This window comes from Prevotella sp. PTAC (genome assembly GCF_013166535.1).
Taxonomy (GTDB): domain Bacteria; phylum Bacteroidota; class Bacteroidia; order Bacteroidales; family Bacteroidaceae; genus Prevotella.
Map to the genome: position 1 here is coordinate 1 of NZ_JABKKK010000015.1, position 57,671 is coordinate 57,671.

A 57,671-nucleotide genomic window follows, 5' to 3' on the forward strand; every position below is an offset into this window, starting at 1 on the left:
TTTTGCATACGAAGAGTTCTTTGAAGGTTACGCAACGCGCAGAAGGATAATGCAGTAGATAACTAACTAATTCGTAACCTATTACTATCATGAGCAATTAACCTACGCTCATTTCCAATAAATTACACTCTTTTCGTAACTTCCTATCGCAAATTTACAAATAAATATGCCATATTGCAAATCCGGACTCTATACAAATAACGATATAAGGTTTGTTAAAAACAAATATTACATGGCAAAAGCATTGAAGCCGCCATCCACTACTGCGACTGTGCCTGTGACAAACTTAGCCGCATCGCTCATCAGATAATGGATGGTACCGCAAAGTTCTTCAGGATCCCCCATACGGCCAAAAGGCGTCTGGCGTATTACGTCTTGTCCGCGCTGGGTATATGTGCCGTCAGGATTTGTAAGCAAGGAGCGGTTTTGCTCGGTAATGAAAAATCCTGGAGCGATGGCGTTCACGCGTATGCCCTCACCGAATTTTTTGGCGCATTCCGTGGCCATGAATGCGGTGAAATTACTTATTCCGGCTTTTGCCGCGGCATAACCGCAAACACGTGTCATAGGTCTGAAAGATGCCATGGACGAGAAGTTGATGATGCTGCCCTTGCCCTGAGACGTCATCGGTTCGAGAAATACCTGTGTGGGTATTACCGTACCGGTAAGATTGAGAGACAATACTCTTTGAAACTGCTCCGGATCAAGGTCAAAAAAGTTTTGGTCAGGACCGATTGTCGCTCCTGCCATGTTGCCTCCGGCTGCATTGAGCAGGGTGTCTATTCTGCCGTATTTGGCCATAATATCGTCACGGTTTTTCCTTACTGTATCGATATTCATCACATCGGTCTTCATGAACTCGCACGAACCGCCGCAAGCGACAATGTCTGCCGCAGCCGATTGTCCCACCTCCTCGTTGCGGCCGAGTATTATTACTTTTGCACCGTTAAGTGCCAAATATTTTGCTATTGCACGACCAAGCACTCCCGTTCCGCCTGTGATTACCACCACGTAATCATTGATGTTGAATAAATTTTTCATTGAAAAAATCCCGGTTGTTTATAATTTATACCTAATTCTTTGTCTACTGTAGCCAGTATTCCCTGCACTTGTCCCATTGCGAACATGCGTCCGAGGAACGAATAGCCGGCGTTATATCCTCTGTTTTCGTCGCCAAGCATTGTCATACCGTGGTCTACGCGCATGGGCAGGCTCGGATTAGTGCTCTCGAAAATTCTTGCGAGTTCAATGATATCGGCTCGTCCGCCAAGATGAGAGGCTTCTGTGAAATCGCCATTGGGGAATATATGGCATGAGCGGAGGTGTACAAACCATGTACGTGCCGCATATTTCTTTGCTAAGGCCACAACATCGTTGTGCATGCCGGCCGAAAGGGAACCGGCACAGAATGTTAATCCGTTATGGGGATTATCAACGGCATCGAGGAACCACTGTATATCTTCATCGCATGTGACTATGCGCGGAAGTCCGAGAATGGGGAATGGGGGATCGTCGGTGTGCACACACATATACATATCGTACTCTTCGCATGTAGGCATGATGGCATTGAGGAAATAGCGCATGTTCTCACGCAGTTTGGCCTTATCTATATCTTTGTATAAAGCGAGCAGTTGCCGGAACAGCTCTACTGGATGTTCGTCATCTTCCTTTATATTCCCGCTGACAAATCCTTGAGTTTTTACGATAATGTTTTCCACAAGCCGATGTTCATCTTGTGGAGTCATTTTCTTTCTCAACTCCTCTACCTCTTCCAATACTTCTTTTGTCCAGTCGCTCTTCGCTCCGTCGCGTTTCAAGATGTAAATATCGAAATAAGCAAACTGAGCATGTGAGAAATAAAGATTTGTCGTGCCATTAGGATTGGGATGGGAAAGATCTGTGCGTGCCCAGTCTAATACGGGCATAAAATTGTAGCAAATGGTATGAATGCCCTCAAGGGACAGGTTTTTCAGACTTTCCTTGTAATTTTCAATTAACAGATCACGGTCTTCACCTCCATACTTAATGCTTTCGCAAACAGGCAGACTCTCGACAACAGACCAGCGCATGCCGTAGCTTTCGATGTATTCACGCAATTCACGTATCTTCTCACGAGTCCAAATCTCGCCGTTCGGTACATCGTGTAAGGCCGTGACAATACCTTCCACACCGATTTCACGTAGCATGGCAAGGGTTATTTTGTCATTCCTGCCAAACCATCTCCATGTTCTTTCCATAAGATATATTTCTTCTGTTTAAAAATTAACATATAACAATCTGGTTACAAATATAATAAATAAGAAGCAAATGCCTTATATGCCAATGCTTTTTTCTATGCAAACGATTGCAATCAGCGTCTTCTGAACTCAGAGCAGGTTATGGCGGTTGCAATAGCCACATTGAGGCTTTCGGCTGTGTTGCCGCTGTTAAAACAAGGTATCAATATCTCATGATCAATCAATCTGCGTATAGTAGGTGAAATGCCTTTGCCTTCGTTGCCGAAAACTATAACTCCGTTTGAGGACAATTCTTCTTTATATATATCCTTTCCTTCCAGCAAAGTACCGTATATAGACATTTTACAGCTGAGTCGGCTTAAAGTATCCGCAAGATCTGTATAAAGCAAATGCACTCCGGCAATGCTTCCCATTGTTGCCTGGACAACTTTCGGATTGTAAGCATCCGCTGTGTCATGACTGCAAAGTATGGTGTCTATGCCAAACCAATCGGCTATCCGTATTATTGTGCCAAGATTGCCGGGATCTTGCACTCCGTCAAGGGCGATATAAAGTTTGTCAGCAGGCATTTCAGACACAGGTGCAGGTAAGTTTTTATCCGGAATGGGAAATAATGCCAAAACTTGTTGGGGGTGCTGTAAAAAACTGACCTTCCGCAGTTCTTCTTCATTCACTTCGATGATATTTCCACAATTCGGATTATTACCGTTTATCCATTCGGCAGTGGCTATGATTGTAACAGGGATGTTGCGACGCATCAGATCTCCTACTACTTTCGGTCCCTCGGCCACGAACAGTCCTTCGGTCTTACGATTTTTTTTTTGCTCCAATGAATGAACGTACTTTATGATATTCTTACTAATCATAATCCAATTTTGATTTTGCAAAAAGTCTTTAAATATTCAGCAAAATTACGAATAAAGTTTTAACTTTGCAACTTTAAAAGATATTAATGCGATACTATCTATATATTTGTACGTTTTTGTGTGTCATTGGTTTGGCTTCCTGTTCAAGCACAAAATATGTGCCTGATGGTAGTTTTTTACTTAATGATATTAATATAAAGAATGGGGAGGCGGGAAACAAGACAAATGTAAATCATTTGAAGAATTATGTCCGCCAAAAGAGCAATTCAAGTTGGTTCTCAACTTTAAAGATACCGTTGGCTACATATTCCGTTTCAGGACGTGATAGTAGCAAGTGGATAAACAGGATATTGAAATCAATGGGTGAAGCCCCCATTCTTTATGATTCTTTAAAAGCGATTCAATCTTGCAACGACTTGCGGGCAAAAATGCGCAATGACGGATATCTTGATGCCGATATTGCCGTTTTGACAAGGAAGAAAGGGAAAAAGATCGATATCACTTATCTGGTTTTTCCTGGTGAACCATACGTGATAAAAGATATAAAATATGATATAAGAGATACTGTAATTGCCGGTTTACTGAAAGCTGACAAAAATTTTGTTAGCGGACTACGACCGGGAACGGTGTTCAATGTGAATAGCCTTGACCAGGAACGTAAAAGAATAGTAGACAAATTGATAAATAACGGATATTATAGGTTTAATAAAGATTTTATAACTTATAATGCCGATACTGTGAGTGGTTCGAAAGATATCAATCTCACGCTTTTGCTGCATAAATACCAAGACCAAAATCAGAAAGATGATACATTACACAGACGTTATACCATACGAAATGTTGTATTCCAAAGCGGTGACCCTGAAGACAGCGTAATACATCTTCGTAAAAAAGTGCTTATAAACAATACTTTTATTGAGTCGGGGCAACCTTATTCCGCTAAGGAATTGCAAAAGACATACAATCATTTCGGGCGCTTGCAGGCTGTCAAATATACAAATATCGGTTTTAGAGAAATTCCCGACAGTTCGCTTTTGGATTGTAGAATTCAGATAAGCACCAATAAGCCGAGTACAATAAGCTTTCAGCCGGAAGGAACAAATACGGCAGGAGATTTGGGAGCGGCTTTAAGTCTTACGTATCAAACAAAAAACCTGTTTCGCGGTTCGGAGTTGCTCAGTCTGGAATTTCGCGGGGCATACGAGGCGATAAAGGGTTTGGAAGGATATGCCAATGAGAATTTTGAAGAATATGGAGCGGAAGCCCGTTTGCTTTTTCCCCGTTTTATAGCTCCTTTTCTTTCAAGAAAATTCAGGCGTAGGGTAACTGCCACATCAGAAGTTTCAATATCATATAATCTGCAAAACCGTCCGGAATATCACAGGCGAGTCTTGTCTGCCGCATGGAGATATAAATGGAATGATGCAAACCATCATGATAAATATCAAATTGATCTGCTTGATTTGAATTATGTATCCATGCCATGGATATCCGAAAGATTCAGAACAGACTATTTAGAGAATGCTACAAGTCGCAATGCTATATTGAGATATAATTATGAAAACTTGTTCATAATGAAATTCGGACTTGGATATTCTTATAATAATGGTAGATATGCAATAAAGGCTTACGCTGAGACTGCCGGAAATTTACTAAATCTCAGCTCACATGTTTTAGGGGCGTCCCGAAATGATTTGGGGGTATATCAACTTTTCAATATCGCTTTTGCACAATACGCGAAGGCTGATTTTGAATATACTAAAAACTGGAAGATCGATTATAACAACACTCTTGTTTTTCATTTTGGTATTGGAGTGGCTTATCCCTATGGAAACAGCACAATACTTCCTTTTGAGAAACGTTATTTCTCAGGAGGCGCAAACAGTGTAAGAGGTTGGAACGTCAGAGGGCTGGGCCCAGGAAGGTATGTCGAACGTGATGGAAATATAAATTTCATCAACCAGACAGGTGACATGAAAATAGATTTGAATATAGAGTATAGGACTCACTTGTTCTGGAAGTTTAATGGGGCATTGTTTGTGGACGCAGGCAATATTTGGACATTAAGAGAGTACCCAGAGCAACAAGGAGGAATGTTTAGATTTGATCATTTTGTCAAAGATATGGCGGTTAGCTATGGTATGGGATTGCGTTTTAACTTTGATTATTTCATATTGCGATTTGATTTCGGCATGAAAGCGGTAAATCCTGTCTACATAACAAAAAAAGAACATTATCCGATAATAAATCCAAAGCTCAGTCGGGATTTGACTTTTCATTTTGCGGTAGGTCTTCCTTTCTGAAATCAACCAGCCATTTTCCATTCCGCTTGACGAGTTTTAAAGTAAGAGTTCTTCTGTTAATAAATTTTCCGGGGTTGTCGATTGAATAAATAGAAAGCCAATTATCAATCTCTATTGTGGTAATACAAGAAGTGTCTCCACTACTCATTTGTATGTTTTTTATCTCTATTTGAGTTTCTTCAGGATTGGATTTCAAAATACTCAAATCATCTTCTGTTATGATAGAAGACAAGTATGCTATATGCTTTTTGCTTTCCGGAGTACATAATCCTAACGTTTCTTTCATATTATAGTTGAAAAACGCTTTTCCAAAAGACATTATACAATCCTTTATTTTCGTTTCTTCCGATTCTTGACAGCCTATTATACTCATTATGCATAGAGTGGATATAAACAGTTTTAATTTCATAATATGAACATTGACTTTATAAATTAAGCCTCGCAAAGTTACCAAAATCATTTGGTTATCATTCAGTTTTTTGTTACTTTTGCACAAAATAATAACAAAATGCTGAATTTTATATCCTTTGGCAGTGGTAGCAGTGGTAATTGTTATTACTTGTATACTGCGACGGATGGATTACTGATAGATGCCGGAGTCGGCATAAGAACACTGAAAAAACACTTTAAAGATTACGGTCTGAGTATATCTAAAGTTCGAAATATACTTATAACACATGATCATGCCGACCATGTTAAATCTGTCGGATGCATAAGTCATGAGAATAATATCCATGTTTACACAACAAGAGAGGTGCATCAAGGGATTAGGCGTAATTATTGTGTGCACCACAAAATAAATACCGAGCATGTCCATTACTTACAGAAGAGTGAAGAACTTGAAATTGGGGAATTCAGAATTACCCCTTTTGAAGTTCCGCATGACAGTGCGGATAATGTGGGGTATTGTATTGAGCATGGAAATGTTGTATTCTGTTTGATAACAGATGCAGGGTTGGTTACAGATGAAATGAAGGCTTATATACGAAAAGCGAATTATCTTGTTATAGAGGCAAACCATGATGAGGAGATGGTTCTTAACGGGGCATATCCGCAATATTTGAAGTCAAGGATATTAAGTGGGAAAGGACATTTGAGTAATTCCGCATGTGCCCATGCTCTTGTAGAGAACACGACGGAAAATCTAAAGAAAGTATGGTTGTGTCATTTGAGTGAAGAGAACAATCATCCGGAACTTGCCAGAAAGACCATAGAGAATATCCTTCGTGCGTCAGGAATAGTTGTTGGTAAGGATTTTGATATGGAGATATTGAAAAGAAAGACTCCTACCGGTATTTATGAATTGAATAATGGTCATATAAATGAACTTCATATTATATGATTTTAAAAAATAAGAAAGAAATGAAAATAAATGATATATTAGGGAAATTAGGAATATCCGAACTTAGTGGAATGCAAAAAGACTCTTATGATGCCATTATGAATACGGATAAAGATGTGGTCGTTCTATCACCTACCGGTACAGGTAAAACTTTGGCATATATGTTGGCCCTGATAGAAAAACTTGACCGTGATAATAGCAGCGTGCAAGCGCTCGTTGTTGTTCCAGGTAGGGAACTTGCCCATCAATCAGATAAAGTATTAAAGAGTTTAAAAACAAATATTTCTTCCGCAAGTTGTTATGGCGGACGCCCGGCCATGGATGAACACCGTGCCATGAAGCAATCCAGCCCACAAATAGTATTTGGTACCCCCGGACGATTAAACGATCATATTAATAAAGGTAATATATCTCCTTACGCAATACGGTATATTGTGATAGATGAGTTTGACAAATGCCTTGAAATGGGATTTCATAATGAGATGTCTAAGTTGTTAAAGAGCCTCCCCGGGATAAACCGTAGGATTTTACTTTCGGCTACTGATGCAAAGGAAATACCTGAATTCATCAAAATATCAAATGCAATAAGACTAAATTACATAAATGAAGATAACGGCATATCACAACGTGTAAATTTTCATAAGGTAAATAGTCCGATAAAAGATAAATTAGAGACATTGAATAATTTGATTTGTTCATTTGGCGCACAAAACTCTATCGTATTTTTAAATCATAGGGAGAGCGTTGAGCGTGTGGCCAAATATCTGGGAACTCAAGGGTTTGTGGTAAGTCTTTTTCATGGCGGATTAGAGCAAAAGCAGCGAGAAGATGCTTTGTATAAATTTAGTAATGGCTCTGCAAATGTACTTGTGGCTACAGATTTGGCTTCTCGCGGAATAGACATTAAAGATATAAATAATATAATTCACTATCAGTTACCATACGGTAAGGAAGAGTACATACATCGTATCGGACGTACAGCACGATGGAAATCTGAAGGAAACGTATTCTTTATATTAGGACCGGATGAGATATTGCCGGATTATGTAGATGACAAATGTGCTTCTTATTCAATAAAAGAGGCTGTGCCAAAGCCTTCATTGCCTAAAATGGCAACTCTTTATATCGGTAAAGGTAAGAAGGATAAGATAAGTAAGGGGGATATTGTCGGATTTCTGTGCAAGAAAGGTGGAATAGCCGCAAATGATATTGGGCAGATTGATGTAAAGGACAGATATACTTATGTTGCAATATCCAGAAATAAGGTAGATGATGTGTTATATGCGGTTAACGGTGAGAAGATAAAAGGAATCAAAACAATAGTAGAATTTATCAAATAATTCAAAAAGTAAGGAATAGATATATTTCTGTTAAATTATTTTGTAATTTGAAATAAAAACTATAACTTCGCAGACAGATTTTAATAGATATAAAGAATATATTTACATAATACTTTAATCAACATTAATATGAAGAAGTACAACTTTAATGCAGGTCCATCAATGCTCCCACGTGAAGTGATTGAAAATACCGCTAAGCAGTGTTTAGACTTCAACGGTTCCGGTCTTTCCCTGATGGAGATCAGTCATCGGGCAAAGGATTTTCAGCCTGTAATAGATGAAGCGGAGGCGCTCATCAAGGAATTATTGCAAATACCGGATGGATATTCGGTTGTATTTTTAGGCGGTGGAGCTTCTCTTGAATTCTGCATGATACCATATAACTTCCTTATTAATAAAGCCGCATACTTGAATACCGGTACATGGGCGAAGAAAGCAATGAAAGAAGCCAAACTTTTCGGTGAGGTAATAGAAGTAGCTTCTTCCGCTGATGCCAACTACACATTTATTCCTAAGGATTGGACTTGTCCGGAAGATGTGGATTATCTTCATATAACCACAAACAATACCATCTACGGCACTGAGATACGTAAGGATATTGACGTGAATGTTCCTTTGATTGCAGATATGTCATCAGATATATTCAGCCGTCCGGTTGATGTCAAGAAATATGACTGTATCTATGCGGGAGCACAGAAAAATCTGGCAATGGCAGGTGTCACTTTGGTTATTGTAAAGAATGAGAAATTGGGCAAGGCACCTAGACAGATACCTACGATGCTTAATTATCTGACACACGTAGAAAAAGGTTCGATGTTCAATACTCCTCCCGTCGTTCCGATTTATTCGGCTCTTGAAACTTTGCGTTGGATAAAAGCTAATGGAGGTGTAGAGGCTATGGATAAGTTGGCTTTGCAACGTGCGGATATACTTTATGGAGAAATAGAACGTAATAAGTTATTCCGTGGAACCGTGAAAGAGGAAGACCGTTCGGTTATGAATATCTGCTTTGTGATGAATGAAGAATATGCGGAATTGGAAAAACCGTTCTTTGAATATGCAACATCCAAAGGCATGGTCGGCATAAAAGGCCATAGGAGCGTGGGTGGTTTCAGGGCAAGTTGCTATAACGCACAGACAATAGAAGGCGTTAATGCTCTTGTACAGTGTATGAAAGAATTTGAAGCTCAACATTAATTGTTTTGTATCATTGTCAGGGCGGAGTGTTCCGCCCTGACTTTTTATTTATATAAAGTAAAGAAAGAATAAATATGAAGGTATTGATTGCAACTGAGAAACCGTTTGCGGCGGCTGCCGTAGACGGCATAAAGGCTGAACTTGAATCTGCAGGACATGACGTTGTTTTGTTGGAGAAGTATACGGATAAAGCGCAATTGTTAGATGCGGTTAAGGATGCTGATGCAATGATTGTGCGTTCCGATAAAATATCAGCAGACGTATTGGATGTGGCAAACAACATGAAGATCATAGTAAGGGCGGGTGCCGGATATGATTCCATTGATACAGAATTTGCCAAGCAAAAGAATATTGTGGTGGAAAATACTCCAGGTCAGAATGCCAATGCCGTTGCCGAACTAGTATTCGGTATGCTTGTATTTGCTGTTCGTAGTTTTTATAATGGTAAATCTGGAACGGAATTAAAAGGTAAAAAACTTGGAATACTTGCTTTCGGCAATGTCGGACGGAATGTAGCCCGTATCGCTACCGGTTTCGGCATGGATGTTTATGCTTACGATGCCTATTGCTCCAAGGAGGCAATAGAGAGCGGCGGTGCAAAAGCCGTTGACAGTTCGGATGACTTGTTTAAACTTTGTGATGTGGTTTCCCTCCATATTCCTGCAACAGCCGAAACAAAAGGGAGCATCAATTATGATGTTGTCAGTATGATGAAGAAAGGTGCAGTTCTTGTCAATACAGCCCGTAAAGAGATTGTCGATGAAGACGGTCTTTTGAAGTTGATGTCAGAGCGTGAGGATATTAAGTATGTCAGCGATATCAAGCCTGATAAGGATGCGGAGTTTGCTAAGTTTGAGGGGCGTTATTTCTCTACACCGAAGAAAATGGGAGCACAGACGGCGGAAGCGAATACGAATGCCGGTATTGCCGCCGCAAGGCAGATTAATGCTTTCTTTGCTACAGGTGATACAAAGTTTCAGGTGAACAAATAATATTTATATGGCAAGAATAAAACCGTTTAAAGGTATACGTCCACCAAAGGAACTTGTGGAGAGGGTGGAGTCACGTCCTTACGATGTACTCAATTCCGAGGAGGCACGAATCGAGGCCGGAGACAATGAAATGAGTTTATATCATATCATCAAGCCTGAAATTGATTTTGAGCCTAATACGAGCGAATATGATTCACGTGTTTACGAGAAAGCCGTAGAGAACTTCAAGAAATTCCAAGACAACGGATGGTTAAGACAGGACGACAAAGAGTTGTATTATATTTATGCACAAACCATGAATGGCAAAACTCAATATGGTCTTGTCGTTGGAGCCTATGTGGACGATTATATGACAGGTATAATCAAGAAACATGAACTTACACGTAGGGATAAGGAAGAGGATCGTATGAGGCATGTTCGAATAAACAATGCCAATATAGAACCTGTCTTTTTCGCATATCCAGATAATGAGGCCATGGATAAATTGATAATGCGGTACGCTTCCACACTGCCGGAATATGATTTTATCGCTCCTATTGATGGTTTCCGTCACCAATTATGGATTATCGATAATTCGGATGATATTGAAACAATCACTACCGAATTTGCCAAAATGCCGAGTCTGTATATAGCCGATGGGCATCATCGTTCTGCTGCAGCTGCTCTTGTAGGTGCGGAGAAGGCAAAACAAAATCCCAATCATACCGGGGATGAAGAGTATAATTATTTCATGGCTGTGTGTTTTCAGGCATCTCAACTGACAATTCTTGATTATAACCGTGTTGTGACAGACTTAAACGGCATGACAAAGAGCGAGTTCCTCTCAGCGTTAGGCAAGAATTTTGTTGTTGAAGATAAGGGCACGGAAGTATATAAGCCGGCTAAACTGCATGAATTCTCACTCTATATGGAAGAGCATTGGTATCGCCTTGAAGCCAAGGAGGGTACATATAATGAGGCTGATCCAATCGGAGTTCTTGACGTAGACATTTCAAGCAGACTTATTTTGGACGAACTTCTCGGTATAAAAGACCTGCGTAGTGACAAGCGAATAGACTTTGTCGGTGGATTGAGGGGACTGGAAGAACTTAAACGTCGGGTCGACAGCGGTGAGATGAAGATGGCTTTGGCCCTTTATCCTGTCTCAATGAAACAGATAATGGATATTGCCGACAGTGGAAAGATAATGCCCCCGAAGGCCACATGGTTTGAGCCAAAGTTGCGTTCGGGATTGATTATTCATAAATTATCCGATTAGTCAAACTGAAATAATCCATTCTGTATCAACATTTTAATGACAGATACATATAAAACCATAACGGATAAAACAGGCGAGGGATATTACACCGAGAAACGGAGTAAGTTCCTCGCTTTTTGTCATCACGTCACTTCGCTTGAAGAGATAAAGTCATTATTGACAATGTACCGCAAAAAGTATTACGATGCGCGTCATGTGTGTTATGCGTACATGCTTGGTGCGGAACGCAATGACTATCGTGCCAATGATGACGGTGAGCCAAGCAGCACGGCAGGAAAACCAATACTTGGACAGATAAACAGTTCCGAACTGACAGATATACTCGTCGTTGTCGTGCGATACTATGGCGGAGTAAATCTCGGTACAAGCGGATTAATAGTCGCTTACCGTGCCGCGGCAGCCGATGCAATAGCTAATTCTGAAGTAGAGATCCGTCTTGTAGAGGAAGAAGTGACATATAATTTTCCTTATGTCATGATGAATGATGTCATGAAGATAATAAAAGACATGTCTCCGCGAATAGTGGCTCAGACATACGATAATACTTGCGAGATAAAATTAAGCATCCGAAAGTCGGAAGCCGAGCAACTGCGTGCAAGGTTGAACAAATTATCTTTTGAATAATTTTGTGATTAAGGAAATAAATATTACCTTTGCACACGGAAAGGAAAGTTGGCAGAGTGACCGAATGCGCTGGACTCGAAATCCGGTATACCCATTGCGGGTATCGGGGGTTTGAATCCCTCACTTTCCGCTTTTATTATTATTTTTTTAGACGATAAAAAGCCGCTTATGTTATCATAAGCGGCTTTTTGTATTTTCAATCTTTGTCATTGTCATTTGATTAGACTGACAGAACGTTTCAGGAATGCATCAAGTGAAGCACCTTTCAGCATGCCGTTCTGTAACAAGGCCAAGTCTATAAGTTGGCGGACAATGTCATTGCTCTTTGCATAACCGGCCAAAATATCCTTTTTCTTCTCTTTCTCTGTCTCGATTGCTTTTTCGGTATTGTGCAGGTCGTCTTTTTCCTCTTGAGTGATTTCTTCTTGTTTCTTCTTATCCTGACTCTGGTGTATGGCTGCGAGACGTGCTTGCAAACCTTTGAGTTCGCTCAATACGGGTGACAGTGCTTCCTTGTTCTTTGTCTCGCTATCGTCCAAGACTCTCTTTATCAGCGGATGATCGCTGTTTAAGACCAGATTGTAGCTGTCAGGCATCTGTGCATAGAAACTCATGCCAGCCTGATAACGGCTCATCTCTTTCATTCGGCGCATATACTCATTTTGGGTAATCATCACCGGAGCGCCTGATTCTCCAAGACTTTGCGTCTCTACATAAAATTCCACTTTATCTATGTTGGGAATCTGAGAGCGGAATACCGTAGAAAGATTATCACGTTCATCATCGCTAAGCTCGCTCTTCTTCAATTCTTCTTTGACAATCAGTCTTTCCACTATATCGCTATCGACACGTGTGAACCGGCTCTTCTCAAATTTCTGTTCAAGCATTGAAACGACAGGCACATCGAGTTGACCGTCGAGGAGGAGCACACTATATCCCTTTGCTTTTGCTGTTTCTATATAACTGTATTGCTCTTCCCTGTCAGTTGAGTACAGATATACCAATTGTCCGTCTTTGTCTGTCTGGTTATCTTTTATCAGTGTCTTGTACTCCTCAAAAGTGAAATATTTGTTGTCACAGTCTTTCAAAAGTGCGAAATCTTTGGCCTTGTCATAGAAGCTTTCCTCACTGAGCATACCATAGTTGATAAAAAGTTTCAAGTCATTCCATTTATCCTCATATCCTTTTCTGTCTTCTTTGAATATACTTTGCAAGCGGTCGCTAACTTTTTTAGTGATATAAGTCGAAATCTTCTTCACATCGCGATCACTTTGAAGGTATGAGCGGCTGACATTCAAAGGAATGTCAGGAGAGTCAATAACACCGTGAAGCAAGGTAAGAAACTCTGGCACTATGCCTTCTACCTGATCTGTGACAAATACCTGATTGCAATACAACTGAATTTTGTTTCGCTGTAAATCAATATTAGACTTCACTCTAGGGAAGTATAATATACCTGTAAGATTGAACGGATAGTCAACATTCAGATGTATCCAAAACATCGGCTCGTCCTGCATGGGATAGAGTGTCCTGTAAAAAGACTTATAGTCTTCGTCTTTCAGTGTGCTTGGAGTCTTGGTCCATAGCGGTTCCACATTGTTGATGATATTGTCTTCATCTGTTTCTACACTCTTTCCGTCTTTCCACTCCGTTTTCTTTCCGCAAGCCACTGGTACTGGCATGAATTTACAATATTTATTCAAAAGGCTTTCAATCCTGCCTTTCTCTAAAAATTCCTTGCAGTCATCATCTATATAAAGAATAATGTCTGAGCCGCGGTTTTCTTTTTCAGTGTTGTCAATCTCGTATGCCGGGCTTCCGTCACAACTCCATTTTACGGCTTTGGCTCCGTCTTTATAACTTCTCGTTATTATCTCCACTTTCTTGCTCACCATAAATGACGAGTAGAAACCGAGACCGAAATGGCCTATTATATTATTGGCGTTGTCCTTGTATTTTTCAAGAAAATCGTTTACGCCGGAAAATGCTATTTGATTTATATATTTGTCAATCTCTTCATCTGTCATACCAATGCCATGGTCACTGATAGTTATCGTACCAGCTGTTTCATCGACATTTACTTTTACAGTGAGGTCACCCAGTTCGCCCTTAAACTCGCCTTTATCAGCAAGTGTCTTTATTTTCTGCGTAGCATCCACGGCATTTGAAACCATTTCACGAAGAAAAATCTCATGATCTGAGTATAAGAACTTTTTGATAACGGGGAATATGTTCTCGGTTGTAACCCCGATATTACCTTTTTGCATATTATAGTTTTATTTAAATGTTTTCATTTTATTGCAATGCAAACACCATGCCAAAAGATTCATGTCATACAGTTTTCTTATCCATCGGAAGACTTGTGGTGTGTGGCAAAATATCGTACAAAAACCATTCTGAGAATCAGTTGTTTTGAAATAAAAAACCGTTGTATGAAAATACAGCCTTATTTTATGTGCAAACACAATCATTTGATAATAAGTGTAATAAGTTGGTCTATTCTTGTTTTGTGCAATTTTTCTGGCATATTTTATCTCTTTTCAAATCTAATTTGGTATATGTTTAGTTCCAATTGGATACTTATTGCCCCACATTTAGCGGCTCATTACATTGTAACGGACTGCTAAATGCAACGCAATTACCTGCTAAATTAACTCTAACGAGTATCCCAATGCAAAAACTTGTACTTTAGAATAAAGAATTGCAGGGTAGGGACTGGTCACGGAAAACCTGGTTCACAAAAAAATAAAGACCTTTTTTCGTGATTTTATTATTACTAATTTGATGGTGGAAGGCGAATATGAGGATATACAAGTTATTCATAATTATATTCATTATTCGTGATGATATGGCTCACCCTTTATAATTGTACATGCCCGATATAACTGTTCTGTGAATATGAGCCTTACCATTTGATGGGAAAATGTCATCCGTGACAATGAAATCTTCTCATTGGCTCTTTTATATACGGCATCCGAAAAACCATAAGCTCCTCCTATCACAAATACAAGTCTGCGGGCTGAGTTACGTTTCTGTTCTATCCACTTGGCAAACTCTACACTCCGATACTCATATCCTTTCTCATCCATGAGAACCATGGTGTCAGTCGGCTGTATTTGCTTTAATATAAGCTCACCTTCAGCCTGTTTTTGCTGTTCTTCCGTGATGTTCTTTGTGTTTTTGATGTCAGGTATTATTTTGATTTCAAAAGGCATGTAATGCCCAATGCGCTCGGTGTAATCATCTATTCCGGCACAGAAATGCTTGTTTACAGTCCGCCCAATGAGTATAAGAATAGTTTTCATATGCCTATCTCAAATCTATTATTTCTGCCTGTGGGTAGTCTTTGGTATTAAAGGTGAATACAGCGTCGTTGATATTCGCTTTCTTGAAGTTCTTTATAGTAATGTCAGTCCAGCCCTTGGGTTGTTTAATTCTCAACTGTGAAATAATATAAGTTTTACCATTGACTGTTACAATCATCTCCGAGATTGATTGTTTATTGTTCGTGGCAGTGAGATGTACTTGATAATTATTGCCGTTTTTCTTTAACGAACAGGCATACCCTTTGCGGTACATATTAATGAAATTATATGGATTTATGGCCTGTATCTCTTTTGCGGTAGGTGTGGTCACATTCACTTCTTGATTTTTCTTTATATATGTCCACATGGTCTTTCCATTGAACCACACAATGGCTTGAGGACTCTTTACCTGTATTTTGGGACCTTTCATGGCTATCGAACCACTAAGATTACCATATTGCTTACCGGTCATTTTGAAGTCTGCCGATATTCCCCCCTTGTTGCTTATTACTGCAACGGCCTTATCCAGTACATTTTTTGCAGATTGAGCTGTGACAACTCCACATATTAATGTGAGCATGAAAACCATGCCTATTTTTTTCGTAAATAATATTGTTTTCATTTTCTTATCGAACTTAAAAGATTATTCAGACTTACTTCATCTTGTATCAGCACCTCACGTGGCTTGCTCCCCATGGCTGCTCCCACGACACCAGCTTTCTCTAGCTGATCCATCAGACGGCCCGCTCTGTTATATCCAATAGAGAACTTGCGTTGTATAAGGCTTGTACTTCCAGACTGGTTCAGCACAATCAGCCGAGCAGCATCTTCAAACATCGGGTCGAGATGTTGCATGTCCACATCCGACGCTCCGCCAATGGCTTCGCCCGATTCGACATCCGGTTCAGGCAACTCGAATGGAGTTACATATCCCTGCTGGCCGGCTATAAAAAGATTGACCCGTTCCACTTCAGGAGTATCCACAAATGCACATTGCACACGTACAGGCTCGTTGCCATTGAGGAACAATAAGTCGCCACGGCCTATTAGCTGATTGGCTCCGGGTCGGTCAAGGATCGTCTTTGAGTCTATCATGGCACTTACCTTGAAAGCCACACGTCCGGGGAAGTTCGCTTTTATATTACCGGTAATAATAGTCGTCGTAGGTCGCTGGGTCGCTATGACCATGTGTATTCCGACTGCACGAGCCAGCTGGGCAATACGTGCTATTGGAAGTTCTATTTCCTTACCGGCTGTCATTATCAAGTCACCAAACTCATCTATTATCACGACAATATATGGCATGAAACGGTGCCCGTTCTGAGGATTTAGCTGGCGTGAAATGAATTTCTTGTTATATTCCTTTATATTCCTTGCGCCGGCAGCTTTAAGCAGGTCATATCGAGTGTCCATCTCTTTACAGAGACTATTCAGAGTTCGGACTACTTTCGTTACGTCTGTTATGATAGGTTCGGCGTCGTCATCAGGTACTTTTGCAAGGAAATGATTGGCAATAGGTTCGTATATGCTGAATTCCACTTTTTTCGGGTCAATGAGCACAATTTTCAACTCAGCTGGATGTTTCTTGTATAATAATGATGTTATTATTGCGTTTAGTCCTACTGATTTTCCTTGACCTGTGGCTCCGGCTACAAGCAAATGCGGAATTTTTGCAAGGTCGAACATGAACACTTCATTTGTAATTGTCTTGCCTATCGCGCAAGGCAATTCCATCGTCGTCTCCTGGAATTTTTTTGAATTGAGTATGCTTTCCATCGAGACAATATTCGGTTTTGCGTTCGGAACTTCAATACCGATTGTTCCTTTACCTGGAATTGGAGCTATGATGCGGATACCCAAAGCCGACAAGCTCAATGCGATGTCATCTTCAAGATTTCTTATTTTAGAAATACGGACACCTTGTGCCGGTGTTATCTCATATAGCGTGATTGTGGGACCGACAGTAGCCTTAATGCTGCTAATCTCCACCCCAAAATTACGTAAAACCTCCACAATACGGTTCTTGTTTGCCGTTTGTTCAACCATATCGATATAAGGCTTACCATCATTATCATATTTTTTCAGCAAATCAAGTGTAGGATAATGATAGTTCTCAAGGTCGCGCTTGGGGTCATATGGAGTGATTAGGTCGTGATCTGTGTCTACAAGCAGTTTGCCGTCAGCTTTTTCCTCATTCTTGGCGGCCTCAATTTTTATATCTATACTATCATTTTCTTTTTCAACAGGTAAATCGAAAGGTACTTCTTTAGCCACATTAGTTTCAGCCGTAATACTTTCTTCGGTGTCAAACTCAACGGTTTGAGGTGCCGGATTGTCAAAAACCTCCGGATCTTCTAATATATCGAGGGGTATTTCCGTTTTATTCTCTGCAGTACATTCATTATTGCTTACTGTGAATTTTACCCTGTCAGTAAAGAATTTCACGGGATTAAGTATCTTTCTTACTACATAAATCGTCTCGGCACTTATGTATGTAAGGAAAATAATTGCAGTCAATCCCAATAAAGCGGTTAGGCCCGGGGAGCCTATAAGATTTTCAATCCAAATACATATATATGCTCCATGATCGCCTCCAGGATTGAAACAACTGTCTATAAACAACGGAGTTATGAATTTGGCCAACACTACTGAAGCCCATATCATAATACTCATCATACACATAAACCACTTCAAAAGAACCACATTATACACTCTCATGAGTTTCATTGCAACGAGAATGAAAAACACAGGAATGAAAAATGCCGGTAGTCCGAAACTTCTTTTTATAAAAAAGTATGAGAGATACGAGCCGAAAGAGCCACAACTGTTTTGAAACTCTCTCTCAGCATTCATAATCTCTCCGGCACGGGGAGTTTCTATCAGGCTCTGATCGGCGGCACCAGTGGAGAAAAATGAGATAAATGACATTATTAGAAAAATGGCGAACACAAATGCCGCCAGACCTGTAATGAAGTTTATTTTCTCGTTATTGAATATATTGTTGATGCCTAATACATTACCGAATGAATATGTTTTACTCTTTTTCTTTCTCGCTACCATTTTCTATTTCGATGAATAAATTTATTCTGCAAAATTAGCAGAAAAAAGTCATATTTGATTATAAACTCATTGCTTTTTTGTAATTTTGCAAGTCGAAAAGACTTGAAAATGAAGAAAACATTATACAGTAAATATGACAAAACGCAGATAAATACGTTGCCACGTGTTGCATTTGAGGGACGTATTGTTGTCGTTTTGACTCCTACGGAAGCCGAAAGGGCAGTGGAATACTTGCTGTCTCAGCCTATCTTAGGAGTGGATACAGAGACGCGCCCGTCGTTTAAACGGGGTGTCGTACACAATGTTTCTCTACTTCAAATAGCTTCTCACGACATTTGTTTTTTATTCCGTTTAAAGCATACGGGTATGTCTCCTTCAATAATACGGTTGCTTGAAGATACTACCGTACCGAAGATCGGCCTGTCGCTTAACGATGATATATCTATGCTTCATAAAGTAGCCAGGTTCACTCCGGGATATTTTATTGATTTGCAGAAGCATGTAAAGGAAATCGGGGTGGAGGATTTGAGTCTTCAAAAGCTATATGCCAATTTTTTCGGGCAAAAGATAAGCAAGGCCCAAAGACTGACTAATTGGGATGCAGACATACTTAGCGACAAGCAGAAGCAATATGCGGCTATTGACGCTTGGAGTTGTATAAATTTATATGAAGAACTTATTAGGTTGGAAAAAACCGGAGATTATGAACTTATAAAAGTACAAGATGAAGTACAGGCAAATATATCTTAAAAAGGGTAAGGAAGACAGTCTCAAACGCTTTCACCCATGGGTTTTCTCCGGTGCGATAAAGCATGCTGAACCGGGTATTGAGGAAGGAGATATAGTAAAAGTGTTGACAGATAGCGGAGAGTTTATCGCTTTGGGACATTACCAAATAGGCTCTATTGCTGTCAGGGTATTGTCTTTTCAGGAATGTGATATTAATTCTTTATTTTGGCAATCCAAATTACAGTCGGCATTGGAGGTAAGGGTATGCATTGGAGTGGCTGACTCATCCGATAATAATACTTATCGCTTGGTGCATGGCGAAGGAGACAACTTGCCGGGATTGGTTATAGACATATATGGGAAAACCGCCGTAATGCAGGCACATAGCGTGGGTATGCATGTTTGTCGCAATGAGATAGCCAACAGTTTGGTCACTGTGATGGGAAACCGTATTGACAACATATATTATAAAAGCGAAACGACTTTACCTTATAAAGCGGAACTTGGCCAAGAGAACGGTTTTGTATATGGAAATTCCGAGGATAATATTGCGATAGAGAACGGATTGAAATTCCATGTCGATTGGCTAAAAGGACAAAAAACAGGTTTTTTTGTCGATCAGCGTGAGAATAGAGCTTTATTGGAAAGCTATGCCCGTGGCCGTAAGGTGCTTAATATGTTTTGTTATACCGGTGGATTTTCTTTTTACGCTATGCGTGGAGGAGCGGAATTGGTGCATTCTGTAGACAGCAGCGCAAAAGCGATAGAGCTTACAGAACGTAATGTTGAGTTGAATTATCCCGGTGATAATCGTCATGCGGCTTATTGTGCAGATGCTTTTAAGTATCTTGAAGAATCCGGAAACAATTACGATTTGATAATATTGGATCCTCCGGCATTTGCGAAGCATCGTGCGGCATTGCACAACGCTCTTAAAGGTTATACACGACTTAATGTCAAGGCATTTGAAAAAATCAAGCCGGGTGGCATATTATTTACTTTCTCTTGCAGTCAGGTTGTGACTAAAGATAATTTCCGCAATGCGGTATTTACCGCAGCTGCAATGGCCAAACGTAATGTGAGAATAATGCATCAGCTTCATCAGCCGGCAGATCATCCCGTTAATATATATCATCCTGAGGGAGAATATCTCAAAGGACTGGTGCTTTATGTGGAATAGAATTTGGATTTAGCAAGTATTGTTTCTGCATATATCGAGCGACTTGATTTGCTTGATAAAGACCGCGTTCATATTGTGGCAGTGAGCGGTGGCGCTGATAGTGTGGCCTTATTATTGGTATTATCCGAATTGGGCTTTTGCGTGGAGGCGGCCCATTGCAATTTCCATCTGCGTGGAAAAGAATCTGACAGGGATGAGGATTTTGTTCGTGAGCTATGCAATAAGAATAATATACCATTCCACTTAACTCACTTTGATACAACCGGATATGCTTATCTGCATAAAGTAAGCATCGAGCTTGCGGCCAGAAAATTGCGTTATTCTTATTTTGAGCAATTACGAAAGAATATTGATGCAGTTGACATTTGTGTGGCACACCATAGTGATGACACTGTTGAGACCGTGTTGATGAATCTGGTCCGCGGTACGGGGATACACGGATTGTCGGGTATCAAAGCCGTAAATGGAAATATCAAGCGTCCTTTTTTATGCGTAAACCGTGGTGATATAGAAAATTATTTGAAGCACAAAAAACAGATTTATGTCACCGATAGCACAAACCTAACTGATGAAGCTACGCGAAATAAGTTCCGTCTTAATGTGATACCGATGCTCAAATGCATCAATCCAAAGGCATCGGAAAATATAAGACGTACAGCGGAATACATGGCTGAAGCGGTCAAGATTTTTGACGATGCTATATCCAAGGGCATTAAACGTGTCGTCAATAGGGTAGCCGAGGATGATTGTTTATATATAAATATAAAGAGTCTGCTTAAAGAACCGTCACCGGAATATTTGTTGCACCAGATACTGAAGGATTATCATTTTACGGCAATGCAAGTAGAACAAATATATCACAGTGTTGGTTCGCAACCGGGAAAGCTATTTGCTTCTGGTGATTTTGAATTATTGATAGATCGTTGTCATATAATTGTCTCACCTCATGCCGAGGTCTTTAAATCATTGAAAATTCCACAATGTGGTACTTATATTTTGTCTGATTTAGACAGAATATCAATCACACAAACAATGGTTGATGAAAATTTCGTTATATCCCGCGATAAAAATAAAGTATGTCTTGATGCTTCCGAAATAGAATTTCCGCTTGTTTTGCGTACCATTTCCCCTGGAGACAGGTTTATTCCGTTTGGCATGAGAGGCTCAAAGCTTGTCAGCGATTATCTTACCGACAAGAAAAAAACACTGTTTCAAAAGAAAAAACAACTCGTTCTTACTGATGCTTCAGGTGCCATCGTGTGGCTGGTAAACGAAAGGCCTGATGCCCGTCACTGTATATCCGATAAAACGAAGAACGCTTTTGTCGTATCATTTGAATGTATGAAATATAAATAAAGTCTGCCCCAACATGTATAAAAATGCTTTGAGGCAGACTTGTTTGTCGTTTTACCCAAGATATAAATCCCCCTTTTTCTGTTATTTATAGTGAGTATTCGCTTTTTCGATAGTACGAATATTGTCTCTTATCCAATACATTCCACTCTGTATGTCAGATAGTGAATGCAAGTTCTTCCTTACCTTCCTGCTTGGTTATCGTGATTTTATCTCCGGCTTTCAATTCACCGTTGATTATCATTTCGCCCAATCCATCTTCTATATATGTCTGGATGGCACGTTTCAAAGGACGTGCACCAAACTGGACATCATATCCTTTTGACGCTACGAACTCCTTGGCCTCGGCACTGATATCAAGTTGATACCCCATGGCCTCTACTCGTCCAAACAATCCTCTAAGCTCAATGTCGATTATCTTTTTAATCGCATCCATATCCAACTGATCGAAAGTGATAATCTCATCGAGCCTGTTGAGAAATTCCGGTGAAAACTGACGGCTCAGTGACTTTTGGATAATACTGCGAGCATATTCCTTATCTTTGTCGTTAAGAGCAAGTCCACCATCAGACGCATTAAAACCTACTCCACGCGAAAACTCTTTCAATCGCTTGGTTCCGGCATTGCTCGTCATGATAATCACCGTATTACGAAAGTCTACGAAGCGGCCGTTTCCATCTGTCAGCCGTCCCTCGTCAAGCACTTGCAACAATAGGTTATATATGTTGCCATGAGCTTTTTCAATCTCGTCCAGCAATATGATAGAGTAGGGGTGGCGCCTTACTTTCTCCGTGAGTTGTCCTCCCTCCTCATAACCGACATATCCCGGAGGTGCGCCGATAAGTCTGGATACGTTAAAGCTCTCGGTGTACTCACTCATATCTATTCTTATAAGAGCCTCTGATGAACCAAACATAAACTCTGCAAGTTTCTTTGCAAGATATGTCTTGCCCACACCTGTAGGCCCGAGGAACATGAAAGCGCCAATCGGATGATTGGGATCTTTCAGTCCGACTCTGTTTCTCTGTATAGCCTTTACAATCTTGTCAATAGCCGGTTCCTGAGCGATAACGACTCCTTTAAGTTCTTCTGACATTCCTTTAAGTCGTATACCCTCTGCCTCTGCCATGCGCTGTACTGGAACACCGGTCATCATCGACACAACATCGGCCACGTCACTGCCGGTTACAGTCTGCCTGTCACTACTTTCACCATTGGTCCACTTTTCGTTAAGCTCTTTCAGTTCTGCTTCCAACTCCGTCTGTCGGTCCCTATAGCCAGCGGCAAGTTCAAAGTTCTGGTTTCTTACCGCGGCTTGCTTTTTATCCTTTATTATGTCTATTTCTTTTTCTTTCTCGGTTATTTCCGGTGGAATCGTCATAGAGCCGAGACGAACTCTCGAACCGACCTCGTCAAGAGCGTCTATCGCTTTGTCTGGGAATTGCCTGTCTGTAATATATCTTTCTGTCAGCTTGACACAAGCATGCAGTGCCTCGTCTGTGTATTCCACATGGTGGTGATGCTCATATCTACCCTTTATATTTTTCAATATAGCATAAGTCTCATCACTTGTTGTCGGTTCGACAAGAACTTTCTGAAATCTTCTTTCAAGTGCGCCGTCTTTTTCGATGCTATTGCGATACTCATCAAGTGTTGTCGCTCCTATACATTGTATTGTGCCTCTTGCCAACGCCGGTTTTAATATATTTGCGGCATCCATGCTTCCAGGAGTGGATCCCGCTCCCACAAGGGTATGAATCTCATCTATGAATATAATTATATCGGGATTTGTCTCTATTTCCTTTATCAATGCCTTTATACGTTCCTCAAACTGTCCTCTGTATTTTGTTCCTGCCACAATGCCGGTCATATCAAGGCTGACCACCCGCTTGTTGAACAGCATCGGAGATACGTGGCGAGCAGCTATAAGCTGTGCCAATCCCTCAACAATAGCGCTTTTGCCAACACCTGGTTCACCTATTAGTATGGGATTGTTTTTCTTCCTTCTACAAAGAATTTCTATCACGCGGGCAATTTCACGCTCACGCCCGACAACCGGGTCAAGCTTGCCATCAAGAGCTGCTTTTGTCATGTCAACCCCGAAATTGTCTATGACAGGTGTTTTACCTTGGGACTTACGGTTTTGAGTGGCAGTCTGAGAATTCTTTGCGTTCATGTCTCCCCGGCTTCCACCACCATGTGGGTCAGCCTGCTCAAATTCACCTTCCTCCTCATCAGGTAATCCTATGCCGTCTTGTATATGCCCTTTGGATTGAAGCATTGTCATGGCATCTTCGTAATTCATGTTGTTTATTTCCAGTATTTCTTTAGCTCCATTATCTACATTATCATGAAGTATGGCAAGTAGCAGATGTTGCTCGTCAACACGTTGTGTACGCTGTATACGTGCTTCAAGAACGGCAAGTTTCAGTATGTTGCTTGCTTTTTCATTCAATACCAGTTCCGATGTGTTGATTGGTACACCAATCTCATCTTCACGCACTTTGTTTTCAAGGCCAGCCTTTACGGACTGTATATTAATGTCCAACCTGTTGAATACATCTATTACCGGACTCTCTTTTATTCTCAACAATCCGAGAAGAAGATGCTCCGGACCGACAGAGCGACTTGCCAAGCGCGCGGCTTCTTCCCTGCTATAAGCAAGAATCTCTGATACTTTGGGCGAAAATTGACTTGTCATTATTTATCCTCTCTCTTTAAATTAAATAATCTATAATTAATAAACGTAAGAAAGCAAAAGCCATGCCAAAGTACACGAATGGAATGTTATGTCTATTAAATATTTGTTATATTACGTTCGTTGCTTTATTCATTAACGAACATCCTTGTGTCATTTACTGATATTTATTTAATAAATCAATACGGCTTCTGCGACCGGTATATACAAAAATATTGGCAGTGGTATCGTAATATGTATCGCAAACATATTTGCTTTATATGTTATTTCGTATTATATTTGCATACTGTTAAACGACAAACACCCCTATGACTGCATGATAAATATTGACAAAATAGCGTGTCTTAAAAACGCTGCGACTCCAATGTTCCAGACTTTAAAATTTGATTTAACTGATGTCGGTTTGCTTTCAATAACTGTTCAGGCCTATCATGTATTTATTGTTTACTGCATATAGTATATAATTCACCACCATACTGATTTACAGGCGAGACTCCACCATAACGTGTAGTCTCGCCTTTTACTTTATAAAGTGTATTATTTTATTATAAATCAGTCACAAAGTATTCTTCATTTAAGTATTTATTGCATTCCGTTTGGATACCCGTTGCTCTGCATTTAGCGTCTAAACGCAATGCAACGGGTATCCAAACGGAATACAACCACTATCTAAATACAACTGAAACTATTTTTGCCTGAAATCACTACAGTAAGTTGTCAAAAATTATAGTGTAATCCGTCGGTTTACATCTTTTTCTATAATAAGTTATGTCTAAACGGAATTATAATGTATTTGACATTATTTTTACATACCTCTAAAATATTTGCACCAACCGCCATTATACTTTTTCTTGGCTGAAGATTATTATTCGGTCATGTCTGGCCATAATAACGAATATTCAGGGGCTAACGTGGCATAGTTGCCAAATATAACGTGCATATTTGTTTTTATTCATAAAAATCCATTATCACAGTACAACTGCAATACCATTTTCGAAGCCGTAAAGGTCTGTATGGCAGCACACGTGTACTTATAAAATTGTTTAAATGTTTTTTTATGTCTGAAAAAAGTAGTAATTTTGAAGGCTTGAAAGATGTAAAAACGCGCCAGAACGGCTTAAAAGTGCCTTAAACGGCATTTCAGCGGTAAACCGCCGGCCTTGTGGCAGCTAAGCAGATAACAATAAAAACAAATAACAATCAATGGATCAAACATTAGACCAAGACAGAATCATAAAAATTAATATTGAGGAAGAAATGAAATCCTCATATATTGATTATTCGATGTCTGTAATCGTAGCCCGTGCTCTTCCGGATGTTCGCGACGGATTTAAACCTGTTCATCGCCGTATCCTATATGGAATGATGGGTATCGGTAACGGCAGCGATAAGCCGTATAAGAAATGCGCACGCGTTGTCGGTGAGGTATTAGGAAAATATCACCCGCACGGAGATAGTTCCGTATATGGCGCTCTTGTCAGAATGGCACAGGAGTGGAGCATGAGATATACATTGGTAGACGGTCAAGGCAACTTCGGTTCTGTGGATGGAGACTCAGCGGCAGCAATGCGTTATACCGAATGCCGACTATCTAAAATGGGAGAGCATGTCATGGATGATTTGGAAAAAGACACCGTAGACATGACGAACAACTTTGACGACTCGTTGCAGGAGCCGACCGTAATGCCGACAAAAATACCTAATTTGCTGGTAAATGGCGGAAATGGTATAGCCGTGGGTATGGCGACCAATATTCCGACACACAATCTGGCGGAAGTAATAGACGGCTGTTGCGCTTACATAGACAATCCGGATATAGACACAGACGGGCTTATGGAGTATATCAAAGCTCCCGACTTCCCGACCGGTGCATATATATATGGTATACAAGGAGTGAAAGACGCTTACGATACAGGTCGCGGACGGATTGTGATGAGAGCCAAAGCCGAAATAGAGACAGGAGACACTCATGATAAAATCGTAGTGACGGAAATTCCTTATGGCGTAAACAAGGCTGATCTCGTGAAATATATAGCAGATTTGGCAAATGAAAAAAGAATAGAAGGCATCAGCTATGTAAACGACGAGTCGGGACGTCAGGGTATGCGTATCGTCGTTGACGTAAAGCGAGAGGCAAACGCCAATGTCATTCTTAATAAACTTTTTAAGATGACAGCACTGCAAAGTTCTTTCTCGGTGAACTGTATCGCCCTTGTGAAAGGCAGGCCGAGACTTCTTTCCTTGAAAGATTGCGTGAGGTATTTTGTGGAGCATCGTCATGACGTGACGATCCGCAGGACAAGGTTTGATTTGAAGAAAGCGCAAGACCGTGCCCACATTCTGGAAGCGCTCATAGTTGCCTGCGATAATATCGATGAGGTGGTACATCTTATCCGTGCGTCCAAGACTCCGCAAGATGCTATCGAAAACCTCAAGAAACGTTTCGACTTTGACGATGTTCAGGCAAAGGCAATTGTTGACATGCGTCTAAGCCAGTTGACCGGCCTTCGCATGGATCAGTTGCATCAAGAGTACGAGGAACTTGAAAAACTCATAGCCCACTTACAGGAGATACTTGACAATCCTGAATTGTGTAAGCAGGTGATGAAAGCCGAGTTGCAGGAAGTAAAAGAGAAATATGGTGACGAGCGTCGTACTGAAATAAAGTATTCGAGCGAAGAGTTTAATGCGGAGGATTTCTATCCGGATGATCCAGTCGTGATTACAATCAGCCACTTGGGATATATCAAGCGCACGGCTCTTTCTGAATTTAAGGAACAGAGCCGCGGTGGAGTAGGAAGCAAGGGTGCCCAGACGCGTGACGCTGATTTCACGGAATACATATATCCCGCTACAATGCATAACACATTGCTTTTCTTCACTCAGAAAGGACGTTGTTACTGGCTTAAATGTTATGAAATTCCGGAGGGGGCAAAGAACTCGAAAGGCAGAGCTATACAGAACTTGCTCAATATTGAATCCGACGATGCCATCAATGCAGTTTTGAGAATAAAGAAGTTTAATGACGAAGAGTTCCTCAAAAGTCATTACGTAGTATTTGCGACAAAGCACGGTATAATAAAGAAAACATGCCTTGAAGCATATAGCCGCCCGCGCACAAACGGCGTAATAGCCATAAATATCATGGAAGGCGATCAAGTCGTGGCAGTCAGGTTGACAAACGGTAATAACGAACTGATCATAGCCAACCGTAACGGCCGTGCGATACGATTTAATGAAAAAGACGTACGTGTGATGGGACGTGTGTCTACCGGAGTGCGCAGTATGCGCCTTGATGATGGTGACGACGAGGTGATAGGCATGGTGTGTGTCAACGACCCGCAAACAGAGACCATAATGGTTGTAAGCGAAAACGGATATGGAAAGCGTAGCGAGATTGAGGACTATCGGAAAACGGCCCGTGGAGCAAAGGGTGTGAAAACATTGAGCGTCACGGAAAAGACTGGCCGACTGGTTGCGATTAAGGTTGTGACCGATGAAAATGACCTCATGATTATCAACAAGAGCGGAATATTGATACGCTTGAAAGTTGCCGATGTACGTGTAATGGGGCGTGCGACACAAGGTGTCAGACTGATAAACCTCACAAAGAAAAACGATATTATTGCAAGTGTTTGCAAGGTGATGAGTGCAGGTGACGCTGAGATAATGGAGCAAGATGGACAGACCGCATTGGAAGCAAGTGCATCACAAGCAAATAATAATATGTCTGTTTCTGATGATGCGTCGGAAATTCATCCTGACGAAACGGCTCCAATCGTAGAATTCGGTGAAGAATAAAATGGTACAGACAAATGTTTAATTAAAACTATAAAACGATGAAAAAACTGATTATGATGGCAGTCACTGTTGCAGCGTCCGCCACAGCCTTTGCCCAAGACAATGTGGTAAAGGAAGCACAAAAGCTTTGTGACAAGGGAGAATTTGAAGAAGCACTGAAAATCATTACTCCCGCATTGACATCTGATGCCACAACCGATAAGGCTGCGGCATGGAATACACTTAACAATATTCATTATCAGAAGTTTGCGGGCATTCAGCAGAAGAAAGCTGAAAGCGAGATAAAGAAAGATAACACTCCATACGATACTCTTGGCATGCATAGAAGTATTATCGCTGCAATGGAGGCCGCTTTGAAATGTGATGAGTTTGACAGGCAACCAAACGAGAAGGGAAAAGTAAAAATACGTTTCAGAAAAGCCAATCAGGACAGATACCAAATGGGACGTCTGAATCTTATACAGGCAGGACTATTTGAGTATAACCACAAAAATCTTGACAATGCTCAAAAGGCATGGACTTTGTATATTGATAGTGCGGAGGATCCTATGTTTACGGATATTGATCTGACAAAAGATGAATATCGTGCAGAGATTGCATATTTTGCCGGTTTGGTATCTTATCAAAAGAAAGACTATGCAAGTGCAGTTAAATATGCCAAAATTGCGGCTCAGGACTCGGCGAAAGCAGCCGACGCCAATGAAATACTTTTATTCTCACAAAAAGAGAATTGCAAAACAAAGGAAGACTCTTTGGCTTATGTGGGAATATTGAAAGATCTTCATAAACAAAAGCCTAACGAAGATAAGTATTTCAATCTTTTGATGGAATATTATTCAGCTCCTGGACGTCAGGCTGAGCGCATGAAATGGCTGGAAGAAGAGATTACTGCCGATCCGAAGAATAAAATGGCTTGGGCTTTGAAAGGTGAGGCCGAGATGAACAGTCAGAAATGGAATGAGGCCGTAGAATCATATAAGAAAGCTCTTGATATAGACCCAAACTTCATCCAAGTGATATTCAACATCGGAGTATGTCTCAACTCTAAAGCCATAGAACTGAAAGATCAGTTAGCTGATAAGAAGACCGGTGGTCTTACGACAGCAAACCTGAATAAAGTGAAGGAGGTTCTGAATCAGGCGTTGACGTATATGGAAAAAGCCAAAGAACAGGATCCTTCACGTGAAAAAGTAAACTGGGCATATCCTTTGTACCAAATTTATTATTCATTGGGTAACAAGGAGAAATCAGCAGAAATGGAGAAACTGCTTGGCAACTAAAAAATAAACATATAACCATTAAATGAAGAAGCTGATATTATTAACGCTTCTCTTACTATTGATAACACCGTGCTTGAGAGCTCAACGAAAAGAGATGTCTCAAGCACGGTCTTATATAAAGAGTGGCAAGGAACTGGAAAAAGCGGAAAAAATGATGACCGAGCTTTTGGCCAAAGATTCTGTTTGTAGGACTAATCCTAAAATATATTTGCTTTTATATCAAGCACTGCAAAAGCAATACGAAGTCGGTAATGAAAAGCTTTATCTAAAACAGAAATATGATACGGCTGCCATATTCAATCTGACAAAGCGTATGTTCACAGTACTTGAAACGCTTGATTCCATCGATGCCATTCCTGATAAAAAAGGACGTGTAGTTTTGGAATATCGCCGTAAACACGCTTCGGAGTTAAACACATTGCGACCTAATCTTTTTTACGGCGGGACATATTATATAAGAAAAACAGATTATAAAACTGCTTTTGATTTCTTTTCCACATACATAGAATGTGACCGAAAACCATTGTTTTCAGGTTATGACTATCAGGATAACGATAAGCGTATGACAGATGCGGCATATTGGGCCACATATTGCGGATTTAAAATGAATAATCCCGAAAAAACACTTATGTACGCAGATACGGCATTACATAATATATCCAAGAAAAAATATACCTTACGGTTTATTGCCGAAGCATATAAAGCTGAAAAAAAAGACGCACAGTATGTGCAAGTATTACGGACCGGATTTAAGGAATATCCAGAATACCCGTATTTCTTGTCACGATTGATGGATTATTACACAAATGCGGATAGTCTGAATGAGGCTTTACTCCTGGCGGACAAGGCTCTGGCTGTTGATAGTGACAACGAATTGTTTATGCTGGCAAAGTCTACTGTATTACTTAATATTGGTAAATATGACGATTGCATATCGTTAAGTGATTCGCTAATACAAAAAAATGACACACTTCCTGAGCCGTATTTTAATGCCGGTACGGCTTATCTGAATAAAATATTGATTTTAGAAAGGGATAAACAAACTTCAAAGAACAAGAAACAAATTAAGAATTTATACAAAAAGGCAAGACCATATTTAGAGAAATATCGTGAATATGCGCCTGACAATAAAGACAAGTGGGGACATGCGTTATATCGTATTTATTTAAATCTCAATATGGGAAAGCAATTCGATGAAATAGATAAAATACTAAAAAATTAAAAAATAAGCCTCATTGGCAATTCTACTTTAAAGTAAAAACGTTATCTTTGTAAAATGATAATATTTGATTTTTAACTTATAAAATTATGGAAAATAACACACAACTTATTTCACAATGTACGGAAAAAGCACAGCAATGGCTAACCCCGGCTTTTGACCAAGAGACACAAGCTTCTGTTCGTAGGATGCTGGAGAATGAGGATAAAACCGATTTGATAGAATGTTTCTATAAAGAGTTAGAGTTTGGAACTGGAGGATTACGCGGCATTATGGGAGCCGGCAGTAATCGCATGAATATATATACTGTCGGTATGGCAACACAAGGTTTTGCCAATTATCTGAAGAAAAACTTTGCGGATCGTTCGGATATATCTGTCGTTGTATGTCATGACTGCCGCAATAATAGTCGCCAGTTTGCAGAAACAGTCGCAGATATATTCTCGGCAAATGGAATAAAAGTTTATCTTTTCGATGATATGCGTCCGACACCGGAATGTTCATTTGCCATAAGACACCTAAAATGCCAAGCTGGAGTTAATGTTACCGCAAGTCATAATCCACGCGAGTATAATGGATATAAAGCGTATTGGGAAGATGGGGCGCAGGTATTGGCACCACATGATACCGGCATCATAGATGAAGTCAATAAAGTTACCATTGATGATGTTAAGTTTTCCGGAAATAAAGAGTTGATTCAGATTATCGGTGAGGATATTGATAAGATATATTTGGAGCGCATAAAGGAGATTTGCATCGATCCTGAAGTTATAAAACGCCAAAAGGATCTCAAAATAGTCTATACTCCATTACATGGTACTGGAATGACAATGATACCTCGTTCGTTAAAGTTATGGGGATTTGAAAATATTCATTGCGTGGAAGAGCAGATGGTGAAAAGTGGTGACTTCCCCACTGTTGTATCTCCAAATCCAGAGAATGGTGAAGCTCTTACACTTGCATTGCGCGATGCCAAGGCCATGGATGCAGACGTTGTTATGGCAAGTGATCCGGATGCAGACCGTGTTGGTATGGCATGCAAGAATGATAAGGGAGAGTGGATTCTAATAAATGGAAACCAAACATGTTTACTGTTCCTTTATTATATAATCACCAATAGAAAGGCTACCGGTAAGATGAGAGATGGTGATTTCATCGTAAAAACAATTGTTACCACAGAGGTTATCCGCGAGATTGCTGAAAAACAAAATATAGAAATGCGTGATTGCTATACTGGTTTTAAATGGATAGCCCGTGAAATCGCCATATCTGAGGGTAAACAGCAATACATTGGCGGTGGAGAAGAAAGTTATGGTTTCCTGGCACAAGACTTTGTCCGTGATAAAGATGCAGTTTCAGCATGTTCATTACTTGCCGAGATTTGCGCTTACGCTAAAGATAAAGGTAAAACTTTGTATGATATCTTGATGGATATATATGCCGAATATGGTTTCTCCAAAGAGTTTACAATTAATGTAGTGAAACCTGGTAAGAGCGGAGCTGATGAGATTAAACAAATGATGACTGACTTCCGCAATGAACCTCCAAAGGAGATAGGTGGCAGTAAGGTCATTGTATGTAAAGACTACCAGACTTTAGAACAGACAAATGCAAATGGCACAAAGACAAAACTTGATATGCCAACAACAAGTAATGTGCTTCAATGGTTCTGTGAAGACGGCACAAAAATAAGTGTGCGCCCTTCAGGAACAGAGCCGAAGATAAAGTTCTATATAGAGATAAAAGATAATAGTATGAAGTGTTCTGGATGTTACGACAGATGCTGTAGTGCAGCAGAAAATAAAATCAATGCGATAAAGAGTTCATTAAAACTCTGATTGTTTTATTACCATAAATAAAATAGCATGACAAACAAAGCTTGTCATGCTATTTTTAATTTGCTTGAGGATGCTCATTTTTAATATAAATGCAATTATCCATATATAAGTTCATCGCATTTATTTGATGTTTAATGGCTCTATATGATTATGTCCTGCAATAAAAATGCAATTTAAATATCTACTCATAATAAATTAGTGCAATGTATTATATCTTTAATGACCTCACCTCCAATTATAAGACCTGCAACACCTGGCACAAAAGAATTACTTGCTGGCATTAGTTCTGTGGATTGACACGATGTCATGTTTGGGACTTCTTCGCTATACACGACTTTTAGATGTTCCACACCTAATTTACGAAGTCTCTTTCTGACTGCTTTTGCAAGCGGATCTATTTTAGTCTTACTTATGTCTGACACTTTGAATGCCGTAGCGTCAAGTTTATTTCCAGCCCCCATACTGCTTATTATAGGAATATTCTGTTTATTACAGCGTACGACCAATTCAACCTTGGCAACAACTGTATCTATACAATCCACCACATAATCATACTTGGATAAATCTATTTGATCTGCATTGGACGGCAAATAGAATACCTTGTACGTCTTCACAATACAATCCGGATTTATATCCTCAATCCTTTTCTTCGCCACATCCACTTTGTACTGTCCGATAGTACTTGTCAGGGCATATATCTGTCTGTTTATGTTAGTGGCAGAAACACTATCACTATCAAATATATCAATATATCCTATACCGCTTCGTGCTATCACTTCCGCTGCATATCCGCCAACTCCGCCAACTCCGAATATGGCTACTTTGCTATTATATAATCTCTCCATTGCTTGTTTACCAAGAAGAGCTTCTGTTCTATTAAACCGTTCCTTGACACTATCCATGTTTCCTATTCAATTGTAAAAAGTAAAAAGAGTCTCAAGAATACCTTGAAACTCTTTTTTGTAGTGGATAGGGGAATCGAACCCCTATGCCAAGATTGAGAATCTTGTATCCTAACCATTAGATGAATCCACCATTATTGTACTCAAAAAAAAGAGTCTCAAAATATTCTGAAACTCTTTTTGTAGTGGATAGGGGAATCGAACCCCTATGCCAAGATTGAGAATCTTGTATCCTAACCATTAGATGAATCCACCATTAAATTTACGGTCTATTCTCCGCGGAAGCTGGGGGATTCGAACCCCCGGTACGATGAACTCGTACGGCAGTTTAGCAAACTGCTGGTTTCAGCCACTCACCCAAACTTCCTTTCCGGATTTAATTACCGTAGCATTTTCTCTCAAATGCGGTGCAAAGGTAGGCATTTTATTTGATACATGCAAATTTTAAATGAACATTTTTCCGGAAACCATGTACTTTTCATTATTTTGCATAATGATATTAATTAAGTTAGATTATTTCTTTGAGATTTTCTTTATAGCACTCAATTACATTTGAGTGAAACAACGCCTGTAATTTCATTATCCAAATAGTAACTGTCTGAATATTTTTGCCCGTCTAATTTATATTCAACGCGGATAATTTTCAGATAACCGTCCATATTGGTCGATGAATATGTAATATCATGACTGTATCTATCAGATTGTTTCAGTACATTCCGCATTACATACACCAATGAGTCTGTAATATATGTGGTTGAATCAATATCATGAAACACAATATTGGAAGGTTTCTTACCGTCCAACATGTTTCTCTCCATAAAACCTTTCACTACCGATTCTGCTTTATGTTGTTGTCCGCATGATAAAACGGACAACAACATAACAACAATAAACATGTGATACAATAATCTCATTTACTCAAAGGAATGCTTTTAAGTATTTCTATCAGATGATTCCACACTTTCTGTACCGATGGTATGTAAAGCCTTTCCTCCGGTGTGTGCACATAGCGCAGGGTAGGACCGAATGAAACCATATCAAGATGTGGATACCTTTCAGAGAAAAGTCCGCACTCCAATCCGGCATGAATACCTTTTACTATTGGCTCATTACCAAATAAATTCTTATATGTATCTACAGCAATTTTCGTTAGTTCGCTGTTTGGATTCATCTTCCATGCCGGATACCCGTCATTTTGCACTACTTTTGCTCCCGCTAATTCAAATATTGCTTTTAATGTATTGCATTGATTGTCAAGATTACTCATAACATTGCTTCGCTGTGATGAAACGACAGTCATTTTGCTATTCTCTGTCACAACACTTGCGACATTACTTGATGTCTCGACCATATAGGACAATGCTTCATCCTGGCACATTGCAAAAACCCCATTATCCACACCTTGCAATGCACGTATAATGTTATCCGAAATAATCTTGGGGAGAATCTTTTGGGCTTCGACGCTCTCCATATTGAAGATCATCTCTGTATCGGATACATGAAACTCATCTTCAACATCGCTTGTAAATATATTCCAATCCACACGCACTTCCTCTTTTACATCACTGGGGATAGCTATTATAAACTTACCGTCTCTTGGAATTGCATTGTGCATTTTTCCCGAATTAAACTCAGCCAGACGAATATCATACTTTTCCAGCTCATTATATAAGAAACGGCCGAGAATCTTTATCGCATTAGCTCTTTTTTTATCTATATCATCACCTGAATGTCCTCCTGTAAGCCCCTTTATAGAACCTTGTATGAAAAAGTAATTGTCAGGCGCATTTTCTTTTGTAAATTCAAATGTGGCTGTTGTGCTTCTTCCACCAGCGCATGAAACAAAAAACTGTCCTTCATCCTCACTGTCAAGGTTTATAAGCATGTCGCCATTCATGAAACCAGCCTGCATTCCGCTTGCACCGGTAAGTTGTGTTTCTTCATCACGGGTAAAAACACATTCTATCGGGCCATGTTCTATATCATCGGCATCCAATACCGCAAGTTCGATGGCTACTCCAATACCGTCATCGGCACCAAGAGTCGTACCTTCAGCCTTAAGCCAATCACCGTCAATGTATGTCTTTATGGGGTCCTTGTCAAAATCAAATTCTACATCCACAAGCTTGTCACATACCATATCCATGTGGCTTTGAAGAATAACAGTCTTACGATTTTCATATCCGGGAGTTGCGGATTTCTTTATAATCACATTACCAGTTGCATCCACTTTCGTTTCCAAGTCACGGCTTTCTCCCCAGTTTTTAAGATATTCAATCATCTTTTCCTCGCGCTTTGATGGGCGCGGAATATTGTTTATATGGGCAAATTGCTCAAAAACACCAATCGGCTTTAAGTCACTTTTATTCATTATTTTTTCTTTTTTATTACTGTTTTAATTAATAATTGATTAATTTACATTATCTTTGTAACCGCAAAGTTACGGATTATGATTGAGATTATACTATTAAGCACGTTAATTATTGCTATATCAATGGCATTTTTGTGTGTGAAATTATTTTTCCGTAGAGATGGTAAATTCTCATCGCAGCATATCCATGATAATCCCGGGATGAAAGAGCGAGGAATCCATTGTGTAATGGATCAGGACCGTGAGGCACGCACCATATCATCCCGATCTATCAAGGTAAAGAAGAATAGAGAACGATTAAAAAATTAAGATAAGATGAACAAGAAAAACATTTTCCATGCATTATCAGTGGTGGCAGTAGCCGGTTTGACACTCACCGCATGCGACAAGTCTGCTCCCAAGATGGATGAACAGCCCGCCAAAACTTCAACATCAGTCACGGGTGAAATGAAAATCGCATACGTTGAGGTTGATTCTTTGATGTCTCAGTACAAGTTCTGCAAAGATTTTACAGCCATTTTGCAGAAGAAGAGTAATAACGCTCGCAATACTTTAAACCAAAAAGGCCAAAAATTGCAAGCTGCAGCAGCAAACTTCCAGCAGAAATTAAATAATAACGGTTTTACCAGCCGCGAACAGGCTGCGAGTGTTCAGGCTGCATTACAGCGTCAGCAAGAAGATTTGCAAGAACTGCAAAACCGTCTTGGTTCGGAATTAGACTCAGAGACCGCAAAGTACAATGCCGCATTACGTGACTCGTTGCAAAATTTCCTGAAAGTTTATAACAAAACCAAGAAATATGATTTGATTTTGTCAAAAGCCGGTGACAACATATTGCTTGCAGACAAGAAGCTTGATATCACGGCAGATGTTATTAACGGATTGAACAAGAGATACAAACCTGCAAAAACAGATAAAAAATGAATTTGTATGGCAATAAATATTATTAACTCTTGAATTAATAAGCAATATAATAATTAAATGCGGTGATTTCAAATTTTGAAATCACCGCATTTAATTATTACACGCAAAAAACTAAAATAAGTAGCCGCATTTGGAAATAAATGCGGCTACTTACATATCAATACATATTACATATTATACTCCTGCCAACTCTTAATCTTTATATCCTGTTGCTTTATTGCGCAGAATGCCTCAATAAAGGCTTTGGCCAGTCTCACATTCGTCATCAATGGAATATTATGATCAATTGCACCACGGCGAATGCGGTATCCGTTTGTTAACTCACGTCTTGTCTGATTCTTGGGAACATTTATTATCAGGTCAAACTTATGCTCGGCAATCATGTCCATCACATTATTTTCGCTATTCTCATCTGGCCATCCGACTGTTATCACTGGCACTTCGTTTTCTTTCAAGAATTTGGCTGTCCCGGCTGTGGCGTAGACCTCAAATCCTTTCTTTGCCAACTGGCGTGCCGGTTCAAGCAATGCTACTTTACCCTTTACTCCTCCAGAAGACATGAGAATACGTTTTTCAGGAATACGGTATCCTGTGGCTATCAAAGCATTGAGAAGTGCCTCATTCATATCGTCCCCGATGCATCCCACCTCTCCGGTTGAAGACATATCCACACCAAGCACCGGATCGGCGTTTTGTAAACGAGCAAAAGAGAATTGTGAAGCTTTCACACCTATTCTGTCAATGTCAAACTCACTCTTGTTAGGTTTGTTATATGGAGTGTCTAACATTATCTTTGTTGCCGTCTCTATAAAATTACGCTTCAGTATCTTGCTGACGAACGGGAAGGAACGGGAGGCACGTAGATTACACTCAATAACCTTTATTTCGCGGTTCTTTGCAAGAAACTGAATGTTGAACGGTCCGCTGATATTAAGTTCTTCCGCTATCTTACAGGCTATTTTCTTAATTTGCCTGATAGTCGAGAAATAGATATTCTGGGCCGGGAATACCATTGTAGCGTCACCAGAGTGAACACCAGCATACTCAACATGCTCAGAAATGGCATATTCAACGATTTGACCTTTGTCGGCAACGGCATCAAACTCAATCTCTTTCGTATCCTGCATGAACTGAGATACGACAACCGGATACTCCTTACTAACCTCTGTTGCCATCTTTAAGAAACGCTCAAGTTCTTCCGAACTGTGGCATACGTTCATTGCTGCGCCTGACAATACATAAGAAGGACGTACCAAAACCGGGAAACCGACTTTGTCCACAAATTCCTTAATATCATCAAATGAAGTAAGTGCACGCCATGCGGGCTGGTCTATTCCGAGTTTGTCGAGCATTGCCGAAAACTTATCACGATTTTCCGCCCTGTCTATGTCGATTGGTGAAGTACCGAGCACCGGCACACCGCGGCGGTGTAATTTCATAGCCAGATTATTGGGGATCTGTCCTCCGACACTTACAATTACACCTTTCGGCTCTTCGAGATCTATCACGTCCAGCACGCGTTCGAGTGACAACTCATCGAAATACAACCTGTCGCACATGTCATAATCGGTAGACACGGTTTCTGGGTTATAATTTATCATGATAGATTTGTAGCCGAGTTTGCGTGCGGTCTCAATCGCATTCACCGAGCACCAATCAAACTCAACGGAAGATCCAATCCGATAAGCACCGGAACCAAGTACTACCACCGACTTCTCATTCTTGTAATAATCAATGTCATGACCATCGGTGGCGTATGTGAAATAGAGATAGTTGGTCAGTTCTGGGTGCTCGCTGGCAACGGTATTTATGCGTTTGACGGCAGGTAGGATTCCCTTTTGCTTACGATGACGACGTACTTCGAGATTTTCTTTTTCCATGCTGCCTGTAGTCGATTTCAATACAAAACGCGCAATCTGAAAATCGGAGAATCCGGCAACTTTCACATCCTTAAGCAAAGCATCTGGCAACTCATCCAACGAGTTGTATTCCTGTAATTTATGCTTAAGGTCAACAATGTTTTTTAAACGGATAAGGAACCAAGGGTCTATTTTTGTGAGTTCTTCTATGCGCTCTATGCTGTAACCCTCTTCCAAAGCCTGAGCGATGGCGAATATACGCAAATCTGTGGGATTAGCCAATTCTTCATCAAGGTTTTCAAATCTCGTGTGGTCATTACCCACAAAGCCGTGCATACCTTGACCAATCATTCTTAAGCCCTTTTGTATCATCTCTTCAAACGAGCGTCCGATAGACATTATTTCTCCGACAGACTTCATCGACGAACCTATAAGGCGGCTTACACCGGCAAACTTAGTCAAATCCCACCTCGGAATCTTGCAAATCATATAGTCAAGCTGTGGGGCGGTATAGGCAGAATTGGGTGTACCCATCTCTCCAATTTGATCAAGCGTATAACCAAGAGCTATCTTGGCGGCTACAAAAGCCAGCGGATAACCGGTAGCTTTCGATGCCAATGCCGATGAACGGCTAAGACGTGCATTAACCTCTATTATTCTATAATCGTTTGTCTCAGCATTGAAAGCAAACTGTATATTGCACTCTCCTACGATACCAAGGTGACGCACGCAGCGAATGGAAATGTCTTGAAGCATTTTCACCTGTTCGTCTGTAAGGGAACAAGTGGGAGCCACGACGATCGATTCGCCTGTATGTATTCCAAGCGGATCGAAATTCTCCATTGACGCAACCGTGAAACAGTGGTCATTGGCATCGCGTATAACCTCAAACTCTATTTCTTTCCAGCCTTTAAGTGACTCTTCTACCAAAACCTGTGGGGCGAAAGTAAATGCGCTTCCTGCCAGTTCTTTGAATACATCCTCGTCTTTGCATATTCCCGAACCGAGTCCGCCAAGCGCATAAGCGGAGCGGATCATAACCGGATAGCCAATTTTACGTGCTGCGGCAAGAGCGTCGTCCATGTTTTCAACAGCCTCGCTTATCGGGGTTTTCAATTCTATCTCATCAAGTTTTTTTACGAACAAATCCCTGTCTTCCGTATACATAATGGCATCTACGGATGTCCCCAAAACCTCTACGCCATATTCTTTAAGAATGCCGTTTGTATATAATTCAGTTCCACAGTTTAGGGCGGTCTGTCCTCCGAATGCAAGAAGAATACCGTCCGGACGCTCTTTCTTTATAATCTCCGTGACAAAATAAGGAGTCACAGGTTGAAAATAAACCTTGTCCGCAATACCCTCCGATGTCTGTATTGTGGCGATATTAGGATTGACAAGCACAGACGAAATCCCCTCTTCACGCAATGCTTTCAATGCCTGCGAACCTGAATAATCGAATTCGCCTGCTTGTCCGATTTTTAAGGCACCTGAACCGAGCACAAGCACCTTCTCTAATTTTTTCTCCATATCTTTGGTTGTTTCAATAAATTGTCAGCTAATTAATATCCATGCCCTGCCGCTTGATACAGGAAGATGTCCCAAATCCATATTATTATTTCTATTTAACATCATGATTCCATTCTGCCATATCCATTAATAACATAAATTCAATACCTATTTTCATAAAATATTTCGTGATGCAAAGATACGAATTTTATTTTTTTTCTTTCATAAATGGTTATGCTTTTTAAATACTTATGTATGCGATTGCTTAAAATTCATATCACCAAGTTTTGTAATCGATAGGATATGAAATTGCATTTTATCACTTTGCAATACATGTGTTTTGTTTTGCTTTTTAACAGTACTTTTGTAAATATAATATCATCGATTATACTTCTGTCAATTTATGGATACCAACTATAAAAAGAATAATTATCAATGGTTTTTACTATAAAAAATGGCAGAAGTATATTGTAATATACAGATTTTCCAATTATATCTTATAACAGAAACCGTTATCCTGCATTGGGATACTCGTTGTCATTCATTCGGTATCTAATTGGTGTCCGTTTAGATACTAAACGCACTGCAATAAGTATCCCAATACAACGCAACGAGGCTCCCAATGCAGAGCAAAGAGAGCCTCGTTTTTTGATAATTATAAAAACCTATGGGTACCGTGTTATATATAGAATTCATGACATAGTTAGAGCATTCATGTTCGGACACCATCAGATATAAAGAGCATTGACAATGCTTTTTCTGCAATATCATTTTTTATGGCTGAAAATATGATTTTATCATCACTATATCTGCATGTCGTTTTGTAAATATTTATCATATTTTTCTTTATTTAAATGTGTATTCCTAAAATCAAAGTTACTACAAAATTTATGTAAATGCAAGTTTTATTACGATACACTTTGATATACAATCAATGAATTGGAGTACCTTTTACTTTAATATCTTGTTTTTGTTTATATAATTATCGTTGAGAGCATTTCCACAAATAAATAAAAGCGAGCCTAAATGATTTATCGTCTATAAAATATCATTTAGGCTCGTGTATTATCTCTTTTCTTTGATTATTCCGTGCCTGTAGGCATATAACAACTTTTTTAGATCGGAAATCTGTGCCCGCAGCTCGGCTCCTTTATCTGTATCGGCCACCAGCATGCGGTGTGCTGACATTTCGACAATCTGTGTCGTACTCTTTATGTCCGTACCTCGTTTTATAGAATCTGCGGCAGATGTAAAAGGCTCGTGCTGTACTAATTGAAAGCCACGGCTGTGATATACCAATGTATATCCGGCTATGCCGGTCTCTTTATGATATGCTTCACTAAATCCTCCATCAATGACCATGAGCTTTCCATTTGCCTTGATCGGATTTTCGCCTTTCGAGGCATGTACCGGAACATGTCCGTTGATTATATGACGGTTAGGCCCTTCCACTCCGAATGCATCAAGGATACGGTCGCACACTGTTTCATCATCACGCAACTTAAAATAATTGCCTTTTTCCTCATGGTATGTCTCTTTATCTTTGAGGAAATAACGCTCGAATGTTGCCATCTTGGACTTATCGAATAGCGGACTGTCTTTACCACACCATAAATACAGGAAATAATCTATCGCATACTTCCGCACATTTCCATCGGTGTCATTTTCAAAGGCGGCACGTATCATCATTCCTATTTTCTGCATTAGCTCAAGACCGCTGTATTTCTTACCTGTATACAGTTCAACTTCCCTTAATGTTCCGTCATCATTTAAAGGTACCGAAGCATGAAACAAAAGATTACTGTTATATATGGCATACATACATCCGTGCCCTAACAATATACGTATGTGTTTCCGAAGTTTCTCACTTACGACAAACGAATGACAAAGACGCTGCATAAGCAAAACTTCTTCCTGTGTCAGTTCATTGGGATTTTCCGGGTTGATTGTTGGAAAATGATTGTTGCACATCTCATATTCCTTCCCGTCTATTTTGCATATACCTCTCTCATAATCGACATGTTCAAACAGGCATCTGTCTTGCATGTTCCATTCCGGTCTGCGCTTGAATATGCCGGCCTCCTCCTTAAACTGAATCACACTTATGGCTTTATGCATCTTCGCTGTTAGCCTCATTGTCTTTTCATCCATATTACGACCCTTCAACAATTTGGGCATAAACTCGTCACAAGGATCATCACCATAAACATCCATGGCAAACGTGGCAAGAGGAACGAGATTTATTCCATACCCCTCCTCAAGGGTAGACAAATTGGCATACCGCAGGGATAAACGGAGCACGTTGCATATACACGCCGGATTTCCCGCACAAGCACCCATCCACAGAATATCGTGATTTCCCCACTGTATATCCCAACTGTGATAATGACGCATGGTATCCATTATTATATGAGCACCCGGACCACGGTCGTAAATATCTCCAAGAATATGTAATTGGTCTATTGCAAGACGTTGTATAACTCCGCATAATGCAATTATGAAATCATCGGCTCTGCCTGTTGTAACGATTGTATCAACAATGACATTCACATAGGCTGCCTTGTCTGTGTCTCCTGTACTTTCATGAAGCAATTCCTCGATTATATAACTGAAATCTTCCGGTAGCGATTTTCTTACTTTCGAGCGTGTATATTTACTGCTCACATCAAGGCATATCTTGACAAGGTTATGTATCGTTATGTGATACCAATCGTATATATCCGGCTCTGATGATTTTATCAATTCCAGTTTTTCCTCCGGATAATATATCAAAGTACACAAGTCTTTCTTCTCTATTTCCCGCATATTACCGGCAAACAACTCATTTACTTTACGTTTTATGTTGCCGGAAGCGTTTTTAAGCACATGTTGAAAGGCTTCATTCTCTCCATGAATATCCGCAAGGAAATGTTCAGTTCCTTTTGGAAGATTAGATATAGCTTCAAGATTTATTATTTCTGTACTGGCATCTGCTATTGTTGGAAATGATTGCGACAGCAGACTTAGATAGCGCATATCGGTGTCCATATCATTATGATTGATTGATGTCATATTTCCAAATGTTTTGTTATAATTCTCTTTATTTTTCTTGTTGCTCGGTCGTTTATACTTGTCACTGGCATAAAACCGACATCAAGACAAGTAAAGTCGGCTGCGACCTGCATCAGCCGACCGGCAAACTCTGACAATTCTTCTTCCCTAAGATACCTTTCTATTTTATCATCTTGTACTATTGCTGTCCGAAGAAAGGACGATAGTTCCAATACATTGCTTAGTGTCAGTTTTTTATGTGATATTCTCTCGTGTGCAGCTTTAACAACTGTCACGAATTCCATATTGGCATCAGAGTTTCTTTTACTTGATAACGGCCTTGATTTATGGTGCTTCTCTGGGAGATAGAATGATACTGATGAAAAATCAATATTAGGTATTATGAACTGCAAAATAGTGGCACCTTTCATTACTGTACTGAGTATTTCTTCCTGATATGAATATAAAAGTAATCTGGACCAATCATTTTGACCGATTCCTTTTACTATATTGTATTCTTTATCACTTATCCATTTCTCGTCCAATGCTTGCCCGGCTTTAATCAATACGGAAAGAGCTGTTATTGTTTTGTCATCCATAAGTTTTAAAACATCACTATTCAGAACCTTATTATATACAGCAAATACCTGACAACCGGCATCTACAGTCGTTATGGTTTCGGTGATAAGCGGGTTGCGCACAGTCTCTATACGATTATTCCATCCGTAATTCTTAATGCAATTAGCTTCCATACTCCCCATAGCAATTATGGAATAAGCTTTTTTCAAAATCTTTCTCTGATAAAGAAACAGTTTTGGATATTTTTCACGCCAATAGTTTTGACGCATTATCCATGGCTCTAACTGTCCATGAGGAGTAAATACATATCGTATGTTTCGTGCGTCGGCATGTATCAATGCCATGAATGTAGTAAATTCCCAGCACCCATGCAGGTGTATTATATCCGGCTTCCATTGCTTGATACTCTTCTTGAGTTCCGACAGGTCGGTACTTTTCCTGCTATCCACATATTCGGCCATGACGTTTAATAACATGTCTACATATCTAGCAATCATGTCATCTTTGCCAGGATAAAAATGCAATATTCTCATTAATTATTTGCGTATAAAATCATTTTTATCGGAAGTTGCATATTTTATCATGAGTTTCATATTACTCCATAATAAACCTATTTCCATGACAACAATTTTTGCAGCGGATATACTTTCACCCCAAAAAGCACATGCTCTCTTGGCTATAATGAAGCGCATACAGACTGTTATAAAAAAACAGCAGATGGCGGCTATCATAAAAACAATGTCTTCAACAAACACAGAGTAGGCAAGAACTGATATTTGACCAATATAGTTCAAATGCAACACCAGCATATCAATGTTAAAACGGGCACGATAGGAGTGGCTTCTATTGAGATGTTTTCTCGTTTCCATATAACAAAGGCGTGTGTTTGTCCATGTCTTCTTAGACGGAGTATCTTGCAGCATGAAAGAATCTTCTGAAGTGACAACAGCGGTCCGATCCGATTGTGCATATTCATTCACGATGAAGTCATATTCACCACGTAAATATTTCAAGTTCTTCAAAAAACCGTTTTTCTTCATAAAATCACTCTTGCGTATAGCCAGATTTGCTCCGCAATGCCTGTAAGCCATGCCATTCAATGCCTTGCGGAATGTGTACCATGAAGAAATCATTCGTTCGAAACGATAAAAAGACTTGGTGTTTTCATCAAACTGAGTATATCCCATGACGATGTTATTCTCATTATTACAAAAATGCGAGAATGCTTTCAGCCATTTGTCGCTATACGGACGACAGTCTGCATCAGAAAATATAATCCATTCATTATGTGCGGCTTTAACACCAACAGTCAAAGCTAATTTCCTGCGACTTAAATACTTACTTGATGTGGGTATGAATGTTGTATATAGATTTTTATATTCCTTTTTCAATAATTTTAAAACATTATTTGTATCATCAGTCGATGATTCGTCAACCACAATAACCTCATATCCAGGTTCATAAACCTGGGAAAGGAAATATGGCAGATTTTTTTGTAAATCTGGCGCACTATCATGCGTTGAAATTACAATAGAGAATTTAGGCAATGCCATATCATCATTATCAGAAAATATTGAATGCGGCAACCTGCGAAAAAAAACATTACATAATGAAGATATAATAGCCATCAATAACAGACCGCTACAGATAGCTATTTGAAGAATATCAATCTCCATGACAATATATATTTTAATTAAAAATCACAACTTAAATAGCCTTTTGGAATACTACGGCAATTATACTGTGAGGCCATTATTTCTCCATAAGCCCCAGCAGACTTTATCGCAATTAAATCATTACGCATAGTTTTATTCAATAATATATCTTTTCCAAAAACATCACTAGACTCACAAATAGGACCGACAACATCATAAAGTTCTTTTGGACCGCCCCCAGATATATTCTCGATTTTATGGTATGCATGATATAGCGCCGGCCGAATTAAGTCCGTCATGCCAGCATCAACTATTAAAAATTGCTTGTTCGTACCTTTCTTTATATACAATGTTTTTGTTATCAATGTTCCACATTGCCCAACAACAGCACGTCCCAATTCAAAATGCACCCTCTTATTTGAACCTATATTCAAATAAGTTGAATATGTATCAAAATATGCTTTAAAATCTGGTATGCAATTTTCTTCCGGGTTATCATAATCAATGCCAAGACCTCCTCCGACGTTTATGTCAGAAATTATAATTCCGGCTTTTTCAAAACAACTTATTATTTCATTTATGCGTTCACATAGTGATTTAAAAACAGACATATCCTGTATCTGAGATCCTATATGAAAATGTAATCCAATAAATTCAATACAATCCATTTTCATTGCGGATTTCACCACATCATTCATGTCAGTCAAAGATATACCGAATTTATTTTCTGCAAGTCCCGTGGTTATGTTTGCATGTGTATGGGCATCAACATCGGGATTTATTCTTAAAGCCACGCGAGCCACAGTGTTTTTTTTATTGGCAAGCATGTTTATCACTTCTAATTCAGCCATACTCTCAACATTAAAGCAATAAATACCTTTGTCTAATGCCAAGTTGATTTCCCAATCGCTTTTACCAACTCCGGCAAAAACTATTTTAGACGGCTCAAATCCTGTCTGACAAGCAATGCTTATTTCCCCTCCACTTACACAGTCTGCCCCCAATCCAGCATTACTGATTATTCTCAGCAATGCTGGATTAGCATTGGCTTTTATTGCATAGTGAACAATGAAATTATTATGTTTATTTATTTCATCGTTAATAATCCCCAATGTATTTTTCAATAAGTCAACATCATAATAATATAATGGTGTTTGTAAAGATTGAAACCTATCAATAGGATATGTTTTTCTCATCATCAATATATTTGTATGTTATTCCTTATTTGCCGAACAATGTCTTACTAAGACTTTGTAATGCTCGTTTTTTGTCTTCTTCCCTTATTAAAAACGAAATATTGTAATTCGAGCCACCATAAGAAATCATTCTTACCGGAATATTCTTCATTGCTTCTGCCGCTATGGTCTCAAATCCGACATTGCTCCAATCTAAATCACCAACAACACAGATAATGCACATATTGGTATCGACAGTGACGGTTCCGTATTTTTTAAGTTCATCAACAATTTCTGTTAGATGAGAAGAATTATCTATACTCATGGACACTCCGACCTCAGATGTACAAACCATGTCTATCGGGGTCTGATAACTCTCAAATATTTCAAATACCTTACGAAGGAAACCTGTTGCCAATAACATTCTACTGCTTTTTACTTTTATAGCAGTGATATTATCTTTTGCCGCAACAGCTTTAATCTTACCATATTCAGTCATATTACTTATTGTCGTACCTTCGGCTTCGGGAGCCATGGTATTAAGCAATCGTACAGGTATTCCCGCATATTTTGCTGGCTGGATACATGTTGGATGCAATATTTTGGCACCAAAATAGGCCAATTCCGCCGCTTCTTCAAAATGGAGTTGGTGAACAGGCTCTGTTCCTTCTACAATTCGCGGATCATTATTATGCATTCCGTCTATATCTGTCCATATCTGAATTTCATCAGCACAAATGGCTGCTCCGATTAAAGATGCTGTATAATCACTGCCACCTCGTTGTAGGTTGTCGATCTCATCATAAGCATTACGGCAAATAAAACCCTGTGTAATATATACCTGCCCATCACATTCTTTTTCCAGAATAATACTTAAGTTCTTCTTTATATAAGCGAGATCTGGTTCTCCATTTTTATCTGTGCGCATGAAGTCCAATGCAGAAATCAATTTTACATTAAAGCCTTTTTCTTTCATGTAGTTAGCGACCATATTGGTGCTGATAATCTCTCCTTGGGCAACAATGACCTTTTCTTCAAAACTGGTGAACAATTCTTTTGTAAATGTTCGGATGAAGTTGAATTCTTCTTTAAGGAAACTTCTGGTTATATCCTGCCATTCTTTTGTTTCATAAAGCTCATTTATATGAGCCATGTATTTATTTTCAAGTTTGTTTATTACCTCATTAGCTCCTTCCGGATTTTTCTTATATAAATAATCAGATATCTCAACAAGTGAATTTGTTGTGCCTGACATTGCTGATAAAACGACAAAAACGGGTTCATTATAAGAAACCACAAGGTTTGTTACTTCCTTCATTCTGCTTGGGCTTCCAACCGATGTCCCCCCAAATTTCATTACTTTCATATCTCTTTTATATTCGTTATTAATCATTATTATATAGACAAATCCTCACGAGTTCCATAATCTCCGATTAAGGAACAAGGGTCGCTCGTATCGTTTTCTTCTATTGCGGATATTTTATTATAATCATTAGTTACTTCTTCCAAAATGCCATCAATACATCGATATACAACCCCAGGATATTTATCCAATAAAGGCATATTATGAGTGCTCATAATAACAGATGTCCCTGTTTGGGATATTTGCCGAAGTAACGCTATTATATTTTCTGCTGTGACAGGATCCAAATTGCCGGTTGGCTCATCTGCTATTATCAACTTTGGCTTATTCAATATCGCACGCGCAATAGCTATTCGCTGTTGTTCTCCTCCGGAAAGCTCATGTGGAAGTTTATCTGCTTTATCTTGCATTTCCACATCAATCAAAACATCCTCTATGCGCTTATTAATTTCTTCTTTATTTTTCCATCCTGTCGCCTTTAATACAAATCTAAGATTTTGATATATGGTCCGATCATACAACAATTGGAAATCTTGGAATATTACTCCCATTTGACGACGCAAGGCTGGTATGTATTTTTGTTTTAGCTTACATAAATCATGATTTAAGACTATTGCATTTTCAGCTTCATCTATGTTTAACTCAAAATACAAGGATTTTAACAATGAGCTTTTACCGGAACCTACACGTCCTATTATATATATAAATTCACCTTCATCAACATGAAAGCAAATATTTTTAAGCACAGGAGTTTCCGATTGCTGATATATATTTACATTCTTATAATCTATCAACATATTGTATCACATTATGTTATTTAATGTTTATGCCAATTAGGATCGTGTCGAGTCTGAAGTTCCTTAGCTAAATCCTCGATGCGTAATCCTTTACTAGTTAATAAAACAATTAAATGATATAACATATCCGAACCCTCATAGATAAGTCTATCATCTGTTCCATTCACAGCCTCAATGACCATTTCCAGTGCTTCTTCACCCACTTTTTGAGCCATCCTGTTCAGTCCTTCCTTAAAGAGTGAAGTCGTATAACTTCCTTCTGGCATTTCTTTATACCGCTTTTCTATAAAATCCTGAATAAAAGATAGAAACATAATTGGCTGGTATTCATTACTCTCGCTCCAGCAAGTATCAGTTCCTTTATGGCAAACGGGACCTTGTGGATGAACTTTTATAAGTAATGCGTCATTATCACAATCAATATTGATACTGACAAGCTTTAGATAATTACCGGATGTTTCTCCTTTCACCCATAGTTTCTGCCTGCTGCGACTAAAAAAAGTGACAAAACCGGTATCAATGGTTTGATTATAAGCATCTTCATTCATATAACCAAGCATTAACACCTTGCTTGTTACGGCATCTTGTATTATTGCAGGGATTAGTCCCGACATCTTTTCAAAATCAATTTTCATTTTTAAATTATATACGTATATTTATACCTTCATGAATTAAATACTCTTTCAAATCTCTTATCTTAATCTCTCCAAGATGAAAAACACTTGCAGCCAAAGCAGCATCCGCATGTCCGTCTATGAATACATCCTTAAAATCCTTTTTACATCCGGCACCTCCACTTGCTATTATGGGGATAGATAGTTTATTTGCAAGTTTATTTATTGCTTCATTCGCATAGCCTTTTTTAACACCATCATGATCCATGCTGGTAAACAATATTTCTCCCGCGCCTCTTTCTTGTGCTTCATATGCCCACTCAAACAAATCACGTTCTGTTCGTTCACGACCTCCTTTTAAATAACAGAACCATCCATCCGAATCAAGTCGCGCATCAATTGCACAAACACAGACTTGACTCCCTTTGCTTTTTGCTATGTCATCTATTAAGTCTGGATTGCGAAGCGCCGCACTATTTATACTCACCTTATCCGCTCCTGCATCTAGTAGCCTTTCAACATCTGCCAATTCATTTATGCCTCCTCCTACTGTAAAAGGGATATTCAGTTCTTTTGCAACACGGGATACCAATTCAGTAAAGGTTTTACGCCCTTCGTAGCTGGCTGTAATATCCAAATAGACCAATTCATCCGCACCTGCTTTACAATAAGCCTTGCCCAACTCTGTCGGATCACCGATATCACGTAATCCTACAAAATTTACGCCTTTTACAGTTATGCCATTTTTGACATCCAAGCAAGGTATTATTCTTTTTGCAAGTCCCATAATTCACTTAATTTAATTTTTCCTTCATAAAAGGATTTACCAAAAACCACAGCCGGAATATTCTCTTTTTCCAAATCCAGTATATCATCAATACAGGACACACCACCACTGGCAATTAAATTCAAATCAGGAAATTTGCTCATAATGTCTTTATACAGTGATATTGCAGGACCTGTCAATGTTCCGTCTTTGGATATATCCGTACACAGAACATTTTTGACACCAAGATTTATATAATGCTCAAGAAAGGCCAATAGATCTATATCGGAATCCTTCTCCCAACCGTTTATTGCAATTTTTCCATTCCGAACATCGGCTCCTAAAATTATTCTATTTGCTCCATATTTAGACAACCAATCTTCAAATATACTATTATTGGTAACAGCAATTGAACCAACCGTTACCATTGATGCGCCATTATCAAAAGCATTCTTGATATCATCGTCAGTCTTGATTCCACCACCAAAATCAATTATAAGGTTGGTGTTGTCTGTTATATCTTTTAATACTTTAATATTTACAATGTGTCTGGCTTTGGCTCCATCCAAGTCAACAATATGTAGTCTTTTACATCCACAATCCTCAAAACATTTTGCCATATAAACAGGGTCATCACAGTAAACGGTTTTAGTACTATAATTACCTTTTGTCAATCTGACACATTTCCCATCTATTATATCTATTGCAGGAATGAGTTGTATCATAATTTCAAAAAATTTTGTAGAATAACGTCACCTATATCACCACTTTTTTCCGGATGGAACTGGGTCGCATAAAAATTTCCTTTCTGTAATGCCGCACTGAAAGGTTGAATATAATTCGCTTCAGCTATTGTCGCATCACAAATCGGTACATAATAACTATGTACAAAATATACATATTCATTATTCTCTACTCCATCAAATAGCTTCCCTTTCAAATCATATATTGAATTCCAACCAATAGCCGGTACTTTTTCTGCATGTCGCATTGGTAAAAAACGCTTTACGTCTGCGTCTATAATCCCCAAACACTCTGTATCATTCTCTTCTGAATGACGACACATCAACTGTTGTCCAATACATATGCCCAAGACCGGTTGTTTAAGTCCAGATAACACATTGTCTAAATTATACTTTCGTAAATATTCCATTGCGGTCTTAGCTTCTCCCTGTCCCGGTAATATAACCTTATCCGCACAGCATATTCTTTCCACATCATCTGTCACATATGGAGTAATTCCCAATCGCATTAACGCATTGACAACAGAATATATATTACCGGCATTATATTTTACAACGACAACATCCATTAGTTGAATATTATGGTTTTATTATGATATGTGAGTATTTTTCTCTCTATATGTTTTGTTACTGCACGCGATAAAACTATTTTTTCAAGATCCCGTCCTTTCAATACAAGAGTCTCTGGGGTATCTTTATGACTGATGCGTACCACATCTTGTTCTATTATAGGCCCGGCATCCAATTCATCTGTAACATAATGACTGGTTGCACCTATTATTTTTACACCGCGCTCCCATGCCTGATGATATGGTTTCGCTCCAATAAATGCAGGTAAAAAAGAATGATGTATGTTTATGATATGATTCGGGTAAGCCTTTATCATTTCATTACTTATTATTTGCATATAGCGGGCCAATACTATAAAGCTCACTTTTTCTTTTTTCAACAGTTCCATTTCTTCCTTTTCCACCTCTGCTTTATTGGAATGGTCCTTATTTATAGACCAAACATAATAAGGAATTTCAAACTGCTCTGCAATATATCTTAAATCCTCATGATTACTTATTATACAAGGTATATCGACATTCCATTCACCTGCCTTATATCTTGCAAGCAAATCATAAAGGCAATGGCTCATTTTACTGACAAAAATAGCCATACGAGGACGGACATCATTAAAATACAAACTGCATTCCATCTGATATCTTTGCGCATAGAGTGTATCTATGTATTCCTTGATTTTTTCTCTTGGAATAATAAATCTATTCAATTCCCATTCTATACGCATGAAGAAGAAGCCATCCTGTCTGTCTACATACTGATCCAAATACACAATATTACCTTGATTATCTGTTATGAATTTTGTTATCTCAGATATAATTCCCGATTGATCCGGACAATGTAAAAGTAATATTGCAGTTGGTTTCATCCTTTTTGCTTTAATTTATTATTTATTTAATTGACAAAATTACAAAAAAGCAATGGAATAAACGAATAAAAGAGAAAGAATTAAATTGTACAGATAAATATGTGGATTTTATGTAATAAAAGAGGGAGATCCTGATATCAGGATCTCCCTCTTTATAAGTATAAGTGCTATTTAATTAAGCGTTGTCACTCCAATCCATTTTAGTCATGCGCACATAGCTCTGATAACGTTTCTTTGCCATGTCTTCACAAGCCTTGAACAAGTCTGCGGCTTCATTCGGGAATTGCTTCATTACAGAAAGGAAACGAACCTCACCCTTCAGATAATCCTGGAAGTTTTCCCATGCGGGTTCTTTTGAGTCGAGAGAGAACGGATTCTTTCCTTCCTCTTCAAGAGCGGGATTATAACGCCACAAGTGCCAATATCCGCAAGCTACAGCTGCTGCCTCCTCGGCCTGAGCCTTGCCCATACCTTTCTTCAAGCCATGGTTGATACAAGGTGCATAAGCTATAATGATTGACGGTCCGGGATATGCCTCTGCCTCACGTATTGCCTTCAAACACTGGCTCTGATCCGCACCCATTGCTATTTGCGCAACATATACATAACCGTAGGTCGTAGCAATCATACCGAGATCCTTTTTACGAACACGTTTGCCAGAAGCAGCAAATTTAGCAATAGCACCAAGCGGTGTCGCTTTTGAAGACTGGCCACCAGTATTTGAATAAACCTCTGTATCAAGAACCAATATATTAACATCTTCACCCGATGCTATCACATGGTCAAGACCTCCATAACCGATATCGTAAGAAGCTCCATCACCACCAATTATCCATTGTGAACGCTTAACAAGATAGTGGGAAAGTTCTTTCAACTTAATACATGTTTCACAACCTTGTGATGCACATTCCTCTATCATCGGATTGAGTTTTGCGGCGGCAGCCTTACTTGCATCAGCGTCTTCCTTGCCGTCAAGCCATTCCTGAGCGGCAGCCTTAAATTCGGCAGAAACTTTATCATCTGAAATAGCGCCGTTAAGAAGTTCTACAATGCGTGCACGCATCTTCTTGTTAGCCAATGTCATACCGAGGCCGAACTCGCAGAAATCTTCAAACAGTGAGTTCGCCCAAGCCGGTCCCTGTCCTTTGTCATTTGTTGTATACGGAGTTGAAGGTATGGAACCGGAATAGATTGAAGAGCAACCTGTAGCATTAGCTACAATCTCACGGTCGCCAAACAACTGTGAAATCAGTTTAACATAAGGTGTTTCACCACAACCGGAGCATGCACCGGAGAACTCAAACAGAGGTGTTGCAAACTGAGAGTTCTTGGGACTCTGCTTGATATCAACCAAATTCTGCTTGCTCTTAACATTCTTAACACAATACTCCCAATTTGCGGCCTGGCCAAGTTCGCCTTCCAACGGAACCATATTAAGTGCCTTGCCTCCTGCTTTTGGATTACCGGGACATACATCAACACAGTTTCCGCAACCCAGACAATCCATTACACCTACTTGCATACGGAACTTCATTCCTTTCAAAGCAGCCGGAGCCTTGACATCAAGTGTTGTAGCATCGAAACCGTCAACCTCGTTCTCATCCATAACAAACGGACGGATACAAGCGTGAGGACATACATAAGCACACTTATTACACTGGATACAGTTTTCGGGAATCCATGTTGGAACAAATGCGGCCACACCACGCTTCTCATAAGCTGATGTACCTTGAGGCCATGTTCCATCTTCAATGCCTTTAAATGCAGATACAGGCAGCAAATCGCCATTTTGTGCATTGATAGGACGCACAACTTCATTTATGAATGCCGGATCAGCATTCTCCTTAGCTGCATCAGCAGGAAGATTTGACCATGCAGAATCGACAACCAACTCTTTATATTCACCTCCACGGTCAACAGCGGCGTAGTTCTTGTCCACAACATCCTGCCCCTTCTTGCCATAAGACTTAACGATGAACTTCTTCATCTGCTCAACAGCCAAATCTACCGGAATAACTCCGGTAATGCGGAAAAACGCACTTTGAAGAATTGTATTAGTACGGTTCCCCAAACCAATTTCCTGCGCAATCTTTGTGGCGTTGATATAATATACCTTTATATTATTGTCCGCAAAATATTTCTTTACCTTATTAGGCAAATTAGCGGCCAATGTGTCACCTTCCCAAATCGTATTAAGCAGGAATGTTCCGTTCTTCTGCAATCCACGGGTCACATCATACATGTTTAGATATGCCTGGACATGGCAAGCAACGAAATTGGGGGTATTAACCAAATATGTTGAACGGATAGGATTGTCACCAAAGCGCAAATGGGAACAAGTGAAACCACCGGACTTCTTAGAGTCATAAGAGAAATAAGCCTGACAATGCTTATCCGTATTATCACCGATAATCTTAACAGAGTTCTTGTTTGCTCCAACAGTACCGTCTGCACCGAGACCATAGAATTTTGCCTCAAACATACCCTCACCGCCCAATGCTATTTCGTCTTTCTTGGGCAAGGAAGTAAATGTCACATCATCTACGATACCGATTGTGAAATGGTTCTTCGGCTCACTAAGCGCAAGATTTTCATAAACGGATAGTATCTGTGCCGGAGTTGTATCATTAGAACCAAGACCATAACGTCCTCCAACGATAACAGGGGCATTCTCGACACCATAGAACGCTTCCTTGACATCCAGATACAATGGTTCGCCATTGGCACCAGGTTCTTTAGTCCTGTCAAGAACGGCAATTCTTTTTGCTGTCTTTGGCACAGCTGCCAGCAAGTGCTTAACAGAGAACGGACGGTAGAGGTGAACAGAAACCATTCCGACTTTCTCTCCTTGTGCAGTGAGATGATCTATGGCTTCACGCGCTGCTTCAGTTGCCGAACCCATAAGTATGATTACGCGCTCGGCGTCTTCAGCACCATAGTAATTGAACAAACCGTATTTACGTCCTGTAATCTCAGAGATTTTGTCCATGTATTCTTCAACGATAGCAGGAACTGAATCATAGTAAGAATTACAAGACTCACGGTGTGCAAAGAATGTATCAGGATTCTCTGCCATACCACGAGCAACAGGACGCTCGGGGGTCAATGCGCGGTGACGGAATTCCGACAAGGCATCTTGGTCTACCAGAGGAGCCAGATCTTCATTTTCCAACATCTCAATTTTCTGAATTTCATGAGATGTACGGAAACCGTCAAAGAAGTTCAAGAACGGTACACGGCTCTTGATCGTTGCCAAATGAGCGACACCGGCCAAGTCCATAACTTCCTGTACAGAACCTTCCGCCAACATGGCAAATCCTGTCTGACGGCAAGACATCACATCCTGATGGTCGCCGAAAATACAAAGAGAATGTGAGGCCAAAGTACGTGCAGACACATGGAAAACACAAGGAAGGAACTCACCTGCAATCTTATACATATTCGGAATCATAAGCAGGAGGCCCTGTGATGCCGTATATGTAGAAGTCAGAGCACCGGCTTGCAAAGAACCATGAACAGCACCGGCAGCACCACCTTCCGACTGCATCTCCTGTACGAGAACTGTTTCTCCAAAAATATTCTTACGACCTTGTGCGGCCCATTCATCCACATACTCAGCCATTGTTGAAGACGGAGTAATGGGGTAGATGGCAGCCACTTCTGAAAACATATACGAGATATGCGCAGCGGCTTGATTACCATCACATGTGATAAACTTTTTTTGTTTTGCCATTTTAATAGATAAAATATTTAAATGAATAATTTATTTAATTGATACTTGTTTTATTTCTAATATAAAAATCCCAACAACCATAGCGGTATTTGATTTCCTTTTCCTATTTCCGTATTATATCTTGCGTAAATAACATCCGGGCTGTATCTGATTCTTGCCTGTGAAGTTGCGTCACAAATCCTGAATTTCAGATTTCCATCCACTGTGTAATGACAATCCCTGATGCCTTGATTTATTATGTGGTCTTTCCACATCGAATTTACGAAAAACGTCTCCATCGTATCCTGTGTCTCCACTTTTATCGGATATATGGCATACATAAGGTTGGAATTGTGCATCATCACCTTTGAAGGCTTTTGCGGATAGTCATGTCCCACTGGATATATAATATTAATCAGTCGTGCCTCAGCCAAATTCTTTATATAGTTCATTACCGTGGCTCTGCTCGTCTCTATATCATTTGCCAACAAACTTATATTGGGTGCTTTCGGACCGTCTATAGCCAAGTGATAAAACAGTTTTTTTATTTTCGTAAGATATTTCAGTTCAATCTTCTTCACAAGCAATATGTCAACCTCTGTCATCATATTCATTGTCTTCAACAAATTTTCAGAATAGTTGCGATGCTCCTGAAAAAACGGGTAAAAACCATGATGGATATAATCATTGAAGTATTTTCCGGGAGAAACTTTCGGCAAAATCTTCTTTACTATTTGTTCATGGCTGTCCAATATCTCGTCAAGCGTATATGGCTCAAAATTATTTCCTGTCTGCAAATTTATGAATTCCCGAAAAGAGAAACCACGTAGATTATAACTTTCCACAATACCGTTAAGCTCCGGATTTTCCTCTTTAAGACGCATTACGCTCGAACCGGTAAACACGATTCTCAGGTTTGGATAATTATCATAGCATTTACGCAATTCTTTGCTCCAATCAGGCTGTTTGAATACTTGATCGATTAACAGTACGCGCCCACCGTTTTTATAGAACTTTCCTGCAAAATCGGCAAATCCACGCCCTTGAAAATAGAAATTATTCATATTGACATAAAGACACTGCCGATCTGTCAAGTCGAAGTTCTCTTTGGCATATTGTAACAGGAAAGTAGTCTTTCCGACTCCTCTCGTACCTTTTATGCCAATCATACGAGCCGACCAATCAATCTCATCCATCAATGTACGACGAACAGGCGCATTCGTATGCTCAACCAAATACTTGTGAGTTCTAAAAAAAACTTCCATTCCTATTTGCTTATGTTAATTAGCTGCAAAGATAATGATTTAATTCGTAAATTGCAAACTCAATATTACAAATTATCAAAAAAAATTATTAAATTTGTCGGCAAATATTACAAAATTACAAACTACTTGCATGACACTGCATGTCTTCAATCCGGAGCATGATATTGCTTTGGCACAAAACACAATCAATTTTACCGCACCGCAAGCCGCAAAATGCTTGCGGAAAGATATCGGCTTCATTGCCGCCTTATGGGCTAATGATGGAGATTACGTATTGGTGGAAGATACCGATCGTGCAAAAAAGGCTTTTTATCAATTTACTTGCGAGCTTGCCAAAACCGGTATAGACCGTA

43 protein-coding genes and 4 tRNA genes (1 of these 47 running past the window's edge) are annotated in these 57,671 nt (G+C 39.5%); 18 read left to right on the forward strand and 29 right to left on the reverse strand.

Annotated elements, in window-relative coordinates:
• Positions 1–228: 228 nt before the first annotated feature.
• From HPS53_RS11325 to HPS53_RS11335, 3 genes are all read right to left on the reverse strand, one after another.
• Positions 229–1,041, reverse strand: coding sequence for an SDR family oxidoreductase (locus HPS53_RS11325; protein WP_172206311.1), 813 nt, complete (start codon positions 1,039–1,041; stop codon positions 229–231).
• Positions 1,038–2,237: a mannonate dehydratase gene (gene uxuA, locus HPS53_RS11330; RefSeq protein WP_172206312.1), complete on the reverse strand. Its 1,200-nt coding sequence runs from the start codon at positions 2,235–2,237 to the stop codon at positions 1,038–1,040. Before uxuA ends, HPS53_RS11325 begins: the two co-directional genes overlap by 4 nt.
• A 113-nt stretch (positions 2,238–2,350) precedes the next feature.
• Positions 2,351–3,103, reverse strand: a complete 753-nt coding sequence (locus HPS53_RS11335; protein ID WP_172206313.1) for an RNA methyltransferase — start codon at positions 3,101–3,103, stop codon at positions 2,351–2,353.
• A gap of 86 nt (positions 3,104–3,189) precedes the next feature.
• On the opposite strand from HPS53_RS11335, the gene HPS53_RS11340 reads away from it, so the two are divergent.
• Complete coding sequence (locus HPS53_RS11340; RefSeq protein WP_172206314.1) at positions 3,190–5,406, forward strand: BamA/TamA family outer membrane protein; 2,217 nt, start codon at positions 3,190–3,192, stop codon at positions 5,404–5,406.
• Here HPS53_RS11340 and HPS53_RS11345 read toward each other — a convergent pair.
• Entirely contained in the window at positions 5,360–5,779 is a 420-nt protein-coding gene (locus HPS53_RS11345; RefSeq protein WP_172206315.1) for a hypothetical protein, read from the reverse strand. The two genes, HPS53_RS11340 and HPS53_RS11345, sit on opposite strands and share 47 nt — an antisense overlap.
• A gap of 135 nt (positions 5,780–5,914) precedes the next feature.
• Between HPS53_RS11345 and HPS53_RS11350 the strand changes: the two genes are divergently transcribed.
• From HPS53_RS11350 to HPS53_RS11380, 7 genes are all read left to right on the forward strand, one after another.
• Positions 5,915–6,748, forward strand: a complete 834-nt coding sequence (locus HPS53_RS11350) for an MBL fold metallo-hydrolase (RefSeq protein WP_172206316.1) — start codon at positions 5,915–5,917, stop codon at positions 6,746–6,748.
• A gap of 20 nt (positions 6,749–6,768) precedes the next feature.
• Positions 6,769–8,088 (forward strand): DEAD/DEAH box helicase, encoded by a 1,320-nt coding sequence (locus HPS53_RS11355; protein ID WP_172206317.1) that lies wholly within the window; start codon positions 6,769–6,771, stop codon positions 8,086–8,088.
• A gap of 129 nt (positions 8,089–8,217) precedes the next feature.
• Entirely contained in the window at positions 8,218–9,285 is a 1,068-nt protein-coding gene (gene serC / locus HPS53_RS11360; protein ID WP_104369867.1) for a 3-phosphoserine/phosphohydroxythreonine transaminase, read from the forward strand.
• Between the two features lie 74 nt (positions 9,286–9,359).
• A complete protein-coding gene (locus HPS53_RS11365) occupies positions 9,360–10,277 on the forward strand; it encodes a 3-phosphoglycerate dehydrogenase (protein WP_172206318.1) in 918 nt (305 codons plus the stop codon).
• A 7-nt stretch (positions 10,278–10,284) separates the two neighbouring features.
• A complete protein-coding gene (locus HPS53_RS11370; protein WP_172206320.1) occupies positions 10,285–11,535 on the forward strand; it encodes a DUF1015 domain-containing protein in 1,251 nt (416 codons plus the stop codon).
• Between the two features lie 36 nt (positions 11,536–11,571).
• On the forward strand, positions 11,572–12,159 hold the full coding sequence (locus tag HPS53_RS11375; protein WP_172206322.1) for a YigZ family protein: 588 nt from the start codon (positions 11,572–11,574) through the stop codon (positions 12,157–12,159).
• 42 nt (positions 12,160–12,201) lie between these two features.
• Positions 12,202–12,289 (forward strand) — tRNA-Ser (locus tag HPS53_RS11380).
• 82 nt (positions 12,290–12,371) lie between these two features.
• Here the strand turns inward: HPS53_RS11380 and htpG are convergent.
• From htpG to HPS53_RS11400, 4 genes are all read right to left on the reverse strand, one after another.
• Positions 12,372–14,426 carry a molecular chaperone HtpG gene (gene htpG / locus HPS53_RS11385; RefSeq protein WP_172206324.1) on the reverse strand — a complete coding sequence of 685 codons (2,055 nt, stop codon included), beginning with the start codon at positions 14,424–14,426 and terminating at the stop codon, positions 12,372–12,374.
• A gap of 567 nt (positions 14,427–14,993) precedes the next feature.
• Positions 14,994–15,464: a 23S rRNA (pseudouridine(1915)-N(3))-methyltransferase RlmH gene (gene rlmH, locus HPS53_RS11390; RefSeq protein WP_104369872.1), complete on the reverse strand. Its 471-nt coding sequence runs from the start codon at positions 15,462–15,464 to the stop codon at positions 14,994–14,996.
• Positions 15,465–15,468: 4 nt separating this feature from the next.
• On the reverse strand, positions 15,469–16,086 hold the full coding sequence (locus tag HPS53_RS11395; RefSeq protein WP_233210245.1) for a LolA-like putative outer membrane lipoprotein chaperone: 618 nt from the start codon (positions 16,084–16,086) through the stop codon (positions 15,469–15,471).
• Positions 16,083–18,524: a DNA translocase FtsK gene (locus HPS53_RS11400; RefSeq protein ID WP_104369873.1), complete on the reverse strand. Its 2,442-nt coding sequence runs from the start codon at positions 18,522–18,524 to the stop codon at positions 16,083–16,085. Before HPS53_RS11400 ends, HPS53_RS11395 begins: the two co-directional genes overlap by 4 nt.
• 108 nt (positions 18,525–18,632) lie before the next feature.
• Between HPS53_RS11400 and HPS53_RS11405 the strand changes: the two genes are divergently transcribed.
• Genes HPS53_RS11405 through tilS form a run of 3 tightly spaced genes read left to right on the forward strand, consistent with a single transcriptional unit; the run spans position 18,633 to position 21,789 of the window.
• Positions 18,633–19,274, forward strand: a complete 642-nt coding sequence (locus HPS53_RS11405) for a 3'-5' exonuclease (RefSeq protein ID WP_104369874.1) — start codon at positions 18,633–18,635, stop codon at positions 19,272–19,274.
• On the forward strand, positions 19,249–20,433 hold the full coding sequence (locus HPS53_RS11410) for a class I SAM-dependent rRNA methyltransferase (RefSeq protein WP_104369875.1): 1,185 nt from the start codon (positions 19,249–19,251) through the stop codon (positions 20,431–20,433). The genes HPS53_RS11405 and HPS53_RS11410 overlap by 26 nt, the downstream gene beginning before the upstream one ends.
• Positions 20,434–20,436: 3 nt before the next feature.
• A complete protein-coding gene (gene tilS, locus HPS53_RS11415) occupies positions 20,437–21,789 on the forward strand; it encodes a tRNA lysidine(34) synthetase TilS (RefSeq protein ID WP_172206326.1) in 1,353 nt (450 codons plus the stop codon).
• A 154-nt stretch (positions 21,790–21,943) separates the two neighbouring features.
• On the opposite strand, the gene HPS53_RS11420 is transcribed toward tilS, so the two are convergent.
• Entirely contained in the window at positions 21,944–24,487 is a 2,544-nt protein-coding gene (locus HPS53_RS11420; RefSeq protein ID WP_172206328.1) for an ATP-dependent Clp protease ATP-binding subunit, read from the reverse strand.
• Positions 24,488–25,687: 1,200 nt separating this feature from the next.
• Here HPS53_RS11420 and gyrA point away from each other — a divergent pair.
• The 4 genes from gyrA to HPS53_RS11440 all read left to right on the forward strand — a co-directional run bounded on the left by gyrA (position 25,688) and on the right by HPS53_RS11440 (position 32,622).
• Positions 25,688–28,285, forward strand: coding sequence for a DNA gyrase subunit A (gene gyrA, locus HPS53_RS11425; protein WP_172206329.1), 2,598 nt, complete (start codon positions 25,688–25,690; stop codon positions 28,283–28,285).
• Between the two features lie 38 nt (positions 28,286–28,323).
• A complete protein-coding gene (locus HPS53_RS11430) occupies positions 28,324–29,565 on the forward strand; it encodes a tetratricopeptide repeat protein (RefSeq protein WP_172206330.1) in 1,242 nt (413 codons plus the stop codon).
• Between the two features lie 22 nt (positions 29,566–29,587).
• Complete coding sequence (locus HPS53_RS11435) at positions 29,588–30,787, forward strand: hypothetical protein (RefSeq protein WP_104369880.1); 1,200 nt, start codon at positions 29,588–29,590, stop codon at positions 30,785–30,787.
• An 86-nt stretch (positions 30,788–30,873) separates the two neighbouring features.
• Positions 30,874–32,622, forward strand: coding sequence for a phospho-sugar mutase (locus HPS53_RS11440; RefSeq protein WP_172206331.1), 1,749 nt, complete (start codon positions 30,874–30,876; stop codon positions 32,620–32,622).
• A 185-nt stretch (positions 32,623–32,807) separates the two neighbouring features.
• Here the strand turns inward: HPS53_RS11440 and HPS53_RS11445 are convergent, their stop codons facing one another.
• The 6 genes from HPS53_RS11445 to HPS53_RS11470 all read right to left on the reverse strand — a co-directional run bounded on the left by HPS53_RS11445 (position 32,808) and on the right by HPS53_RS11470 (position 35,895).
• A complete protein-coding gene (locus HPS53_RS11445) occupies positions 32,808–33,524 on the reverse strand; it encodes a ThiF family adenylyltransferase (protein ID WP_104369882.1) in 717 nt (238 codons plus the stop codon).
• 61 nt (positions 33,525–33,585) lie between these two features.
• Positions 33,586–33,657, reverse strand: a tRNA-Glu gene (locus HPS53_RS11450).
• Between the two features lie 50 nt (positions 33,658–33,707).
• Positions 33,708–33,779 (reverse strand) — tRNA-Glu (locus HPS53_RS11455).
• A 24-nt stretch (positions 33,780–33,803) separates the two neighbouring features.
• Positions 33,804–33,891, reverse strand: a tRNA-Ser gene (locus tag HPS53_RS11460).
• 175 nt (positions 33,892–34,066) lie between these two features.
• A complete protein-coding gene (locus tag HPS53_RS11465; protein WP_172206332.1) occupies positions 34,067–34,438 on the reverse strand; it encodes a hypothetical protein in 372 nt (123 codons plus the stop codon).
• Entirely contained in the window at positions 34,435–35,895 is a 1,461-nt protein-coding gene (locus HPS53_RS11470) for an aminoacyl-histidine dipeptidase (protein ID WP_172206333.1), read from the reverse strand. Before HPS53_RS11470 ends, HPS53_RS11465 begins: the two co-directional genes overlap by 4 nt.
• A 78-nt stretch (positions 35,896–35,973) precedes the next feature.
• Here HPS53_RS11470 and HPS53_RS12655 point away from each other — a divergent pair, with 78 nt between their 5' ends.
• On the forward strand, positions 35,974–36,204 hold the full coding sequence (locus tag HPS53_RS12655) for a hypothetical protein (protein ID WP_104369885.1): 231 nt from the start codon (positions 35,974–35,976) through the stop codon (positions 36,202–36,204).
• Positions 36,205–36,210: 6 nt separating this feature from the next.
• Complete coding sequence (locus HPS53_RS11475) at positions 36,211–36,819, forward strand: OmpH family outer membrane protein (protein WP_104369886.1); 609 nt, start codon at positions 36,211–36,213, stop codon at positions 36,817–36,819.
• A gap of 167 nt (positions 36,820–36,986) precedes the next feature.
• Here HPS53_RS11475 and carB read toward each other — a convergent pair whose 3' ends face one another.
• From carB to HPS53_RS11545, 14 genes are all read right to left on the reverse strand, one after another.
• Complete coding sequence (gene carB, locus HPS53_RS11480) at positions 36,987–40,208, reverse strand: carbamoyl-phosphate synthase (glutamine-hydrolyzing) large subunit (RefSeq protein WP_172206334.1); 3,222 nt, start codon at positions 40,206–40,208, stop codon at positions 36,987–36,989.
• 1,044 nt (positions 40,209–41,252) lie between these two features.
• On the reverse strand, positions 41,253–43,238 hold the full coding sequence (locus HPS53_RS11485) for a fructose-1,6-bisphosphatase (RefSeq protein WP_216651927.1): 1,986 nt from the start codon (positions 43,236–43,238) through the stop codon (positions 41,253–41,255).
• Positions 43,235–44,329: a glycosyltransferase gene (locus tag HPS53_RS11490; RefSeq protein ID WP_172206335.1), complete on the reverse strand. Its 1,095-nt coding sequence runs from the start codon at positions 44,327–44,329 to the stop codon at positions 43,235–43,237. The genes HPS53_RS11485 and HPS53_RS11490 overlap by 4 nt, the downstream gene beginning before the upstream one ends.
• 3 nt (positions 44,330–44,332) lie before the next feature.
• A complete protein-coding gene (locus HPS53_RS11495) occupies positions 44,333–45,472 on the reverse strand; it encodes a glycosyltransferase (RefSeq protein ID WP_172206336.1) in 1,140 nt (379 codons plus the stop codon).
• A gap of 17 nt (positions 45,473–45,489) precedes the next feature.
• Positions 45,490–46,647 carry a diaminopimelate decarboxylase gene (lysA, locus tag HPS53_RS11500; RefSeq protein WP_172206346.1) on the reverse strand — a complete coding sequence of 386 codons (1,158 nt, stop codon included), beginning with the start codon at positions 46,645–46,647 and terminating at the stop codon, positions 45,490–45,492.
• A gap of 25 nt (positions 46,648–46,672) precedes the next feature.
• Positions 46,673–47,992, reverse strand: coding sequence for an aspartate kinase (locus HPS53_RS11505; protein WP_104369949.1), 1,320 nt, complete (start codon positions 47,990–47,992; stop codon positions 46,673–46,675).
• Positions 47,993–48,021: 29 nt separating this feature from the next.
• Positions 48,022–48,786, reverse strand: coding sequence for a cell division ATP-binding protein FtsE (locus HPS53_RS11510; RefSeq protein WP_172206337.1), 765 nt, complete (start codon positions 48,784–48,786; stop codon positions 48,022–48,024).
• Between the two features lie 20 nt (positions 48,787–48,806).
• On the reverse strand, positions 48,807–49,421 hold the full coding sequence (gene hisIE, locus HPS53_RS11515; RefSeq protein ID WP_104369891.1) for a bifunctional phosphoribosyl-AMP cyclohydrolase/phosphoribosyl-ATP diphosphatase HisIE: 615 nt from the start codon (positions 49,419–49,421) through the stop codon (positions 48,807–48,809).
• Positions 49,422–49,428: 7 nt separating this feature from the next.
• Positions 49,429–50,187 (reverse strand): imidazole glycerol phosphate synthase subunit HisF, encoded by a 759-nt coding sequence (gene hisF / locus HPS53_RS11520; RefSeq protein WP_104369892.1) that lies wholly within the window; start codon positions 50,185–50,187, stop codon positions 49,429–49,431.
• Positions 50,166–50,891, reverse strand: coding sequence for a 1-(5-phosphoribosyl)-5-[(5-phosphoribosylamino)methylideneamino]imidazole-4-carboxamide isomerase (gene hisA / locus HPS53_RS11525; RefSeq protein ID WP_104369893.1), 726 nt, complete (start codon positions 50,889–50,891; stop codon positions 50,166–50,168). Before hisA ends, hisF begins: the two co-directional genes overlap by 22 nt.
• Positions 50,888–51,478 carry an imidazole glycerol phosphate synthase subunit HisH gene (gene hisH / locus HPS53_RS11530; RefSeq protein WP_172206339.1) on the reverse strand — a complete coding sequence of 197 codons (591 nt, stop codon included), beginning with the start codon at positions 51,476–51,478 and terminating at the stop codon, positions 50,888–50,890. Before hisH ends, hisA begins: the two co-directional genes overlap by 4 nt.
• Positions 51,478–52,341: a formyltetrahydrofolate deformylase gene (gene purU / locus HPS53_RS11535; RefSeq protein WP_104369895.1), complete on the reverse strand. Its 864-nt coding sequence runs from the start codon at positions 52,339–52,341 to the stop codon at positions 51,478–51,480. Before purU ends, hisH begins: the two co-directional genes overlap by 1 nt.
• 175 nt (positions 52,342–52,516) lie before the next feature.
• A complete protein-coding gene (nifJ, locus tag HPS53_RS11540; RefSeq protein ID WP_172206341.1) occupies positions 52,517–56,074 on the reverse strand; it encodes a pyruvate:ferredoxin (flavodoxin) oxidoreductase in 3,558 nt (1,185 codons plus the stop codon).
• 56 nt (positions 56,075–56,130) lie between these two features.
• Positions 56,131–57,318 (reverse strand): ATP-binding protein, encoded by a 1,188-nt coding sequence (locus tag HPS53_RS11545; protein WP_104369897.1) that lies wholly within the window; start codon positions 57,316–57,318, stop codon positions 56,131–56,133.
• A gap of 130 nt (positions 57,319–57,448) precedes the next feature.
• On the opposite strand from HPS53_RS11545, the gene HPS53_RS11550 reads away from it, so the two are divergent.
• Positions 57,449–57,671, forward strand: the start of a protein-coding gene (locus tag HPS53_RS11550; RefSeq protein WP_172206342.1) for a hypothetical protein. The gene runs 857 nt beyond the window's last position; the window shows 223 of its 1,080 coding nt (coding positions 1–223); its start codon is at positions 57,449–57,451; its stop codon lies beyond the right edge, outside the window.

Excerpts from the sequence above, each read along its gene's own strand:
- HPS53_RS11325 (WP_172206311.1), bottom strand. The coding sequence starts at position 1,041 with ATGAAAAATTTATTCAACATCAATGATTACGTGGTGGTAATCACAGGC.
- uxuA (WP_172206312.1), bottom strand. The coding sequence starts at position 2,237 with ATGGAAAGAACATGGAGATGGTTTGGCAGGAATGACAAAATAACCCTT.
- HPS53_RS11335 (WP_172206313.1), bottom strand. The coding sequence starts at position 3,103 with ATGATTAGTAAGAATATCATAAAGTACGTTCATTCATTGGAGCAAAAA.
- HPS53_RS11340 (WP_172206314.1), top strand. The coding sequence starts at position 3,190 with ATGCGATACTATCTATATATTTGTACGTTTTTGTGTGTCATTGGTTTG.
- HPS53_RS11345 (WP_172206315.1), bottom strand. The coding sequence starts at position 5,779 with ATGAGTATAATAGGCTGTCAAGAATCGGAAGAAACGAAAATAAAGGAT.
- HPS53_RS11350 (WP_172206316.1), top strand. The coding sequence starts at position 5,915 with ATGCTGAATTTTATATCCTTTGGCAGTGGTAGCAGTGGTAATTGTTAT.
- HPS53_RS11355 (WP_172206317.1), top strand. The coding sequence starts at position 6,769 with ATGAAAATAAATGATATATTAGGGAAATTAGGAATATCCGAACTTAGT.
- serC (WP_104369867.1), top strand. The coding sequence starts at position 8,218 with ATGAAGAAGTACAACTTTAATGCAGGTCCATCAATGCTCCCACGTGAA.
- HPS53_RS11365 (WP_172206318.1), top strand. The coding sequence starts at position 9,360 with ATGAAGGTATTGATTGCAACTGAGAAACCGTTTGCGGCGGCTGCCGTA.
- HPS53_RS11370 (WP_172206320.1), top strand. The coding sequence starts at position 10,285 with ATGGCAAGAATAAAACCGTTTAAAGGTATACGTCCACCAAAGGAACTT.
- HPS53_RS11375 (WP_172206322.1), top strand. The coding sequence starts at position 11,572 with ATGACAGATACATATAAAACCATAACGGATAAAACAGGCGAGGGATAT.
- htpG (WP_172206324.1), bottom strand. The coding sequence starts at position 14,426 with ATGCAAAAAGGTAATATCGGGGTTACAACCGAGAACATATTCCCCGTT.
- rlmH (WP_104369872.1), bottom strand. The coding sequence starts at position 15,464 with ATGAAAACTATTCTTATACTCATTGGGCGGACTGTAAACAAGCATTTC.
- HPS53_RS11395 (WP_233210245.1), bottom strand. The coding sequence starts at position 16,086 with ATGAAAACAATATTATTTACGAAAAAAATAGGCATGGTTTTCATGCTC.
- HPS53_RS11400 (WP_104369873.1), bottom strand. The coding sequence starts at position 18,524 with ATGGTAGCGAGAAAGAAAAAGAGTAAAACATATTCATTCGGTAATGTA.
- HPS53_RS11405 (WP_104369874.1), top strand. The coding sequence starts at position 18,633 with ATGAAGAAAACATTATACAGTAAATATGACAAAACGCAGATAAATACG.
- HPS53_RS11410 (WP_104369875.1), top strand. The coding sequence starts at position 19,249 with ATGAAGTACAGGCAAATATATCTTAAAAAGGGTAAGGAAGACAGTCTC.
- HPS53_RS11420 (WP_172206328.1), bottom strand. The coding sequence starts at position 24,487 with ATGACAAGTCAATTTTCGCCCAAAGTATCAGAGATTCTTGCTTATAGC.
- gyrA (WP_172206329.1), top strand. The coding sequence starts at position 25,688 with ATGGATCAAACATTAGACCAAGACAGAATCATAAAAATTAATATTGAG.
- HPS53_RS11430 (WP_172206330.1), top strand. The coding sequence starts at position 28,324 with ATGAAAAAACTGATTATGATGGCAGTCACTGTTGCAGCGTCCGCCACA.
- HPS53_RS11435 (WP_104369880.1), top strand. The coding sequence starts at position 29,588 with ATGAAGAAGCTGATATTATTAACGCTTCTCTTACTATTGATAACACCG.
- HPS53_RS11440 (WP_172206331.1), top strand. The coding sequence starts at position 30,874 with ATGGAAAATAACACACAACTTATTTCACAATGTACGGAAAAAGCACAG.
- HPS53_RS11445 (WP_104369882.1), bottom strand. The coding sequence starts at position 33,524 with ATGGATAGTGTCAAGGAACGGTTTAATAGAACAGAAGCTCTTCTTGGT.
- HPS53_RS11465 (WP_172206332.1), bottom strand. The coding sequence starts at position 34,438 with ATGAGATTATTGTATCACATGTTTATTGTTGTTATGTTGTTGTCCGTT.
- HPS53_RS11470 (WP_172206333.1), bottom strand. The coding sequence starts at position 35,895 with ATGAATAAAAGTGACTTAAAGCCGATTGGTGTTTTTGAGCAATTTGCC.
- HPS53_RS12655 (WP_104369885.1), top strand. The coding sequence starts at position 35,974 with ATGATTGAGATTATACTATTAAGCACGTTAATTATTGCTATATCAATG.
- HPS53_RS11475 (WP_104369886.1), top strand. The coding sequence starts at position 36,211 with ATGAACAAGAAAAACATTTTCCATGCATTATCAGTGGTGGCAGTAGCC.
- carB (WP_172206334.1), bottom strand. The coding sequence starts at position 40,208 with ATGGAGAAAAAATTAGAGAAGGTGCTTGTGCTCGGTTCAGGTGCCTTA.
- HPS53_RS11485 (WP_216651927.1), bottom strand. The coding sequence starts at position 43,238 with ATGACATCAATCAATCATAATGATATGGACACCGATATGCGCTATCTA.
- HPS53_RS11490 (WP_172206335.1), bottom strand. The coding sequence starts at position 44,329 with ATGAGAATATTGCATTTTTATCCTGGCAAAGATGACATGATTGCTAGA.
- HPS53_RS11495 (WP_172206336.1), bottom strand. The coding sequence starts at position 45,472 with ATGGAGATTGATATTCTTCAAATAGCTATCTGTAGCGGTCTGTTATTG.
- lysA (WP_172206346.1), bottom strand. The coding sequence starts at position 46,647 with ATGAGAAAAACATATCCTATTGATAGGTTTCAATCTTTACAAACACCA.
- HPS53_RS11505 (WP_104369949.1), bottom strand. The coding sequence starts at position 47,992 with ATGAAAGTAATGAAATTTGGGGGGACATCGGTTGGAAGCCCAAGCAGA.
- HPS53_RS11510 (WP_172206337.1), bottom strand. The coding sequence starts at position 48,786 with ATGTTGATAGATTATAAGAATGTAAATATATATCAGCAATCGGAAACT.
- hisIE (WP_104369891.1), bottom strand. The coding sequence starts at position 49,421 with ATGAAAATTGATTTTGAAAAGATGTCGGGACTAATCCCTGCAATAATA.
- hisF (WP_104369892.1), bottom strand. The coding sequence starts at position 50,187 with ATGGGACTTGCAAAAAGAATAATACCTTGCTTGGATGTCAAAAATGGC.
- hisA (WP_104369893.1), bottom strand. The coding sequence starts at position 50,891 with ATGATACAACTCATTCCTGCAATAGATATAATAGATGGGAAATGTGTC.
- hisH (WP_172206339.1), bottom strand. The coding sequence starts at position 51,478 with ATGGATGTTGTCGTTGTAAAATATAATGCCGGTAATATATATTCTGTT.
- purU (WP_104369895.1), bottom strand. The coding sequence starts at position 52,341 with ATGAAACCAACTGCAATATTACTTTTACATTGTCCGGATCAATCGGGA.
- nifJ (WP_172206341.1), bottom strand. The coding sequence starts at position 56,074 with ATGGCAAAACAAAAAAAGTTTATCACATGTGATGGTAATCAAGCCGCT.
- HPS53_RS11545 (WP_104369897.1), bottom strand. The coding sequence starts at position 57,318 with ATGGAAGTTTTTTTTAGAACTCACAAGTATTTGGTTGAGCATACGAAT.